The organism is Actinoplanes sp. NPDC023936 (genome assembly GCF_040639325.1).
Lineage (GTDB): Bacteria > Actinomycetota > Actinomycetes > Mycobacteriales > Micromonosporaceae > Actinoplanes.
Map to the genome: position 1 here is coordinate 1 of NZ_JBEZZR010000018.1, position 57,671 is coordinate 57,671.

The 57,671-nt window shown below is 72.8% G+C and carries 44 protein-coding genes and 1 pseudogene (1 of these 45 running past the window's edge); 24 read left to right on the forward strand and 21 right to left on the reverse strand.

Annotated features, from left to right (window positions below; genetic code table 11):
- Positions 1–516: 516 nt before the first annotated feature.
- Genes AB0F72_RS22920 through AB0F72_RS22935 form a run of 4 tightly spaced genes read right to left on the reverse strand, consistent with a single transcriptional unit; the run spans position 517 to position 5,994 of the window.
- Positions 517–1,494: a hypothetical protein gene (locus AB0F72_RS22920; RefSeq protein WP_360434851.1), complete on the reverse strand. Its 978-nt coding sequence runs from the start codon at positions 1,492–1,494 to the stop codon at positions 517–519.
- A complete protein-coding gene (locus tag AB0F72_RS22925; RefSeq protein ID WP_360435093.1) occupies positions 1,481–4,018 on the reverse strand; it encodes an FtsK/SpoIIIE domain-containing protein in 2,538 nt (845 codons plus the stop codon). The genes AB0F72_RS22920 and AB0F72_RS22925 overlap by 14 nt, the downstream gene beginning before the upstream one ends.
- Before the next feature lie 57 nt (positions 4,019–4,075).
- A complete protein-coding gene (locus AB0F72_RS22930) occupies positions 4,076–5,377 on the reverse strand; it encodes a hypothetical protein (protein WP_360434854.1) in 1,302 nt (433 codons plus the stop codon).
- Positions 5,378–5,385: 8 nt separating this feature from the next.
- Entirely contained in the window at positions 5,386–5,994 is a 609-nt protein-coding gene (locus tag AB0F72_RS22935) for a DUF4126 domain-containing protein (RefSeq protein ID WP_360434856.1), read from the reverse strand.
- A gap of 54 nt (positions 5,995–6,048) precedes the next feature.
- On the opposite strand from AB0F72_RS22935, the gene nucS reads away from it, so the two are divergent.
- On the forward strand, positions 6,049–6,708 hold the full coding sequence (gene nucS, locus AB0F72_RS22940) for an endonuclease NucS (protein WP_360434858.1): 660 nt from the start codon (positions 6,049–6,051) through the stop codon (positions 6,706–6,708).
- Between the two features lie 118 nt (positions 6,709–6,826).
- On the opposite strand, the gene AB0F72_RS22945 is transcribed toward nucS, so the two are convergent.
- From AB0F72_RS22945 to AB0F72_RS22955, 3 genes are read right to left on the reverse strand one after another with little or no spacing between them, the layout of a single operon-like run.
- A complete protein-coding gene (locus AB0F72_RS22945) occupies positions 6,827–8,302 on the reverse strand; it encodes a DUF6297 family protein (protein WP_360434860.1) in 1,476 nt (491 codons plus the stop codon).
- Positions 8,299–8,928, reverse strand: a complete 630-nt coding sequence (locus AB0F72_RS22950; RefSeq protein ID WP_360434862.1) for an ATP-binding cassette domain-containing protein — start codon at positions 8,926–8,928, stop codon at positions 8,299–8,301. Before AB0F72_RS22950 ends, AB0F72_RS22945 begins: the two co-directional genes overlap by 4 nt.
- Positions 8,929–8,949: 21 nt before the next feature.
- Positions 8,950–10,443: an aldehyde dehydrogenase family protein gene (locus tag AB0F72_RS22955; protein WP_360434864.1), complete on the reverse strand. Its 1,494-nt coding sequence runs from the start codon at positions 10,441–10,443 to the stop codon at positions 8,950–8,952.
- 53 nt (positions 10,444–10,496) lie between these two features.
- On the opposite strand from AB0F72_RS22955, the gene AB0F72_RS22960 reads away from it, so the two are divergent.
- Both AB0F72_RS22960 and AB0F72_RS22965 read left to right on the forward strand, forming a co-directional pair.
- A complete protein-coding gene (locus AB0F72_RS22960; protein ID WP_360434866.1) occupies positions 10,497–10,829 on the forward strand; it encodes a hypothetical protein in 333 nt (110 codons plus the stop codon).
- A gap of 15 nt (positions 10,830–10,844) precedes the next feature.
- Positions 10,845–11,627: an alpha/beta hydrolase gene (locus AB0F72_RS22965; RefSeq protein WP_360434868.1), complete on the forward strand. Its 783-nt coding sequence runs from the start codon at positions 10,845–10,847 to the stop codon at positions 11,625–11,627.
- On the opposite strand, the gene AB0F72_RS22970 is transcribed toward AB0F72_RS22965, so the two are convergent.
- The 4 genes from AB0F72_RS22970 to mce all read right to left on the reverse strand — a co-directional run bounded on the left by AB0F72_RS22970 (position 11,624) and on the right by mce (position 16,733).
- Positions 11,624–12,772 carry an AI-2E family transporter gene (locus tag AB0F72_RS22970; RefSeq protein WP_360434870.1) on the reverse strand — a complete coding sequence of 383 codons (1,149 nt, stop codon included), beginning with the start codon at positions 12,770–12,772 and terminating at the stop codon, positions 11,624–11,626. The two genes, AB0F72_RS22965 and AB0F72_RS22970, sit on opposite strands and share 4 nt — an antisense overlap.
- A gap of 137 nt (positions 12,773–12,909) precedes the next feature.
- Positions 12,910–14,337: a Laminin subunit beta-1 gene (locus tag AB0F72_RS22975; protein ID WP_360435095.1), complete on the reverse strand. Its 1,428-nt coding sequence runs from the start codon at positions 14,335–14,337 to the stop codon at positions 12,910–12,912.
- A 254-nt stretch (positions 14,338–14,591) separates the two neighbouring features.
- Entirely contained in the window at positions 14,592–15,986 is a 1,395-nt protein-coding gene (locus tag AB0F72_RS22980) for a cell division protein DivIVA (protein WP_360434872.1), read from the reverse strand.
- A 279-nt stretch (positions 15,987–16,265) separates the two neighbouring features.
- Positions 16,266–16,733, reverse strand: a complete 468-nt coding sequence (gene mce / locus AB0F72_RS22985; RefSeq protein WP_360434874.1) for a methylmalonyl-CoA epimerase — start codon at positions 16,731–16,733, stop codon at positions 16,266–16,268.
- A gap of 83 nt (positions 16,734–16,816) precedes the next feature.
- Between mce and AB0F72_RS22990 the strand changes: the two genes are divergently transcribed.
- Together AB0F72_RS22990 and meaB are read left to right on the forward strand one after the other, a co-directional pair.
- Complete coding sequence (locus tag AB0F72_RS22990) at positions 16,817–18,028, forward strand: acetyl-CoA C-acetyltransferase (RefSeq protein WP_360434876.1); 1,212 nt, start codon at positions 16,817–16,819, stop codon at positions 18,026–18,028.
- Positions 18,025–18,981, forward strand: coding sequence for a methylmalonyl Co-A mutase-associated GTPase MeaB (gene meaB / locus AB0F72_RS22995; protein ID WP_360434878.1), 957 nt, complete (start codon positions 18,025–18,027; stop codon positions 18,979–18,981). The genes AB0F72_RS22990 and meaB overlap by 4 nt, the downstream gene beginning before the upstream one ends.
- A 94-nt stretch (positions 18,982–19,075) precedes the next feature.
- Here meaB and AB0F72_RS23000 read toward each other — a convergent pair whose 3' ends face one another.
- Positions 19,076–19,660 carry a PadR family transcriptional regulator gene (locus AB0F72_RS23000; RefSeq protein WP_360434880.1) on the reverse strand — a complete coding sequence of 195 codons (585 nt, stop codon included), beginning with the start codon at positions 19,658–19,660 and terminating at the stop codon, positions 19,076–19,078.
- Between the two features lie 53 nt (positions 19,661–19,713).
- Here AB0F72_RS23000 and AB0F72_RS23005 point away from each other — a divergent pair, with 53 nt between their 5' ends.
- From AB0F72_RS23005 to AB0F72_RS23020, 4 genes and pseudogenes are all read left to right on the forward strand, one after another.
- Positions 19,714–20,955, forward strand: a complete 1,242-nt coding sequence (locus AB0F72_RS23005) for an NAD(P)/FAD-dependent oxidoreductase (RefSeq protein WP_360434882.1) — start codon at positions 19,714–19,716, stop codon at positions 20,953–20,955.
- Positions 20,956–21,138: 183 nt separating this feature from the next.
- Positions 21,139–22,812: a methylmalonyl-CoA mutase family protein gene (locus AB0F72_RS23010; RefSeq protein ID WP_360434884.1), complete on the forward strand. Its 1,674-nt coding sequence runs from the start codon at positions 21,139–21,141 to the stop codon at positions 22,810–22,812.
- A 75-nt stretch (positions 22,813–22,887) separates the two neighbouring features.
- Positions 22,888–23,862, forward strand: a complete 975-nt coding sequence (locus AB0F72_RS23015; protein ID WP_360434886.1) for a tetratricopeptide repeat protein — start codon at positions 22,888–22,890, stop codon at positions 23,860–23,862.
- 37 nt (positions 23,863–23,899) lie between these two features.
- Positions 23,900–25,069, forward strand: a pseudogene (locus tag AB0F72_RS23020) (arginase family protein); the annotation flags it as partial.
- Between the two features lie 481 nt (positions 25,070–25,550).
- Here the strand turns inward: AB0F72_RS23020 and AB0F72_RS23025 are convergent.
- Complete coding sequence (locus AB0F72_RS23025; RefSeq protein WP_360434888.1) at positions 25,551–27,455, reverse strand: penicillin-binding transpeptidase domain-containing protein; 1,905 nt, start codon at positions 27,453–27,455, stop codon at positions 25,551–25,553.
- A 235-nt stretch (positions 27,456–27,690) separates the two neighbouring features.
- Between AB0F72_RS23025 and AB0F72_RS23030 the strand changes: the two genes are divergently transcribed.
- Together AB0F72_RS23030 and AB0F72_RS23035 are read left to right on the forward strand one after the other, a co-directional pair.
- Complete coding sequence (locus AB0F72_RS23030) at positions 27,691–32,640, forward strand: NAD-glutamate dehydrogenase (protein ID WP_360434890.1); 4,950 nt, start codon at positions 27,691–27,693, stop codon at positions 32,638–32,640.
- A 441-nt stretch (positions 32,641–33,081) separates the two neighbouring features.
- On the forward strand, positions 33,082–34,041 hold the full coding sequence (locus AB0F72_RS23035; protein WP_360434892.1) for a type IV toxin-antitoxin system AbiEi family antitoxin domain-containing protein: 960 nt from the start codon (positions 33,082–33,084) through the stop codon (positions 34,039–34,041).
- Positions 34,042–34,794: 753 nt separating this feature from the next.
- On the opposite strand, the gene AB0F72_RS23040 is transcribed toward AB0F72_RS23035, so the two are convergent.
- Entirely contained in the window at positions 34,795–36,246 is a 1,452-nt protein-coding gene (locus tag AB0F72_RS23040; protein WP_360434894.1) for a glycoside hydrolase family 3 N-terminal domain-containing protein, read from the reverse strand.
- 173 nt (positions 36,247–36,419) lie between these two features.
- Here AB0F72_RS23040 and AB0F72_RS23045 point away from each other — a divergent pair, with 173 nt between their 5' ends.
- The 3 genes from AB0F72_RS23045 to AB0F72_RS23055 all read left to right on the forward strand — a co-directional run bounded on the left by AB0F72_RS23045 (position 36,420) and on the right by AB0F72_RS23055 (position 39,469).
- Positions 36,420–37,595, forward strand: coding sequence for an ROK family transcriptional regulator (locus AB0F72_RS23045; RefSeq protein ID WP_360434896.1), 1,176 nt, complete (start codon positions 36,420–36,422; stop codon positions 37,593–37,595).
- Between the two features lie 133 nt (positions 37,596–37,728).
- The gene (locus AB0F72_RS23050) at positions 37,729–38,544 is read left to right on the forward strand and encodes an ABC transporter ATP-binding protein (protein WP_360434898.1); all 816 of its coding nucleotides are present in this window, start codon (positions 37,729–37,731) and stop codon (positions 38,542–38,544) included.
- On the forward strand, positions 38,516–39,469 hold the full coding sequence (locus AB0F72_RS23055) for a ribokinase (protein ID WP_360434900.1): 954 nt from the start codon (positions 38,516–38,518) through the stop codon (positions 39,467–39,469). Before AB0F72_RS23050 ends, AB0F72_RS23055 begins: the two co-directional genes overlap by 29 nt.
- Positions 39,470–39,474: 5 nt before the next feature.
- Here the strand turns inward: AB0F72_RS23055 and AB0F72_RS23060 are convergent, their stop codons facing one another.
- The 4 genes from AB0F72_RS23060 to AB0F72_RS23075 are packed head-to-tail and all read right to left on the reverse strand — an operon-like array spanning position 39,475 to position 41,840.
- Positions 39,475–40,002, reverse strand: coding sequence for a PAS domain-containing protein (locus AB0F72_RS23060; protein WP_360434902.1), 528 nt, complete (start codon positions 40,000–40,002; stop codon positions 39,475–39,477).
- A gap of 52 nt (positions 40,003–40,054) precedes the next feature.
- Positions 40,055–40,972: a methyl-accepting chemotaxis protein gene (locus AB0F72_RS23065; RefSeq protein ID WP_360434904.1), complete on the reverse strand. Its 918-nt coding sequence runs from the start codon at positions 40,970–40,972 to the stop codon at positions 40,055–40,057.
- Positions 40,973–41,028: 56 nt separating this feature from the next.
- The gene (locus AB0F72_RS23070; RefSeq protein ID WP_360434906.1) at positions 41,029–41,382 is read right to left on the reverse strand and encodes a hypothetical protein; all 354 of its coding nucleotides are present in this window, start codon (positions 41,380–41,382) and stop codon (positions 41,029–41,031) included.
- Positions 41,379–41,840: a DUF6232 family protein gene (locus AB0F72_RS23075; protein WP_360434908.1), complete on the reverse strand. Its 462-nt coding sequence runs from the start codon at positions 41,838–41,840 to the stop codon at positions 41,379–41,381. Before AB0F72_RS23075 ends, AB0F72_RS23070 begins: the two co-directional genes overlap by 4 nt.
- Positions 41,841–41,921: 81 nt before the next feature.
- On the opposite strand from AB0F72_RS23075, the gene AB0F72_RS23080 reads away from it, so the two are divergent.
- From AB0F72_RS23080 to AB0F72_RS23090, 3 genes are read left to right on the forward strand one after another with little or no spacing between them, the layout of a single operon-like run.
- Complete coding sequence (locus AB0F72_RS23080) at positions 41,922–42,695, forward strand: enoyl-CoA hydratase-related protein (protein ID WP_360434910.1); 774 nt, start codon at positions 41,922–41,924, stop codon at positions 42,693–42,695.
- A gap of 42 nt (positions 42,696–42,737) precedes the next feature.
- Positions 42,738–45,032, forward strand: coding sequence for an Hsp70 family protein (locus AB0F72_RS23085; RefSeq protein ID WP_360434912.1), 2,295 nt, complete (start codon positions 42,738–42,740; stop codon positions 45,030–45,032).
- A 59-nt stretch (positions 45,033–45,091) separates the two neighbouring features.
- Positions 45,092–46,714 carry an acetolactate synthase gene (locus AB0F72_RS23090; protein WP_360434914.1) on the forward strand — a complete coding sequence of 541 codons (1,623 nt, stop codon included), beginning with the start codon at positions 45,092–45,094 and terminating at the stop codon, positions 46,712–46,714.
- Here AB0F72_RS23090 and AB0F72_RS23095 read toward each other — a convergent pair whose 3' ends face one another.
- From AB0F72_RS23095 to AB0F72_RS23105, 3 genes are read right to left on the reverse strand one after another with little or no spacing between them, the layout of a single operon-like run.
- Positions 46,715–47,098, reverse strand: a complete 384-nt coding sequence (locus AB0F72_RS23095) for a PLD nuclease N-terminal domain-containing protein (protein ID WP_360434915.1) — start codon at positions 47,096–47,098, stop codon at positions 46,715–46,717. It abuts the gene before it with no gap.
- Positions 47,099–47,136: 38 nt separating this feature from the next.
- Positions 47,137–47,436 (reverse strand): DUF202 domain-containing protein, encoded by a 300-nt coding sequence (locus AB0F72_RS23100; RefSeq protein ID WP_360434917.1) that lies wholly within the window; start codon positions 47,434–47,436, stop codon positions 47,137–47,139.
- Positions 47,437–47,440: 4 nt separating this feature from the next.
- A complete protein-coding gene (locus AB0F72_RS23105; RefSeq protein WP_360434919.1) occupies positions 47,441–47,824 on the reverse strand; it encodes a DUF202 domain-containing protein in 384 nt (127 codons plus the stop codon).
- Between the two features lie 407 nt (positions 47,825–48,231).
- Between AB0F72_RS23105 and AB0F72_RS23110 the strand changes: the two genes are divergently transcribed.
- From AB0F72_RS23110 to AB0F72_RS23140, 7 genes are all read left to right on the forward strand, one after another.
- The gene (locus AB0F72_RS23110; RefSeq protein WP_360434921.1) at positions 48,232–49,008 is read left to right on the forward strand and encodes an electron transfer flavoprotein subunit beta/FixA family protein; all 777 of its coding nucleotides are present in this window, start codon (positions 48,232–48,234) and stop codon (positions 49,006–49,008) included.
- 12 nt (positions 49,009–49,020) lie between these two features.
- Positions 49,021–49,953: an electron transfer flavoprotein subunit alpha/FixB family protein gene (locus AB0F72_RS23115; protein ID WP_360434923.1), complete on the forward strand. Its 933-nt coding sequence runs from the start codon at positions 49,021–49,023 to the stop codon at positions 49,951–49,953.
- A gap of 601 nt (positions 49,954–50,554) precedes the next feature.
- Positions 50,555–51,730 carry a cysteine desulfurase family protein gene (locus tag AB0F72_RS23120; RefSeq protein WP_360434925.1) on the forward strand — a complete coding sequence of 392 codons (1,176 nt, stop codon included), beginning with the start codon at positions 50,555–50,557 and terminating at the stop codon, positions 51,728–51,730.
- A gap of 9 nt (positions 51,731–51,739) precedes the next feature.
- On the forward strand, positions 51,740–52,831 hold the full coding sequence (gene mnmA, locus AB0F72_RS23125; protein ID WP_360434927.1) for a tRNA 2-thiouridine(34) synthase MnmA: 1,092 nt from the start codon (positions 51,740–51,742) through the stop codon (positions 52,829–52,831).
- On the forward strand, positions 52,824–53,813 hold the full coding sequence (locus AB0F72_RS23130; RefSeq protein WP_360434929.1) for a methionine synthase: 990 nt from the start codon (positions 52,824–52,826) through the stop codon (positions 53,811–53,813). Before mnmA ends, AB0F72_RS23130 begins: the two co-directional genes overlap by 8 nt.
- Positions 53,814–53,876: 63 nt before the next feature.
- Positions 53,877–56,111 carry an NAD-dependent DNA ligase LigA gene (gene ligA / locus AB0F72_RS23135; RefSeq protein WP_360434931.1) on the forward strand — a complete coding sequence of 745 codons (2,235 nt, stop codon included), beginning with the start codon at positions 53,877–53,879 and terminating at the stop codon, positions 56,109–56,111.
- Between the two features lie 350 nt (positions 56,112–56,461).
- On the forward strand, positions 56,462–57,671 hold the 5' portion of the coding sequence (locus AB0F72_RS23140) for a bifunctional diguanylate cyclase/phosphodiesterase (RefSeq protein WP_360434933.1). 1,049 nt of this gene lie beyond the right edge of the window; the window shows 1,210 of its 2,259 coding nt (coding positions 1–1,210); its start codon is at positions 56,462–56,464; the stop codon falls past the right edge of the window.

The following is a 57,671-nucleotide window of genomic DNA, read 5'->3' on the forward strand; positions in this document are numbered from 1 at the left end:
TGACCACCCGCACCGACCTCGCAGCACACGCAAGCAACGCCGGAATCAACCCCACCAGCTTGATCAAAGCAGCGAGTTATTAATCGACGGGTCCTTATCGGGCGTGAATACCGCTCTGGGCTACGGCTGGGTGTCGCGAGCCGTAGCTGGGGCAGGCTACCGAGGCGTTTTACCTGCGTGAGCTACGGCTCGGAGGCGCGGGCCGTAGCTGGGGCAGGCTACCGAGGCGTTTTACCTGCGTGGGCTACGGCTCGGAGGCGCGGGCCGTAGCTGGCGCTGGTGTGGGGCCGTATTTGCCTGCGTGGGCTACGGCCGGGTGCCGCGAGCCGTTGCTGGGGCAGGTTATCGGGCCCGCTGCGTTACCGGTCTGGGCTACGGCTCGGCGACCTCGGCGACCTCGGCGACCTCGGCGACCTCGGCGACCTCGGCGACCTCGGCGACCTCGGCGACCTCGGCGACCTCGGCGGCTACGGCTCGGCGACTACGGCTCGGCGGCCTCGGCGAGCGCGTGACCGCTCAGCGCTGGCCCGCGAACGCCAGTGACAACGCTGTTGCCGCTGCCATCCCGCCGAGCAGTGTCAGGCCGATTCCGCCGATGTCGAGGCGGGCGTGCAACCTGCGGTGTGCCAGCCAGGCGGCCACCGGTACCCCGGTCGACGGCGCCACCAGGAATCCGAGCCACCCCACTCCGCGGATCACCACGCCGGCGAACACATCCGTACCCCCGAAGGTCACCAAGCCGACGGCGACCAGGCCCGCAAGCGTCGCGCAGAGCGCGCCCACCAGCGGCAGCAGCGGGAACACCCACCGGGTCAGCCCGGGCCGCGCCGGCCGGGCGGTCACATCGATCCGCTCGGCGGCCCGCGACAGCAGCGCGCGCGGCGACTGCCGCCCCGGCACGAGAGCGCCCGCACCGAGGCCGCCAACGCCGATGTCACCCGCGCCGATGCCAGCCGCGCCGAAGCCGGCCGCGCCGATGCCACCGGCGCCGAAGCCGGCCGCGCCCATCCCAGCCGAGTCGATGCCGTTCGAGCCACCCGCGCCAACGCTGGCCCCGCCACCCGCGCCAGCCCCGTCGCCAGCCCCGCCGCCCGGGCCGGCGCTGCCCGGGGCGGCCCCGCCGGGCCCGCTGATGCCGGTCGCCTCCGGCCGGCGTTGCAACGCCACCCGGGGCATCGCCTCGATCGGGGCCGGCTCCGGCACCTCGCCGAGCGCGCGCACCCGCATCCCGCGGGCCCGGCGCAGCTGGTCCCAGAGCCGGGCCGCCTCCCGGTCCACGTCGAGCACCTGGGCGGCGGCCGCCCCGGCCCAGCGGTCGGCGGTGAGCGCGTCGTGTTCGGCGCGGGCCAGCTCGCCGGCCGCCCGTGACGCGTGGTCCTGGTATGCCTGTTCGGCGTTGTCCAGCTCGCTGTCGCGGCGGCGGGACACCTCGGAGAGGGCGCTCACCATCAGCTGGTAGTCGCGGCCCAGGGGCTGCCGGTCACGTGTGGTCACTGTTCACCTCGTACGGGATGATCACTTCGGGTGTGCGGTGTACCGAACGGTCGAAGAAGAGCGCCCGCCGGTTGCGCGGGTACCAGACCGGGCCGCCGGGCTGCGGGTACAGCGGGGCCAGGTCGGCGCCGGGCACATCGAGCGCCACCCAGGCGCCGATCGCCTCGAATCCGGCGCCGAGCCCGCCCAGGTCGTCGCGGAGCCGGGGTACGGTCCGCCACCACCCGAGCACGTGGGTGCGCCGCTCCGGGCCGGTGTCGAGCAGCGCGCGCAGCGACTCCCGGTGTGCGGGCCCGGCCGCGTCGAGCGCGTACCCGAGGACGTAGTGCGGCACGTCGGTGACGGGCAGGTCGAACGTGACGTCCGCGGAGTCGTACCAGTCGGCGGCGGGCAGTTCGGCGACCAGCCTGGCCGCGGCGCGTTCCGCCTCCGCGGCCAGGCAGATCACGCTGAAGTGCGCGGGACCCTGCGCGGCCAGCGAGAGCGCGGCCGCGGCGAGCACGTCGCCGGCCTCGTCGGTACGGGCGCCGAGCACCGCCAGGTTGCGCCCCGGCATCCGCCCGAGCCGCAGCCGGGCCGGTTGCGCCGCCACGTCGATCCGCTCGCCCAGCACCGCGCCCGGTGACGATCCGACCGGGTCGCCGGCGCCCGGCAGCCGCCCGGCCGGCCGGTACGCGGCGGGCAGGCGCGGCACCGCGTTGCCGTCGAAGAGCCGCGGCTCCTCGCAGCCGACCGGCCGGGAGCGCCAGAGCCGGCGTTGCAGGGTGCGCCAGACGGTGCGGTCACCGGCGTCCGGGAGCCGGACGATCCGGTTCGCGCCGGGCGCTCCGGACTCGGTGTTCACCACGGCGTGGTAGCGCGGGATCACCGCGGGCGCCAGGTTGTCGTCGGTCAGCACCCGGCGGGCCTTGGGCAGCGCGATCCGCAGCGGCACGTGGCCGGCCAGCGTCTGCACCCCGATCGTGTCCGGCGAGGCGAGGATCAGGTGCACGCCCTGCGGGCCGCCCCGCCGGGCCAGGTCGGCGAGCAGGCCGGTGGCCTCCTCGGCGACAGCGTCGCGCCCGGTGGTCAGCGTCTGGAACTCGTCGATGACGGCCACGATGCGGGGCCAGTGCCCGTCCGGGGCGGCGGCCCGCAGCCCGGCGAGCGAGCCGGCGCCGTGCAGCGAGCGGGCGCGCACCTCCTCGGCGAGGTGCCGCAGCATCGCGAGGCCGAACTCCCGGTCCGCGTTGACGTTGACCCCGGCGAGGCGTACCTGGGGGAGCCAGCTGGGGTCGCGCGAGCCCGGCGCGTACCGGGCGAAGGACACCCCCTCGGAGAAGCCGAGCAGGTAGAGGGCGAGTTCCTCGGGGCCGTACCGGGTGGCGAGCGAGCCGAGCCAGACGTGGATCAGGTTGGTCTTGCCGGAGCCGGCCGGCCCGCCGATGAGCACGTGCGGGTACGCGTCGCCGAGCGGGACCTCGACCATCGTCCCGTCGGTGCAGTCGCCGATCGGCGCGGCCAGGCCGTGCGCGGCGGACGCGGCCCAGAACTTGGGCGGCTCCAGGTCGCTGAGCCGGGCCGGGGCCGGTCCGGCGTGCAGCCGGTCGGCGGCCGCCTTGCAGAACGCGGTGACCCGGTCGGCGGGCGGCGGCGGGTCCAGCGTGATCGCGAGCGGGCCCAGCGAGTCGCAGAACGCGGTCTGCTCGTGCACCACGACCCGTTCCACGCTGCCGATGTCCTCGACGTCGAGGCCGCGCACGATCAGGTGAACCCCGCTGGCCACCCCGGTACGCACCACCCGGTCGAGCTGAGCCCGCTGGACGGCTGTCATCTCGGCCGCGGTGGCCCGATCGGCGAGCAGCACCACGAGCCGCCACGGCTCGGTCCGCGGCCCGGGCATCCCGTTGATCCGGCAGATGTGCTCGACCAGCTCGTCCAGAAGGGACCCGAACGCGCCGGGTCCGACGAGCGCGGGCCCGAGCGGCGCGAACGGGGCGAGGGTCCCGCCGAGTTGCTCCGGGTCGTAGACGGTGAGCTGCACGTCCCCGGGCCGGGTGCTGCCGAGCGCGCGCAGCAACAATCCGGTGATCATCTGATCGAGGGCCGGCGCCGGGCCGCTCAGGTGCAGATGCGCGGCGCCGAGCAGTGGCACCAGCGCGGGCAGGGCGGCCGTCTCCTCGAACGCGATAGTGCCGATCCGCAGCAGGCCGGGGCGGTCGCCCGGTTCCGGCTCGCTCGGCGCCCACACCCGCCACGGCGCCCCGGCCGCGCCGGTGGCGCTGACCGTGGCGAGTCCGCGCAGGTGCCCGGCGAGCCGGACGGCCTCGCTGCGGTACCGCCGCTGAATGTCGTCTCGGGCGGCCTCCCGGGCCGCGGCCAGCTGAGTCAGGCAGGTCGCGTACGCCTCGCGCACCATCCGTTTCCGCTGCTGGGCCTCGCCCCGTGCGGATTCGGCGGCGGCCAGCACCGCCCGTGCGGTGCCCCGAGCCTCGGCGAGTTCCTGCCGGACAGCGGCGACCAACGCGTTGCGGTGACTACCCACGCGCACCCCCGGAGTCCATGTTGGGGGAGTTTAGCCACATCTGCCCAATTAGGGCATTTAGCCGTTGCGTGTCGCCGTGAGGCTCTGTTCCTCCCACAGCCGGCCGGCCACGATCATGGCGGCTTCCTGCTGCCACTGGCGGGTCACGTCCCGGGGCACGTACCTGCGGAACCAGTCCACCGCGAGCCGTGCCTCGCGGCTCATGCCGTCGGCGCGCGGCCGCCGCGCATACGGGTTGAGGCCGAGCACGCAACAGAACTGCAGCACGTTGTAGTACCGCCACTCGTCCGTGGTCCCGAACGGACCCGGCGGGCGCAGCGCCGACACCGACTCCCGCAGCACCGCGCGCAGCTCACGGGCCCGCGCCCGGGGCTGGTCCTCCCGGCCGGCCAGCCGCCGTTCCACCGCCGGCAGATCCGTGAGCGGGCTGCGGGTCAGCCGGTCCAGATCGCCGAAATCGGACAGCGCCCGCCGGGTCAGCCGCAGGAACTCCGGTTCGCTGATGCCGTCCAGCCGGCGGCGCTCGCGGCGCCGCAGCAGCGCGTCCGCGTTGAGGAACAGCGCGGCCCGGTCCGTCCGCAACGGACCCTCGTCGGCCAGCGCGACCCGATCCAGCAGACGCCGCACCCGGCTGCCCAGCCCGGCGCCGGCGGCCACCACCGCCAGGATCAGGAACTGGAGGACCGCCACCACGTCGTCGCCGTCCGTCAGCATCATCGTGACCGCCGCCGGGACGCCGGCCAGCACGGTCACCGCGATCGCCCCGGTCAGCGACCGCCGCAGGTCCGGCCGCAGCCGCTCACCGGTCTCCACCGCGTGCGCCACCGCGATCAGATAGCCGGCCGCCAGCAGATCCACGCCGAGCGCCGCGAGCGCCGGGATCTCGGTGCCCGGCGCCGGCACCAGCAGCAGGGCCAGGGCGGCCGCGTAGAGCACCGCCAGCATCGTCATCGCGGCCGGCAGACGCGGCGGGAACACCTGCGCGCGCAGCCGCCACAGCAGCGACAGCGCGCCGGCCAGCGGGGTCAGCGCGACCAGCCGACCGGCCGGCGGCAGCGCGACCACCATCACCAGGAACAGCACCCCGAGCACCAGCGCGCCCCGGTCGATCGACCGCCGTTCCCGTGGCGTCAGCGGCAGCAGCGCCACCACCGCGCCCGCCCAGCCCAGCGCCGGCAGGCAGAGCCAGATCTGGGCGGCCGCGCCGCCGGGTGCGAGCGTCCAGATCACCAGCCCGATGGCGTACGCCCCGAGCGCCGCCGCCGCCCACCGCAGAACCGTCCGTCGTGGATCACGCCCGACCAGATAGCAGGCCAGCCACGCGGTGAGGGCGAAGACGGGAACGGCGAGAGCGGGCACCCGAAGAGTCAACCAAAGAGTTGCCGGGTCTCGACAGCCGCCTTTTTCTGCCGGCGTTTCCGGAACACCCAGAACGTGGCCCAGATCAGCACGCCCAGCCCGATCAGCACCAGGACCGGCAGCACGATCGCCACGATCGACATCACCACGCTGCTGATGTCCTCCGCGGTGCTCGCCACCGGCGCGCCGACCCCGGCCGTCGTCGCGTTCACCACCGGGCGGCTCGCGGCCTTCACCCCGTGCACAGCGAGCGCGATCACCGCACCCGCCACGATCGGCACCCATTGATGCGAGCTGAAGAACGAGCCCGGGTCGGTGACGGTGACCGTCTCGGCCGTCGAGCCCGCGCCGAACGCCAGGCCGCCGGCGGTCGGGCGGACGAACGTCTGCACCGCGTCGTTCAGGTGGTCGACGACCGGCACCTTGTCGGCCACCACCTCGATCGCCAGCAGGATCGCGAGAATCGTCAGGGTCCAGCCGTTCGCCAGCCAGGCCCAGCCGGACGGCAGGTCGATCGCGCCGGTGAAGCGGGCCAGCAGACCCATCGTCAGCAGAGGTATGTACGCATTCAGGCCGGCGGATGCCGCGAGGCCTGTGCCGGTCAACACTTCGAACACGCTCTCAGCATGGCACCGGCACGCACGCCGCGCAGGGTCGGATAGTGTCGTCCGGTGCGCTTGGTCATCGCGAAATGCTCAGTGGACTACGTCGGACGGCTGTCCGCCCACCTCCCGCCCGCCGTGCGGCTCCTGATGGTGAAAGCCGACGGGTCGGTGTCGATCCACGCCGACGACCGGGCCTACAAGCCGCTGAACTGGATGAGCCCGCCCTGCAAGCTGCAGGAGGCCCCCGGTGTGTGGAAAGTGGTGAACAAGGCCGGCGAGGAGCTCCGGATCACCCTCGAGGAGATCTTCCAGGACTACTCGTACGATCTGGGCGTCGACCCGGGCCTGGTCAAGGACGGGGTGGAGGCGCACCTGCAGGAGCTGCTGGCGGCGCACCCGGAGACGTTCGGCGAGGGCTGGACGCTCGTCCGCCGCGAGTTCATGACCGCGATCGGGCCGGTCGACCTCCTCTGTAAGGACGCGGACGGCGGCTCGGTTGCCGTCGAGGTGAAACGCCGCGGCGAGATCGACGGGGTCGAGCAGCTGACGCGGTACCTCGAACTGATGAACCGGGACCCGCTGCTGGCGCCGGTGAAGGGCGTGTTCGCGGCCCAGGAGATCAAGCCGCAGGCGCGGGTGCTCGCCACCGACCGGGGGATCCGGTGCGTGGTCGTGGACTACGGCAAGCTCCGCGGCATGGACCGCGACGAGCTGACCCTCTTCTAGCGCCCGAGCGTGTGGATTTCGGGCGCGATCCGCGCCTCAACTCCACACACGGGTTTGGTCCGTTGGGGCGTGTCGAGTGGGGGTGCGCTCCGCGCCTGAAATCCACACGCCGCGTGTGTCAGCGGGCCGTCAGCTCGGTGCGGTCCTCGGCCGTGGTGACGTTCAGGTAGGCGCGGGCGCCGAGCAGCGAGATCCCGGCCTGCAGGAGCACCGACGACCACGGCAGCGGATCGTTGCCGGCCAGGGCCAGCACGGCCGGCAGGCCCAGGATCAGCAGGTCCGGGCCGGCGACCGAGTTGACCAGCGGACCGGTGGAGACCGTGCCCATCGGGGTGTCCAGCGCCAGCAGGTCGTTGCGGACGAAACCGACCCGGGCGTGCCGGACCGCCGCCGCCGCGCCGGCCGGCGCCAGGGCGAGGCCGAGCGTCCACCACGGGCCGTCGGGGAGGTTCCCGGTCAGCTGGAGCAGCGCCAGCGCCAGCGTCCCCCAGATGCCGGCCAGCGCCAGCGGCACCCAGAAGCGCTGGTGGATGACTTGCCGCGAGGTCAGGCCGAGCAGCCGGGCGAGCACCGGGTTGCCGGCGTCGGTGCGGATCGTGGCGGTCGAGGTCTGTGCGGCCACCATCATGCCGGCCAGCAGGACGATCGCCAGCAGCCAGTGCGGCGCCGAGGTCAGCAGCAGGGGCAGCGTGGTGGCGCCGAGCAGCCAGAGCAGCCGGGGGCGCCGCCGCCCGGCCAGCAGCAGGTCCTGCCCGGTCAGCACCGGGAGCCGGGCCGGCGGGCGGGTGGAGCGCAGGCGGCGGTTCGCCCAGTACCGCCGTTCGAGCATGTCGGTGACCCAGGACGGTTCCATGCCGAACGCCGCGTCGAAGAGGGTGCCGGCGGTCTTCGCGGACTCCAGGATGCGGTCGTTGCGGGTGCGGGCCAGACCCCGTACCAGAAGGGTGAAGCCGGCCACGACGACGGCCGTGAGCGCACCCGTGAGCGCAACCAGCGACGCGGCTGCGGGCGGGCCACCCAGCGCGGGTGGCGTCCATCCGGCCGCCTCGGCGACGAGCTCGGCCAGGCCGATGGCGAGCGCCAGCGAGGCGAGGTGGTCGAACGCGGCGGAGCTCGCGGCGAGCAGGAAGATCAGCAGGCCGAGGACCGCGCCGGCGGCGACGAGCAGGGTGGGCAGCGCGTCGCGGGAACCGGCGTGCCCGAGCACGGCGAACGCTGCCGCGGCGCCGGTCAGCGCCGCGCCGGCCGCGCCGAGGCGCACCGAGGGCAGCAGCAGGCGGCGGCGGCTCACCGGGGCGGTGAGCAGGAAGTACGCGGCCGGGCGGCTCAGCGTGATCGGGCCGAGGCGGCGCAGCGCGAGGTAGAGCAGGGCGGCGCAGATCACCGACACCGAGAGCGCGGCGACACCGGAGAGCGACGGGGCGGCCGGCCAGAAGATCGCGGTGAGCTGGACCTTGAACACGGCCGCGCCGATCGCCACGCAGAGCACCGCGATGTAGACGTTGCTCAGCGTGGCGCCGCGCTCCCGGTGGGACGCCTGGGTGCTGCGGATCCAGCGCCGGAGCGGGCGTAACGCGACGGCGGAGCCGGTCACAGGGCGTCCATCGTGGTCACCGTGGCGCCGGACGCGGCCGCGAACGCGTCGTCGTGGCTCGCCATCAGCAGCGAGCCGCCGGTCGTCAGGTACTCGGCGAGCATCGCGGCGACGGCGGCCTTGCCGTCCGGGTCGAGGCGCTGCTCCGGCTCGTCCAGGATCAGCAGGGAACTGGGCCGGATCAGGGCCAGGATCAGCGTGAGCCGCTGTTTCTGGCCGGACGAGAGCGACGGCGGGATGGCGTCGGCGTGCCCGGCCAGGCCGAACCGCTCGAAGGCCTCGTCGAGCCCGGCGCCGGCCGGATCCTGGCCGTGCGCGCGGCAGATCAGCTCGGCGTGCTCGCGGGCGGTGAGGCCGGGGTACCAGGTGGGCGGTTCTACGGTGGTGACCACGGCACGCCAGAACTCCGGGGTGTCGCCGGGCTCGGCGCCGAAGACCCGGATCTCACCGGCGTCCGGCTGCTGCAGACTGCTCACGCAGCGCAGCAGCGTGGACTTGCCGATGCCGTTCTCCCCGGTCACGCAGATCCCGGCGCCGGCCGGCAGAACCAGGCCGACGTCGACCAGGACCGGCGTGGAGCCGTAGCTGACGTGCAGACCGCTGACCTCGACCGCCGGATGATCCACCCGACCAGACTAGGACAGGCCCTAAGGCTTGCGGCCGTAGAGGAGCCGCAGGGCCTTGACGATCTGCCCGACCTGGGCCGGGGTGCGCTCGAAGGTCATCGCCGGGAGCAGGGACTTGGCCCGCCGTACGGTGATCGCCTTGGCCCGGGCGAACTCGCGCAGCCCGTCCTCGCCGTGGATCCGGCCGAACCCGGACTCGCCGACGCCGCCGAACGGCAGGTTGCCCATGCCGACGAAGGTGAGCGTCCCGTTCACCGCGACCATGCCGGAGCGCAGCCGCCGGGCGATCCGGATGGCGTTCTTCTTGCCGAAGACGGCGCCGCCCAGCCCGTACGCGGTGTCGTTGGCCTTCTCCACCGCCTCGTCCGCGTCGCGCACCTTGGTGATCGTCAGGGTCGGCCCGAACGTCTCCTCCCGGATCTCCGACGAGGTCTCCGGGACGTCGACCAGGACCGTCGGGGAGACGTAGGGCGCCTGGACGGCCGACGCGCCACCGAGCACCGCCCGGCCGCCCTTCGCGAGGGCGTCCTCGATGTGGTCGCGGATGATGTCGACCTGCTTCGGCATGGTGATCGGCCCGATCTCCGTGCCGGTGCGCAGCTTGCCGGCCTTCTCCACCACCGCGTCCACGAACCTGTCGTAGACCGGGGCGACCGCGTACACCCGCTCGATGCCGATGCAGGTCTGCCCGGCGTTCGTCATGGCGCCCCAGACGGCGGCCTCGGCGGCGGCGGTCACGTCCGCGTCGGCGTCCACGATCAGCGCGTCCTTGCCACCCGCCTCGATCACCACCGGTACCAGGTTCTCGGCGCAGGCCGCCATCACCTTCTTGCCGGTGGCGGTGGAGCCGGTGAACGCGACCTTGCCGACGCCGGAGCGGCAGAGCGCGCCGCCGACGTCGCCCAGCCCGTGCACGGCCTGCAGCACCGGGTGCTCGGGGACGATCTCGGCGAACGTGTCGGCCAGCCACTGGCCGACGATCGGCGTGTACTCGCTCGGCTTGAGGACGACGGTGTTGCCGGCCGCCAGCGCGCCGCTGATCGGGCCGACCGGCGTCACGACCGGGTAGTTCCACGGGCCGATCACGCCGACCACGCCGAACGGCTGGTACTCCAGGTGGCCGGCGTGCTCGGCGAGCAGCAGCCGGGTGCGCACCCGGCGGGGGCCGAGCACCCGTTTCGCGTTGCGGGCGGCCCAGTCCAGGTGCTCGACGGCGGCGGTGACCTCGATGATCCCGTCGGTGATCGGCTTGCCGGCTTCCCGGTGCGCCAGCTCGGCGAGCTCCTCGATCCGCTCGACGAGCAGCGTGCGCCAGCGCAGCAGCCGCACCTTGCGCCCCTCGAAGCCGAGGCCCTGCCACCAGACGGCGGCCGCTCTGGCGCGTTCGACGGCGGCCACGACGGCCTTCTCGTCGGAGATCGGTACGCGACCGGCTTCCTCGCCGGTGGCCGGGTTGGTGGAGATGAGCCAGCCGTCCTCGATCACGGGCAGGCCGGGAACGTGAGTCGCCGTCATGTCCGGAGTCTAGGGTGATTGTTACTGAACAGTCACTACGTACTCTTGGAGTTGTGAGCCCCCGCCGCAATCGCCCTCTCAAGAAGAAGCACTATGCCGAGGAGCCGGGTCCGGATCGTCCCGGTATCACCGAGCAGCGCGTCCAGCAGTACCAGGACGGCGAGTGGATGGTGCGCAACATCTTCGGGCAGGCGGCGGTCAAGATCTATCGGTGCCCGGGCTGCCTGGGGGACATCCGTCCCGGCGTCGCGCACATCGTGGCGTGGCCGGCCGGCGGTTACGGCGACGAGTCCGACCGGCGGCACTGGCACACCGGCTGCTGGCGGGCGCGGGACCGGCGCGGCCCGGGGGTGGAGCGGTCACGCAACGCCCCCCGTTACGGATGAAGGATCATCGAGGGCATGAGCAACCAGATCCGGGCCAACTCGATCCTCCCCGCCCACCGCGAGGAGATCGAGCTGCACACCGCGGACGGCGTCACCCTCGTCGGTGAGCTGGCCCGCCCGCTCGACCGCGAGCCGGTGGCCACCCTCGTCTGCCTGCACCCGCTGCCCACCCACGGCGGGATGATGGACAGCCACATCTATCGCAAGGCGGCGTGGCGGCTCCCGGCCCTGGCCGGGATCGCGGTCCTGCGTTTCAACACCCGAGGAACTTCTTCGGTACGGGGTACGAGTGGCGGCTCCTTCAGCAACGCCGTGGACGAGAAGTTCGACGTGGCCGCCGCGATCGAGTACGCGGAGTTCGCCGACCTCCCCGGCATCTGGCTGATCGGCTGGTCGTTCGGCACCGACCTGACCCTGATGTACGGCCTGGACCCGGCGGTGACCGGCGCGATCCTGCTCTCCCCGCCGCTGCGCTTCTCCCAGCCCGAGCACCTGCGGGCCTGGGCCGACGCCGGCAAGCCGCTCACCGCGATCATCCCGGAGTTCGACGACTACCTGCGCCCGGCCGAGGCGAAGGAACGGTTCGCCGCGATCCCGCAGTGCGAGGTGCTGCCGGTCGAGGGCGGCAAGCACCTCTGGGTCGGTGACGCCGAGACGATCCTCGACGAGATCGTCCGCCGGGTCGCGCCGGAGGTGCCCACCCCGCTGCCGGCGACGTGGGACGGGCCGATGGAGACGGGCGACATGAACGCGTACGCGGACCGGACCACGGCGGCGTTCAAACCGCTGGACGGCTAACGCTCGTCCAGGCTGGGGACCAGCACCTCCCGCATGATCAGCTGGATGGCGGCCACCATCGGGATCGCGACCAGGGCGCCGATCACGCCGAACAGCCCGACCCCGACCAGGGCCGCCACCAGCGCCGCCACGTCGCTCACCTTGACCGAGCGGCGCATCACGTTCGGGTAGATCAGGTAGTTCTCGACCTGCTGGTAGACGATGAAGAACACGATGCAGACGACGCCGTCGGTGATCGAGGACGCCAGCCCGACCAGGCTGACCACCACGGCGCCGAGCGTCGCGCCGATCTGCGGGATCAGGTCACAGACCGCGACCACCACGGCCAGGGCGAACGGGTACGCCAATCCCAGCGCCAGGGCCAGCGCGAACGTGCTCACCCCGGCCAGGATGGCGATCGCCAGGGCACCCACCATGTACGCGCCGACCTTGGTGAGGATCTCGTCGGTGAGCAGCCGCACCCGCTCGCGCCGCGACGCCGGGACGATCGAGTAACCGGTCTCCTTGATCCGCTCGAACGCGGCCATGAAGTAGATCGTCAGCACCAGCACGGTCAGGATGTTGAAGACCGTGCCGAACAGCAGCCGGGCGCCGCCGACCACACCGCCGACCGCGTTGCCGACGGTGCCCGCGTTGATCGCGCTCTGCACCTTGGTGACGACGTCGTAGCGCTGGATCAGCTCGTTGACGGTCTCGCTGCGCCGGAAGCTCTCGATCGTCTCGGGCGCGTTGTTGATCAGTTCGGTGGTCTGCGTGACGAGCGGCGGTATCAGCGCGATGATGCCGCCGACCAGCAGGCCGACGACGGCCAGGGAGACGATCGTGACGGCCACGCCACGGCGCACGCCCCAGCGGCGCAGCCGTTCCACGGCCGGATTGAGGCCGATCGCCAGGAACAGCGCGATGAAGATCAGGACCAGGATCGAGGCGGCGTTGCGGACGCCGAGGAAGAGCGCGTACGCCAGGATGGCGCCGAGTCCGAAGAGGAATCCGAAGAGGAACGGGCTGCGCCGGTTGAGCGGCCGCCCTGGCTCACCGAAGCGGCCGTCGTCGTCGCTGCCGGAACCGGCCGCCGGATCAGGGGGAACGGGCTCGTCGGCGGGCTTCGGAGCGGGTTTCTCGGCAGGCGTCTCGGACGACACCACCGGACGCTATCGCCGACACGCCGCCTCCGCTACCCGGGCGGAGACGGCGTGTCGATGATCGCTTTCCGGTGTTGCCCGGCGTCGGCCGGAGCCGGCTTTCCCGGTCGCCCGGCGTCGGCCGGAGCCCGCTTTCCCGGTTACTCGGCGTCGGCCGGAACCCGGCTCGCCTGCGGGACCGTCACCTTCGCCGAGGCGGTGACCTTGGCCGGCGCAGCGGCGGTGGCCGGCACCGGCTGGGTGGCCTGCGCCGCGGGTTTCTCCGCGGCCGGTTTCTCCGCGGCGGGCTCGTCCTCGGCGTACCCGTCCTGGGGCTCGGGCGAGGCGGCCGCCGCCATCACCGCTGCGGCAGCGAGCTCGGCCACCCGCTTCGCCTCGCGCTGCACCTGCCGGCGCACCTCGGCGGCGTGCCGCTCGGCGGCCTCGCCGGCCCGCTCGGCCTCGGTCACCCGCTTGAGCTCGGCCTCCAGCTTCTGCTGGGTCTCGGAGAGACGCTGCTGGACGCGCTCGCACTCGGTCTCCGACTCAGCCGCCTGCTGCTCCGCAGCGACCCGGCGAGCCTCCGCCTCGGCGATCTTCGCCTGCGCGGCCTCCAGATCACGGCCGGCCTGGGCGATCTTGTCCTGCTGAGCGGCGATCTCCTTGCGTACGGCGGTCGCCTGCTCGTCGGAGCGCCGGAGCACCTCTTCGGCGTACTTGTCGGCCTCGCTGCGCAGGTCGGCGCACTGCTTCTCGACGCCGGACCGCATCTGGCCCAGCTCCTCGAGCACCGAGTGCCGGCGCAGGGCCAGCTCCTGGTCCACGGCGGCCTTCAGGTCGGCGGCCTCCCGCTCGGCGGCGGCCCGCTTCGCGGTGATCTCCTGCTGCGCCTTCTCGCGCAGCGCCTTGAGCTCCTGCTCCGCCTGGACCCGGGTGGACTGCACGTAACCGTCCACTTCGGCCTTGGTGCGCTGCGCCTCCTGCACCGCCTTGTCGGTGAGGTGCTGCGCCTCGTTGCGCGCCCGGTTCAGCGTCGCCTCGGCCTCGCTGCGCATCTGCTCGGCGTTCTGCCGGGTCGCGGCCAGGGCCTTCTCGGTGGCGGCGCGCTTGGCGGCGTCGGCCTTCTCCTCCTCGGCCCGGCGCGCGGCCAGGGCGATCTCGAAGTCCCGGATGCCGTCGTGCGCGTGCGCCTCGGCCTCGGCCCGGATCCGCTCGGCCTCGGCGAGCCGGCTCGCGATGTCGTCGGTCGCCGATGCCTTGATCGCCTCGGCCTGCTCCTCGGCCAGCGCGAGGATCTGCTCGACACGGGGGCCGAGGTGCCGGAACGAGACCTGGCCGACCGCGCCGGACTGCCGCCGGACCTGGGTCATCTCCTGCTGCAGCCGCTCGATCTGCGCGCTCATCGCCTGGATCTGCGAATACGCCTGCTCGCGCTCGGCGGCCAGCGCGGCGATCTCGTTCTCCGCCCGCGCCACGTATCGCTCGACCTGTTTCTTCTCGTAGCCCCGGAGGGCGGTCTCGAAGCTCGGCTCGGTGGCCGAGTCCCCGCTGAGACCGAAGATTTCACCGCCGTGCGACATGCTGTCCATCCTCACATACGCATCGTCCCGAGGCGTGTGCATACACACCGGGCTGGCAGGGACTATGCGGCTAGTTGCGATTGTGCGGGCATTTGCGATTTGTCTGACCCGGGCTTGCCACGACCCAAGGCTACGCGGCGAAAACGAGCGAGGCCGCACCGGAGAAACTCCGATACGGCCTCAATTACGCCACGACCGTCCGGCGAATTCACCGTCGCGTACTCACGGCGGCTCCGCAACCCGAGGGCGACGCGTCGAATATCTCAGGAGTTGGTCTGAGCCGTCACCGGTTCGTCACCGGCCTCGGCCTGGTCATCCGCCTCAGCGACCGGCTCACCGGACTGCTGAGCGGGCGACTGGGTGGCCGGCTGGGCGGGCTGCTCGGGGGCACGCTGCGCCGGGGCCTCGGCCGGCTTGGCGGCCGTCTCGGCGGGCTTGGGCGCGGCCGCCTCGGCCACCGCCTTGACCGCCGCGGCGCCGCCGACGCCCGGCACCAGACCGGACAGGCCGGAGAGCATCTGCCCCAGCTGGTTGGTGACCGCGTCCTTCTGCCGGGTGAGGTCCTCGACCTCGCGGCGGGCGGCCTGGGTGGTCAGCTCGGCCTCGGTGCGGGCCTCGCTGAGCAGACGGTGGGACTCGGTGCGCGCCTCGGTGACGGTCTTCTCCGCGAGCGCGCGGGCTTTCTCGACGGCCTCGGCGGCGCTGCGCTCGGACTCGATCCGGCGGCTCTCGGCCCGCTGCTCGATCTCCTTGGCGCGGTCCTCGGCGGCGCGGGCCCGCTCCTCGGCCTCGGCCACCATCTTCTGGGTGGCGGCGATCTGCGCGGCGTGCCGCTCGGACTCCTCGCGCTCGGCCTTCTCCCGCCGCTCGGCGATCTCCAGGGCCAGCGCCTGCAGGTCCTTGTCACGCTTGTCACGTGCGTCGGTGAGCAGCTTGGTGGCCTCGGCGCGCTTCTCCTCGGCCTCGCGGGCGGCCTTGGCCCGGGCCTGGGTGATCTCCCGCTCGGCGGTGGCCCGCATCGAGGCGACCTCACGCTCCACGGTCGACTTCAGCTCGGCGACCTCGTGCGCGGTGACCGTGCGCAGCTGCTTGGTCTCGCGGTCCGCGTCGGAGCGCAGCGTGTCGGCCTCGCGGCGGGCCTGCACCCGGTTCTCGGCGGCCTCGCGCTCGGCGTGGGTCCGCAGCTGACCGGCCTCCCGCTCGGCGGTGGCCTTCATCGCGGCGGCCTCGGCCCGCGCCTTGTCGGTGATCTCCCGCGCTTCGAGGCGAGCCGCGGAGAGGATGCCCTCCGACTCCCGTTTCGCCTCGTTGCGGTGGTCGTTCGCCTGCTCCTCGGCGAGACGCAGGATCTGCTCCACCCGGGTGCCCAGCCCGGAGAGCGTCGGCCGGTTGTTCTCCTCCAACAGCTTGTTGGAGTCCGCGAGTTTCTGCTCCAGCGCGTTGAGCCGCTGCTCGGCCTGGCGCAGACGACGCTGGGCGTCGTTCATCCGCTGCTCGGCCTCACCGCGAGCCTGCTCGGACTGATTCAGCGCGGCGAGCAGCCGGCCGATGTGTCCGTCGACCTGGTGACGGTCGTAACCCCGCAGAACCACGGTGAAGTCGTGCTGCGAGTTAGCGGTCTCGAAGAAGGCCAGGTTCTGATCCTGCTGCTGGGGCATTGCGCCATCCTGGCGAGAAGGGGACGGACATGCAAGAGCGGACGGGCATCCGAACCGCATCGTAGATCAGCTTTGACCAGGACCGTAGCCGGGTACCGGGCCGAACGGATGCGATGCTCGACTCACCGGTCAATTCGCTGTCCTCCCGCTGTCACCTGCCCAGTCGGGGCTCTCCGTGACCGCGGTCGGTCCGGGTGTGTCGTCGGAGCTGCTCAATGCTCTCGATCCTGCCAGGCCGGTCGGGATGAGTCAGGTCAAATCACCCGACCGGCGTACCCGTCAGGCCGGCTCCACCAGCTCCACCAGGACACCACCGGCGTCCTTGGGGTGCACGAAGTTGATCCGCGATCCGCCGGTGCCCCGGCGTGGCGTCTCATACAGAAGGCGCAGCCCGCGAGCCCGCAGCTTTGCCGCGGCCACCTCGACGTCGGCCACCGTGTAGGCCAGTTGCTGCAGGCCGGGGCCGCTGCGGTCGAGGAACTTGGCGATCGCCGAGTCCGGGCGCAACGGCGCGAGGAGCTGGATCCGCGGCCCGCTGTCGTCGCCGACCGCGAGCATCGCCTCCCGTACGCCTTGCTCCTCGTTCGTCTCTTGATGCACGCACCGCAAACCCAGGTTCTCCGCGTAGAACCGGATCGCCGCGTCCAGGTCGGCGACCGCTATCCCGACGTGGTCGATGCGCAGCAGTTCGACGTCCGAGAATGTGAGATTCTCGGGGGCACTGTTACTCGATGAGACGTCCGTCATCCGGTTAGTCTCGGGCCTGACCCATCGTTAAGGCCAGACGGGTGTCTCCTCAGCACTCGGTCGACGCAGATCGGATCGTGACCGTGACCAGCTCCGTCATCGTCAGTGGCGCCCGGACCCCGATGGGGCGCCTGCTCGGCAACCTCAAGCATCTGACCGCCACCGCCCTCGGCGGTCACGCGATCGCCGCCGCCCTCGAGCGCGCCGGCGTCCGCCCCGACCAGGTGCAATACGTGATCATGGGCCAGGTGCTGCAGGCCGGCTGCGGCCAGATTCCGGCCCGGCAGGCCGCCGTCGCGGCCGGCATCCCGATGACCACCCCGGCCGTCACCGTCAACAAGGTGTGCCTCTCCGGGCTGGACGCGATCGCCCTGGCCGACCAGCTGATCCGGGCCGGCGAGTTCGACATCGTGGTGGCCGGCGGCATGGAGTCGATGACCAACGCCCCGCACCTGCTCACCGACTCCCGCCAGGGCAAGAAGTTCGGTGACGTGACAGCCCGCGACCACATGGCCTTCGACGGCCTCACCGACCCGTGGGCCGGCATCTCGATGGGCGAGGCCACCGAGACCAGCGGCACCGGGCTGGGGATCACCCGCGCCGAGCAGGACGCGTTCGCCGCGCTCAGCCACCAGCGTGCCGCCGCCGCCCAGCGCGAGGGCAGGTTCGCCGAGGAGATCGCCGCGGTCCCGGCCGGCGGCCGGGGCGCCACCGGCCCGGTCGACACCGACGAGGGCGTGCGCCCGGACACCACCGCCGAGTCGCTCGCCAAGCTGCGTCCCGCCTTCACCGCGGACGGCACGATCACCGCGGCCTCCGCCTCGCCGATCTCCGACGGCGCCGCCGCGGTGGTCGTGATGAGCAAGGCCAAGGCCGAGGAGCTCGGGCTCACCTGGCTCGCCGAGATCGTCGCGCACGGCAACGTCGCCGGCCCGGACAGCTCGCTGCAGTCCCAGCCGGCCAACGCCATCCGGCACGCCCTGGACAAGGCCCGCCTCTCGGTGGACGATCTGGATCTGATCGAGATCAATGAGGCGTTCGCCCAGGTGGTCATCCAGTCGGCGCGCGAGCTCAAGGTGAGTGAGGAGATCGTCAACGTGAACGGCGGCGCGATCGCCCTGGGCCACCCGATCGGCATGTCCGGCGCCCGGCTCGCCCTCACCCTGGCCCTGGAGCTGCAGCGGCGCGGCGGTGGCCTCGGCGCGGCCGGCCTCTGCGGCGGCGGCGGCCAGGGCGACGCGCTGATCCTCAAGGTGCCGGCCGGCGCGCCGGTGACCGAGGCCCCGGCCGCGTGAGAAGGTCCCGCGACGTCCCCTCTCTCGTCGCCGCGGCGAGAGAGGGCGATCCGCGGTCCGTCGCCCGCCTGATCAGCCTCGTCGAGAACGGCGATCCGGCGCTGCCCGAGGTGGCCGCCGCGATGGCGCCGTACGCCGGCCGCGCCCAGGTCGTCGGCCTGACCGGCGCGCCCGGCGTCGGCAAGTCCACCACCACGAACGAGCTGGTCCGGGCGCTGCGCGCGACAGGCGCCCGGGTCGGCGTGCTCGCCGTCGACCCGTCCAGCCCGTTCACCGGCGGCGCGATCCTCGGCGACCGGATCCGGATGCAGGACCACAGCGCCGACCGGGGCGTCTACATCCGATCCATGTCCAGCCGCGGCCAGCTGGGCGGCCTCTCGGCCGCGACACCCCAGGCGGTACGCGTCCTGGAGGGCGCCGGCTGCGACGTGATCCTGGTCGAGACGGTCGGTGTCGGCCAGGCCGAGGTGGAGATCGCCTCGCTCGCCGACACCACCCTGGTGCTGCTCGCGCCGGGCATGGGCGACGCGATCCAGGCGGTCAAGGCCGGCGTCCTGGAGATCGCCGACGTCTTCGTGATCAACAAGGCGGACCGTCCCGGCGCGGACATCACCTACCGCGACATCCAGGGGATGCTGGCCCTCGGCGAGCGCGGTCCGGGGGAGTGGCGGCCGCAGGTCACCCGCGCGGTGGCGGTCAAGGGCGAGGGCCTGGACGACGTGGTTGCCGCGATCGCCAAGCACCGCGACTGGCTGGAGAGCAGCGGCAACCTGCGGACCCGCCGCGAGCGCCGCGCCGCGGCCGAGGTGTCGGCGCTGGCGCTGGGCGCCTTGCGGGCCCGGATGGGCGACCCGTCCCAGGGCACCACGCTGAACGAGCTGGCCGCGAAGGTGGCCGCCGGCGACCTCGACCCCTACGCGGCAGCCGACGAACTGCTCGCCGGCCTCACCTGACGCCCGCTCCGCCGCGCCGCCCTCTCGCGATCTTGGCGAGTTGTTGGCCCGCGTGGCAGCCGCGATTCGCCTGGATCGGGGTGGGCAGCGGCGGCTAGCCGCTGAAACGCCGCAGCGTCTCCTCGATCAGCGCGCGGTCCCAGGTGAGCCGCCCCGACTCCAGATCCGCCGTCAGGGCGCGGAGCCAGGCGATCTCGGCGCGGAGCAGGACGACGCGGTACTCGTCCTCGACCAGGAAGATCCTCGGCAACCCGGGTGGCGCCTGCGCCTCGATGCCGGCGGCCCGGTCCGCCAGCGTGGTCAGCCGGCGGCTCAGCAGCTCGGCGGCCTCGGCCGGGCTGAGCATCGGCAGGAACGCGAGCGCCACCGGGAACTCCGGGAACTCGCGGGCCGGTTCGGGCAGCGTCTCCAGCACCCACTGCCGCAGGGTGGCCGTGCCCTCCTCGGTCACCTCGTAGACCGTGCGCTCCGGCCGTCCCGCCTCCCGGCTGGTGCCGCCGGGGCGAACCATGCCGTCCCGGACCAGGCGGTCGAGCGCCTGGTAGACGCTGTTGCGCTGGGCGACGTTGACCAGCTGGTCCTGCCCGCGCTCCTTGATCATCTGCTGCATCCGGTACGGGTGCATCGGCGCCTCCACCAGCAGCGCCAGCAGGACCATCGCGAGGGGGGACCGCTTCATGGCGCACAGAATAGGCCTTGACGATTCTTAGTCATGGCATCAATAGTCATAACATGACTAATAAGCCGAGAGCCCTGATCGCCGGCGGGGGCATCGCCGGAGCCGTCGCCGCCATCGCGCTGCATCGAGCCGGATGGGAGCCGCGCGTCTTCGAGGCCCGCGAGCGCGGCGCCGACGAGCGCGGCGCCTTCCTGACCGTGGCCGTCAACGGCGTGGCAGCCCTGCGTGACCTCGGCCTCGACCCCGAGCGGGCGCTGGCGGCCGGCTTCCCCACGCCGACCCTCGCGATGCGCAACAGCCGGGGCCGGCAGCTCGCGGTCCTGCCGCTCGGCGGTCCGGCCGCGGACGGTTCCACGACCACGACCATCCGGCGTGCCGACCTCTACGCGGCGCTGCGGTCCGCGGTGACCGAGCGCGGCATCCCGATCGAGCACGGCCGCCGGGCGGCCGGCTTCACCGAGCACCCGGACGGGGTCACCGCGTCGCCGGGGCTGCCCGGCGCGGCCCGGCGGTCCGGCGGGGTGAGCGTGACGTTCGAGGACGGCGGCGCGGCGGAGGGCGAGCTGCTGGTCGGCGCGGACGGTATCCGGTCCCGCATCCGCGCGGTGCTGAACCCGGGCGCCGCCGAGCCGGCCTACCTCGGGCTGCTCAACGCCGGCGGATTCACCGGCCGCCCGGTCGACGCCGGCGCCCCGGGCCTGGTGCAGATGGCCTTCGGCCGCCGAGCCTTCTTCGGCTGGGTGGCCGAGCCGGCCCCGCAGAGCCGCGTCTGGTGGTTCGCCAATCCGCCGCGCCGGGCACCGGTCCGGCCCGGCGAGTTCACCCCGGAGACCTGGAAGCACTACCTGATCGACCTCTTCGCCGGCGACGACCTGCCGGCCGCCGAGATCATCCGGGCCAGCGACGAGGTGCTCGGCCCGTGGAACACCGAGGACCTGCGCCGGGTGCCGGTGTGGCGCTCGCGGCGGACCGTGCTGATCGGCGACGCGGCCCACGCCGTCGCGCCCTCGTCCGGCCAGGGCGCGTCGATGGCGATCGAGGACGCGGTCACCCTGGGCCGGTGCCTGGAGGCGATCGGCGATCCGGCCGTCGCGCTGGAGCGCTACGAGCGGCTGCGCCGGGCCCGGGTGCGGAGAGTCGTCGCGCACGGCCGCCGCAACGGCAGCGGCAAGACGGCCGGCCCGATCGGCGCGGCCCTCCGCGACGCGATGTTCCCGCTGGTGGCGCGGATGCTGACCAGAAAGGGCGACCCGCAGGCGTGGATCTTCGAGCACCGGGTCCCGGAGCTCGTCTGAGGGGGCCCCGGCAGCGTGGCGGACGCCACCGGGGCGATGGGGGAATCCGCTGACCACTCTCGCGATCGGACGGCCGGCCGGGCAAGAAGCGACAACAGGCAAAGCCGGAGGAACCGCTCATGGTGGTCATCGCAACCGGGTCATAGCCTTAATGAACGTTCAGTCCTGCTCTAGGATGTCGGGATGAACGCTGCCGAGATCGCCGCCGGCCGGGAGCGCTGGCAACGACGCTTCGACGCGGCCCGCAAGCGGGACGCCGACTTCACCACGCTCTCCGGTTCGACGCTCGATCCGGTCTACGGCCCGCCCGGCGGCGCCGACTACCCGGGCTTCGACCGCATCGGGTGGCCGGGCGAATTCCCGTACACCCGGGGTCTCTATCCCACCGGTTACCGCGGCAGGACCTGGACCATCCGGCAGTTCGCGGGGTTCGGCAACGCCCGGCAGACCAACGAGCGCTACAAGATGATCCTCGCGGCCGGTGGCGGCGGGCTGAGCGTCGCGTTCGACATGCCCACGCTGATGGGCCGCGACTCGGACGAGCCGCAGTCGCTCGGCGAGGTGGGTCACTGCGGCGTCGCGATCGACTCGGCCGCCGACATGGACGTGCTCTTCGACGGCATCCCCCTGCAGGACGTCACCACCAGCATGACCATCTCCGGTCCGGCGGTGCCGGTCTTCTGCATGTACCTGGTGGCCGCCGAGCGGCAGGGCGCCGATCTCAGCAAGCTCGACGGCACGCTGCAGACCGACATCTTCAAGGAGTACATCGCGCAGAAGGAGTGGCTCTTCGAACCCGAGCCGCACCTGCGCCTGATCGGCGACCTGATGGAGTACTGCGCGGCCGAGATCCCGAAATACAAGCCGCTGAGCGTCTCCGGCTACCACATCCGGGAGGCCGGGGCGACCGCCGCGCAGGAACTCGCCTACACCCTCGCCGACGGCTTCGGCTACGTCGAGCTCGGCCTGTCCCGCGGTCTCGACGTCAACCGGTTCGCGCCCGGCCTGAGCTTCTTCTTCGACGCGCACGTCGACTTCTTCGAGGAGATCGCGAAATTCCGGGCGGCCCGCCGGATCTGGGCCCGGCACCTGCGCGACGACTACGGCGCGACCAGCGAGAAAGCGCTGTGGCTGAAGTTCCACACGCAGACCGCGGGTGTCTCGCTGACCGCGCAGCAGCCGGTCAACAACGTGGTGCGGACCGCTGTCGAGGCCCTCGCGGCGGTCCTCGGCGGGACCAACTCGCTGCACACCAACGCGCTCGACGAGACCCTCGCGCTGCCCACCGACGAGTCCGCCGAGATCGCCCTGCGCACGCAGCAGGTGCTGATGGAGGAGACGGGTGTGGTCAATGTGGCCGACCCGCTCGGCGGCTCGTGGTACGTCGAGGCGCTCACCGACCGGATCGAGGCCGAGGCCGAGGAGATCTTCGCCCGGATCCGTGAGCTCGGCCACGACGGCAGCGTCACCCAGGGCATCCTGCGCGGCATCGAGGACGGCTGGTTCACCGCGAACATCGCCGAGGCCGCGTTCGTCTACCAGCAGGCGCTGGAGAAGGGCGACAAGAAGGTGGTCGGCGTCAACGCGCACACCACCACCGTCGCCAAGGACCTGGAGATCCTGCGCGTCTCCCACGAGGTCGAGGTGGTGCAGCGGCGCGAGCTGGGCGCTCGCAAGATCAATCGCGATGGGGTACGGGTCAAGGCGGCTCTCGAGAGACTGGTGGCGACGGCCCGCACCGGCGAGAACATGATCCCCGCGATGCTCGACGCCGCCCGCGCCGAGGCGACGCTGGGCGAGATCTGCGGCGTCCTGAAGGACGAGTGGGGGATCTACCGCGAGCCGGCCCGGTTCTAGAAGCGCTGTGACGTCCGATATCGGCGGCCTGGTGGCGGCGCGAACAGGCGTGACTGCGTGCGAGACTAAATAACCATGAGCGACCCACGGACCACTCCGTCGATCTTCACCCGCGGCGCGGTCGATCTCAGCGCGCTGCGCCCCTCGGCGCCGGCCAAATCGGCCACGCCCGGCACCCCGGCGCCCGGCACCCCGGCGCCCAGCACCCCGGCAGCCGGCACACCCGCGCCCTCCGCCGCCACGCCGCCGGCCGGCGTCCCCGGTGCGGTGCCCGGAGTCGCGCCGGAGACCATCATCGAGGTCAACGAGGCCAACTTCCAGTCCGTCCTGGAGCGGTCCCTGACCACGCCGATCCTGCTGGACTTCTGGGCCGACTGGTGCGAGCCGTGCAAGCAGCTCTCGCCGGTGCTGGAGAGGCTGGCCGGGGAGTACGCCGGCTCCTGGCTCCTCGGCAAGGTCGATGTGGACGCCAACCCGCGACTCGCTCAGGTCTTCCGGGTGCAGGGCATCCCGATGGTGACCGCGGTGATCGGCGGCCAGCCGGTGGAGGGCTTCACCGGGGTGCTCCCCGAGTCCCAGATCCGGCAGTACATCGACGCCGTCCTCAAGGCGGCCGGCGTGAGCGTCGCCGCGCCCGAGGACCCGCGGCTCGACGCGGCCGACGACGCCCTGATGACCGGCGACCTGGACGCGGCCGAGGCGGCGTACCGCAAGATCTTGGCGGAGTCGCCGGCCGACGCGGCGGCCGAGTCCGGACTGGCCCAGGTCGAGCTCTACCGCCGGATCAGCGGCGCTGACCCGGCCGCCGTGCTCGCCAAGGCCGAGGCGAACCCGGACGACGTCGAGTCCCAGCGTCTGGCCGCGGACATCGAGGTGCTCAGCGGGCAGGCCGCCGACGCGTACGCGCGGCTGGTCCGCCTGGTGCGGCGCACCGGCGGCGAGGAGCGCGAAGCCGTGCGCAAGCACCTGCTGTCGCTGTTCAGCGTGGCCGGTCCGGACGATCCCGCGGTGGCCGGCGCCCGCCGGGCCCTCGCCAGCGCGCTCTTCTAGGACAGCGCTTTCCATCACTGAGGAAGAGGGGGGCGTCGTGCGCCGCATCGCCGTTCTGGACGCGCCGTCCAATCTCGGCCTGCGCCCGCCGACCGCGACGTCGGTGCCGGGCTGCGCCAAGGCGCCCGGCGCCCTCCGCGACCACGGACTGCTGAGCAAGCTCGGCGCGCGGGACGCCGGTTGCCTCACCCCGCCGCGGTACGACCCGGGCGACTGGCGTCCCGGTGACGGCGTCGCCCACGCCGCGGAGATCGCCGCCTACTCGCGGGCGCTGGCCGACCGGATCGGCGCGATCATCGACGGCGGCGAGTTCCCGGTGGTCCTCGGCGGGGACTGCTCCATCCTGATCGGATCCGGCGTGGCCATGCACCGTCTCGGCGAGGCGGTCGGCGGCCGGATCGGCCTGGTCTTCGTGGACGGGCACTCCGACTTCCGGCACCCGGGCAACGCGTCCTACGTGGGCGCCGCCGCCGGTGAGGACCTGGCCCTGGTGACCGGTCGTGGTCAGGCCGACCTGGCCGCGATCGAGCGCCGCCGGCCGTACTTCCGCGACGTCGACGTGGTGGTCCTCGGCATCCGCGCCCAGGACGAGTACCGGCTGGACCTGCAGGCCGCCGGCATCGTGACCCGGCCGGTGCCGGCCCTGCGCGCCGAGGGGGCGGCCCGCAGCGCCCAGTGGGCCCGTGACCAGCTGGTCGACTGCGCGGGGTACTGGGTGCACATCGACGTCGACGTCCTGGACCCGGCGGTGATGCCGGCCGTGGACGCGCCGGACCCGGGTGGCATCGCCTTCCCCGAGCTGGAGCTGCTGCTGGCCGGCCTGGTCGAGTCGCCGCACTGCCTCGGCGTGGAGATCACCGTCTTCGATCCGGACTACGACCCCGACGGCGGCTACGCCGCGGAGATCGTCTCGGCGGTGACGGCGGGGCTCGCGCCGGTGAAGACCACGGCGCCCCGGCCGGACCTGGTGGCGGCCCGCCGTGACCTGGCCGCCTCGCCGGTTTCCCCGCTGCTGGACGGAGTGGACGACGCGGCGGCGCAGGACCCGGTGGTGGTGTCGGCGGCCGGGCTGGACCCGGACCCGATCCCCGCCCCGCCGGACAGCCCCGAGCCGGTCGCCGAGCCGAGTCCCGAGCCGATCGCCGAGCCGGATCCCGAGCTGGTCGCCGAGCCGGCCACCGCGCCGAATCCCGAGCTGATCGCCGAGCCGGATCCCGAGCTCCACGCGGACGCGGACGAGGAGGAGGACGCGGCGCCGGAGGACGTGCCCGAGCCCGAGCCGGTGGCCGATTCCGATCAGCTGGTGGATCAGCACGAGGACGAGGACGCGACCGAGGCCGGGGCGGAACCGGAGGAGCAGCCGCCGTCCCCCGCCCCGCGGCCCCGGGACGAGCTCTCCGAGGCCGCCGGGAACGAGCATCCGGTGGCCGCCGCCGAGCCCGGGCATCCCGACGTGCGCCTGCTGACCCGGCCGCTCGGTTCGGCGCCGCTGCTCGACTCGGAGCCGCTTCCCGCGACCCGTCCCGGCATGCTGCGCCCGCGTCCCCCGCTGGACCCGCCGGGCATCGGCGTCCTCCGGCCCGGGTTCGGTGGCCGGGGCGTGCCGGGGCCGGATTTCCCGGGCGGCGGAGCGGCCTGAGACGGCCGGTGCGCTGTCGCACCGGCCGCCCGGTGGCGCGGATCGGGTCTTACTTGTTCAACTCGGTCAGGAAGCGCTTGACGATCGGCACGGCCGCCTCCGAGCCGGCGCCGCCCTTCTGCACCATCACCGCGAACGCCACGTCGTCCTGGTAGCCCACGAACCACGAGTGGGTGTCCTCGGACCCGTTCTGGAACTCCGCGGTGCCGGTCTTGCCGTGCACCGGCTTGCCGGGGACGCTCTTCAACGCCGTACCCGTGCCGCTGGTGACCACCTCGCGCATCATCTCGTGCAGCGCGCCCACCGCCTCGGGGTCGAGCGGCGGCCCGGCCTCGCCGGGCTTCGCGGGCGCCGGGTCGAGCACCAGCTTCGGCGGCTGGAACCGTCCTTTCGCGACGGCCGCGGTGGCGACCGCCATGGCGACCGGGCTGACCACGGTGCTGCCCTGGCCGAAGATCGCGGCGGCCAGCTCGGTCGCCGTGCCGCCGTCGGAGACCTGCCCGGTGTACGCCTCGATGCCCAGGTCCCAGGTGCCCCCGAGACCGAGCGCGGTGGCCGCCTCCTGCAGCCCGGCCGAGGTGAGTTTCGGCGCGAGGCCGGCGAACGCGGTGTTGCAGGACTTCGCGAAGTCGACGTGGAACGGCACCTTGCCGAGCGCCTCGTCGTGCGAGTTCTTGAACTCCCGCCCGTCCACGGTGAGCGTCTTCGGGCAGTCGACGACGGTGTCGGCGGTGACCACGTCGCGGGCCAGCACCCCGTACCCGGAAATCATCTTGAATGTCGAACCGGGCGGGACCTGGCCGGTCAGCGCGGTGTTCACGCCGCCCGCGTCGGGGCCGTTCGCGACAGCGAGCACGGCCCCGTCGCTGACCCGGATCGCCACCATGGAGCTGGGCTGCTTCTCGCCGGCCAGGGCCTTGTCGGCGGCGTTCTGGGTGGCGGTGTCGATGGTGATCTTCACGGGTTTGCCGTCGACCGGCTCGGACTGGAAGATCGGGTCGTCCTCGACGGCGCCGTCGGCCGCCTCGCGGGAGATCACCACGGAGAGGCCGGCGGTGCCGCGCAGCGTGTCGTCGTACTTCTGCTGCAGGCCGCCGTGCCCGGCCTGGTCGCCGACCTTGAGGACGTCCGGGCGGGCGTCGATGTCGTCCTTGGTGGCCGGGTCGACGGTGCCGAGCAGGGCGCGGGCGAAGGCGCGGGTCGGCGCGAGCTGCCGGGTCTCCTCGCGGAAGACGGTGCCGGGCAGTGGCCGTACCTGATTGCGGATCTTGTTGTAGTCGGCCCTGCGCAGCGTGACCAGGTCGATGAAGGCGCCCGGATCGGCGGCGTCGACCCGGCCCTTCAGCGTGTCCATGTCCACGTCCACGGCGACCTTCTTGAACGCTGCGGCGAGGCCGTTCTTCAGCTTCGTGAAGTCGGTGATCTTCTCGGGGCTGACCCCGATCACCACCACTTTCTGCGGTCCGACGAGCGGCTTCCCGTCCGCGTCCTGGAGGGTGGCGCGGTCCGAGGCGACCCGGCGCAGCCGCAGCTTGTCACCGGTGGAGAGGTCCGGCTGGACCACCGCCGGCTCCCAGATGACGGCCCAGTCGTCGCGGCCGGCCTTGGTGGCGCGGACCGTGCTCTGGTACGTCCAGTCGACGCCGCCGGGCAGCGTCCACTTCACGGTGATCGGGGTGCTGGCGTCGTCCCCGGTGGTGGTGGTCTTGCCGGCCGCGACGGCGAGCGGCTGCCCGGTGAGGTCCCCGTAGAGCTCGCGGATGCCGGTCAGCACTTCCGGCGCGGCGATCCCGCTGCCGCTCGCGGTGACGAATCCCACGTCGTTCAGGTTGCCGCTCTGCCAGCCGGCGACGAACGCCGAGACGGCGTCCTCGGGCGGGTCGGCGGAGCACCCGGCCAATCCGCCCGCGGTGAGTACGAGCAGCGCGGCGAGCCCGGCGGTGGTGCGGCGCATGACGATCCTTTCCCTGGGTGGCTGGTCCCTGGAGTGACTGATCGAATCCCTGGGTAGCTGATCGAACCGTAGTAGGCCAACGCCCGTCATGGTGTTCCGCAGTAGGTGATACGGCGCAAAAGCGCACATCACTCGCTGGCACACCCGGGGTGTGAGAGGTGCCGGGCCGGTCGTTCTAGGCTGTGCTCGACACGTTCGAACCCACAGTGCCGTGGGTGAGGGGAGCGCCGGAGCCATGGCTGTCGCCGACGAGGCAGCGACCGATTCTGATCAGACTGTGCCCGATCCTTCGGTGCCACAGCCCGGACTCGCCCTCACCGGGCGATTGGGGGCGTCCACCGACTCAGGAGAGCTGGACGAGCCACTGCCGAACGCCGAGAGGCTCGTCGCGCAGGCGGTGCAGCAGGCGGGCGAGGACACCACCACCGCATCACTCGTTGACCGTTTCTGGCGGTTCGCACCCGATGAGGAGCTGGTCGGCTACACGCCGGACGAGATGTACGCGGCCGCGGTCGAGCACCGTGAGCTGGCTCGCAACCGGCTGCCCGGCGAGGTGAAGCTGTCCGTCACCGAGCCCAGCGGCTCGCAGGGCCACACCGTCGTGCGGATCGTGACCGACGACATGCCGTTCCTGGTCGACTCCGTGATGGCCCTGCTCACCGCGCACAACCTGCAGGTCCACCTGCTCGTGCACCCGCTGATCGTGGTGCGCCGCGAGCCGCTCGGCGCGCTCGCGCAGGTGGAGCCCGAGGTCGAGCCGGACGACGCGATCGACGGCGACCTGGTGGAGAGCTGGATCCGGATCGAGATCGACCCGATCCGCCGCGCGGAGGCCCGCGAGCAGCTGACCAACGAGGTGCGCCGGGTGCTCACCGACGTCCGGGACGCGGTCGAGGACTGGCCGAGGATGCGGCAGCGCGCCCTGGCGATCTCCGCGGAGCTGGCCGCCGCCGCCGAGTCCGGGACCATGCCGCCGGTGCCGGACAAGGACGTCACGGACACGATCGAGCTGCTCGAGTGGCTCGCGCACGACCACTTCACGTTCCTCGGCTACCGCGAGTACCACCTGGACGACGGGGTCCTCAGCGCGGTTCCGGGCACCGGTCTCGGCATCATGCGCGGCGCCAGCAAGCCGCGCCCGCTCGCCACGATGGCGCCCGAGGCGTACCAGCGGGTCCTGGAGAAACGGCTCCTGGTGATCACCAAGGCCAACTCGCGGGCGACGGTGCACCGGTCGGCGTACCTCGACTACATCGGCGTGAAGGTCTTCGACTCCGCCGGCACCGTGGTCGGCGAGCGGCGCTTCCTCGGGCTCTTCTCCTCCTCGGCGTACCGGACCAGCGTGCGCCAGCTGCCGGTGGTCAAGCGCAAGGTGATGGAGGTGCTGGAGCGCTCCGGCCTGTCCCCGCGCGGGCACTCCGGCAAGGACCTGCTCCAGATCCTGGAGACCTACCCCCGCGACGAGCTCTTCCAGATCAAGACCGATGACCTGTACGAGGCGGTGATCGGCGTCCTGCGGATGGCCGGCCGCCGGCAGTTGCGCCTCTTCCTGCGGCGCGACGGGTACGGGCGGTTCATCTCGTGCCTGATCTACCTGCCCCGGGACCGGTTCACCACCGGCAACCGGCTGCGCATGCAGGAGATCCTGCTCCGCGAGCTGAACGGCGTCGGCGTCGACTACACCACCCGGGTCACCGAGCGGATGCTGGCGCGGGTGCACTTCATCGTGCGGACCGACCCGGGGGACCCGCCCGGCCACGTCGACCCGAACGAGCTGGCCGAGCTGCTCGCCGACGCCACCCGGATGTGGGACGACGACTTCTCCCTGGTCCTCGAGCGCAAACTCGGCGACGAGCAGGCCAAGACGCTGTTCAACAGGTACTCGTCGGCCTTTCCGGAGAGCTACAAGAACGGGCACACCCCGTACGAGGGCATCCAGGATCTGGCCAAGCTGGAGCTGCTCGAGGAGCCGGGACAGCTCGCCATGCACCTGTTCCGGCGCCGCCGGCTCGGCGCGGACGGCGTCCCCGAGCCGGACGAGCGGGACGTGCGGTTCAAGGTCTACCGGTACGGCGAGCCGATGATGCTCTCCACGGTCCTCCCGGTGCTGCACTCGCTCGGCGTCCGGGTCACCGACGAGCGGCCGTACGAGATCCGCCGCGACGACGGCGTGATCTACCTGTACGACTTCGGTCTGCTCCCGCCGGCCGGTCACCGCGAGCTGGCCGAGGTCCGCCCGCAGGTGGAGAACGCGTTCGCGGCGGCCTGGCGGGGCGAGGCCGAGGTGGACGGGTTCAACGAGCTGGTGCTGCGGGCCGGGCTCACCTGGCGTCAGGTGGTGGTGCTCCGCGCGTACGCCAAATATCTGCGCCAGACCGGGACCGTCTTCTCCCAGCGGTACGTGGAGTCGACCTTCACCGCCTACCCGGAGATCGCCGGGCTGCTGGTGCGGCTCTTCGAGACCCGTTTCTCGCCGTCGCTCGAGGTCGGCGAGGCGGAACGGGCCCGCCGCGCCACCGGGCTGCGGGACCGGATCACCGCGCTGCTCGACCAGGTGGAGAGCCTGGACCAGGACCGGATCCTGCGCTCCTACCTGACGCTGATCGAGGCCACCCTGCGGACCAGCTTCTTCCAGCGCGGCACCGAGGGCCAGCCCAAGCCGTACGTGGCGTTCAAGCTGGACCCGCAGGCCATCCCGGACCTGCCGCAGCCCCGCCCGAAGTACGAGATCTTCGTCTACTCGCCGCGGTTCGAGGGCGTGCACCTGCGGTTCGGCGCGGTGGCCCGGGGCGGCCTGCGCTGGTCGGACCGGCGCGAGGACTTCCGTACCGAGGTCCTGGGCCTGGTCAAGGCGCAGATGGTGAAGAACGCGGTGATCGTCCCGGTGGGCGCGAAGGGCGGCTTCGTCCTGAAGCAGAAGCCGGGCGACCGGGACGAGGCGGTGGAGTGCTACAAGGGCTTCATCACCGCGCTGCTGGACGTCACCGACAACATCCTCAGCGGCAAGATCATCCCGCCGCGGGACGTGGTGCGGCACGACGGCGACGACCCGTACCTGGTGGTGGCCGCGGACAAGGGCACCGCCACGTTCAGCGACATCGCCAACGAGATCTCGGTGAGCAAGGACTTCTGGCTCGGTGACGCGTTCGCCAGCGGCGGCTCGGCCGGGTACGACCACAAGAAGATGGGCATCACCGCGCGCGGCGCCTGGGAGTCGGTCAAGAAGCACTTCCGGGACCTGGGGATCGACACCCAGAGCCAGGACTTCACCGTGGTCGGTGTCGGCGACATGTCCGGCGACGTCTTCGGCAACGGGATGCTGCTCTCCGAGCACATCAAGCTGGTGGCGGCCTTCGACCACCGCCACATCTTCCTGGACCCCGACCCCGACCCCGCGATCTCGTACGCGGAACGGCGCCGCCTGTTCGACCTGCCGCGCTCGTCGTGGGCGGACTACGACCGTGAGCTGATCAGCTCCGGCGGCGGCGTCTACCCGCGCAGCGCCAAGTCGATCCCGGTGAGCCCGCAGGTCCGGGCCGTCCTCGGGCTCGAGCTCGGGCACGGCGAGGCCACCTCGGTCAGCCCGGCCGAGCTGATGCGGGCGATCCTGACCGCGCCGGTCGACCTGTACTTCAACGGCGGCATCGGCACGTACGTGAAAGCGGCCTCCGAGTCGCACGCGGACGTCGGCGACAAGGGCAACGACGCGATCCGGATCAACGGCGCCGACCTGCGGGTCAAGGTGGTCGGCGAGGGCGGCAACCTCGGTCTCACCCAGCGCGGGCGGATCGAGTTCGCCCGCTCCGGCGGCCGGGTGTTCACCGACTTCATCGACAACTCGGCCGGGGTGGACTGCTCCGACCACGAGGTCAACATCAAGATCCTGCTCGGCGGCGCGGTGACCGACGGCGAGATGACCCTGCCGGAACGCGACGAGCTGCTCGCCGCGATGACCGACGAGGTCGGCGCGCTGGTGCTGCGCGACAACTACGAGCAGGCGATGGCGCTCGGCAACGCGCGGGCGCAGGCGCACTCGCTGCTCCCGGTGCACCGGCGGATGCTGAAGTCGCTGGAGGAGCGGGGCGCGCTGAACCGCGAGCTCGAGGCCCTGCCGTCGGACAAGGAGCTCGCCGCCCGGTACGAGGCGGGCGAAGGCCTGTCCGCGCCGGAGTTCGCCGTGCTCCTGGCGTACGTCAAGATCAGTCTGGAGCGCGAGGTCCTCGCCGACGAGCTCGTCGACGAGGGCTGGACCGCCGACGTCCTGACCCGGTACTTCCCCACCCCGTTGCGCGATCGGTTCGCCGGCCGGATGGCCGGTCACCGCCTGCGCCGGGAGATCATCTCCACGTCGCTGGTGAACGAGGTGGTCAACCGGGGCGGCACCTCCTTCGTCTACCGGGCGATGGAGGAGAGCGGCGCGTCGGCGGCCGACGTGATCCGGGCGTACATCGTGGTCCGCGACGTCTACGGCCTCAAGGAGATCTGGCAGGCCGCCGAAGGCCTGGACAACCAGGTGCCGACCGGGGCGCAGACCGCGGTGCTGCTGGAGACCCGGCGGCTGCTCGACCGGGCGGTCCGCTGGCTGGTCAGCACCCGGCGCTCGCCGATCGACGTGGCCGGCGAGATCGCCAAGCTGCGGCCCGGTGTCGCCGAGCTGCTGCCCCGCCTGCCCCAGGTCATCGTCGGCGCCGAGCGGCGCAACCTGGAGCAGCGGACCGCCGCGCTGACCGGCAAGGACGTCCCGGACGCGCTCGCCGAGGCGGTGAGCCGGGTGTTCTACGGCTTCGGCCTGCTGGACATCCTGGAGACGGCGGCGTCCGTCGGCCGGGACCCGCACGAGGTGGCGTCGGTGTACTTCGTGCTCTCCGAGCGGTTCGGGGTCGACACGCTGCTGTCGCACATCTCCCGGCTGCCGCGCAACGACAGGTGGCAGACGCTGGCGCGGATGGCCCTGCGGTACGACCTGTACGCCGCGCTGGCCGCGTTGACGGCGGAGGTCCTGCAGTCGACGCCGTCGGAGGCGGCCCCGGAGGACCGGGTGTCGGAGTGGGAGCAGGTGAACGCGGCGTCGATCGCCCGGGCGTCGAACGCGATGGGGAACGTGGACGACTCGCCGGCTGATCTGGCGGCGTTGTCCGTGCTGCTGCGCCAGATCCGGACGCTGGTCAAGACCTCGGCGGCCTGAGGGGTTCGCGGGAAGGCGGCCGTCCGGTGTCGGAACCGGGCGGCCGCGCTGGGTTTCGCCTCCCGGGGAGACCGGTGGGCTGCCGAGCCCGGCTTCGCGGAATCCCGTGGACGCCATAGGCACCGCCGTTTACCGCGTACCCGATGGCGCTCCAAGATCTCCTCGCGGCTCCTGCGGGTGCGGCTCCCTGCGGGTGCGGCTCCCCGCGGGCGCGGCTCCCGCGGTCGGCGGGCGGGGGTCGGGTTCTGGATCTTGGAGCATTCGCGCAATGCGGAAACCCGCGGACCTCATAGCGTCCGCCGAACTCCGCAAACCGCCGCGCTGCAGGGCGACCCCCGACGCCCCTACCACCCGCAGGACTCCGAGAACCCGTTGTCCACATCCCCGCTTCGTCCACAGCCCCACCGGCGGCCACCCACACCCCGGGCAATCCTGGCCCGCATGACGCGACACATCGACGAGATCAGCCGGCACCAGCGCGGCGTCCTGACCCGCGCCCAGGCTCTCCGCAGCGGCATGAGCCCGGACCGCCTCCGGAACCTGCACACCTCCGGCCGCTGGCAACGGCTTCACCGGGGCGTCTACGCCACCTTCAGTGGCGAGGTGCCCCGCCCGGCACTGCGCTGGGCAGCGGTCCTCGCCGCCGGCCGGGGCGCCATGCTCTCCCACCGGTCGGCCGCCGAGGAGGCCGGGCTGGCCGACGAGGGGCACGGCCCGATCCACATCCTCATCCCGGACGACCGGCGCGTCCGCCCGTCCACCGGCCTGGTGGTGCACCGAGCCAAGGGTTCCGCGACGCGCCGCCATCCGGTCCGGTTGCCGCCGCAGACCCGGGTGGAGGACACGGTGCTCGACCTGGCGTCGGCGGCGCGCTCGGAGGAGGAGGCGATGGCGTGGATAGCCGCGGCCTGCGGTCGCCGTCTCACCACGCCGGCCCGGATCGCCCGGGCTCTGGCGGATCGTCCCCGCCTGCTGCGGCGGCGCGGTCTGGCCGTGCTGCTCGGTGAGGCGGGCACCGGCGTCGGGTCGGTGCTGGAGTGGCGTTACCTGCGGGACGTGGAGCGGGCCCACGCCCTGCCGCCCGGCGCCCGCCAGCAGCGGCGGTCACGTCCCGGCGGAAGCTGGTACGACGACGTCCACTACCTCGAACACGGCGTCCGGGTCGAGCTCGACGGGCTGGCAGCGCACCCGCCCGAGGGCCGCCTGCGCGACTTCCGCAGGGACAACGCGGCGGTGCGATCCGGTGAGTGCGTGCTGCGCTACGGCTCACTCGACGTCGGTGAGGACCCGTGCGGGGTGGCCGCTCAGGTCGCCGGGGTGCTGCGGAGCCGCGGCTGGCGCGGTTCGCCCCAGCAGTGCGGCGCGGGGTGCAGGCTGAACCCTCATCAGGCCGCGGCGTAGCGCCGCCGACAGGGCGCGCGTTCACCGGCGGCAGCGTGCTTTCACCGGCGGCAGTGCGCGTTCACCGACGGCAGCGCGCGTTCACCGGCAGCGGTGCGCGTTCGTCGGCGGCAAGGTGGTGAGCCGGGCGCGGCGACCGCTCCCGAAGTCGACCCGTGCCCGGCTCACCGTCTGCGTCGCGGCTCGTGCTGGTCCCGAGCCGAAGTCCGCGACGTCCCCAGACCCACCTGTGAACATGACGCTACGTGATTGCTACAGCGCACCGAAACCACCCAACGCCGAGTTTGTCCGTTCGGTTAGCCCGATTTGAGCAGAAGGCCGAGAGGAGCAGTGACGGCATGTAATCAAAACCAAGGAGGGGTACGAGCCGACCCGCTGAACAACCGCACCTCATCCCGTCCCCGAGAGTCCGCGCGACCACCTGCCACGCAAGGCCGTAGCGCGGCCGCCGGGACACGTCAGTGGTCAGGGTCGTCAGCGCGCCCGAAGGTGCCGTCAGCCACCCAGGCGCTTGAGTGATCCGAGCGCGTGAGCCGTCAAAAGCGTGCGGGCTGCCCGAGCCCGTGAGCCGTCCGAGCGGGTGTGGGTCGTCCGAGCAGGCGGGTCGTTCAAGCGGGCGGGTCGTTCAAGAGGGCGGGTCGTCCGAGCGTGCGCCGTCCGAGTGTGCGGGCCGCCCGCGCATGTGAGCCGGCAGCCCGTGTCAGCCCCGCCGTGTGTGTCAGCCGCGCCAGGTGTGTCAGCCGGCCGTTTGTGTCAGCCGGCCAGGTGCAGGGCCTCCGCCGCCGCCCGGCCGTTCGCCAGGCTCGCGCCGTGGGTCACCACGAAGGCAGCCACCCCGGCCGGCCGCCAGCTCGACGGCCAGCCCATCTCGACGACGCTGACCGGCCGGGCTACGGCCAGCTTCTCCACGAGCTCGCGGGCCGCCGCGGAGCTGTGCAGCCGCCGGCCGACCACGACCACGGGCCGGTCCCCGGCGAGCGCCGCGACCTCGTCGGCGGTCGTCGACGCCGCGACGAGGTCGACCTGTTCGATGCCGTTCAGGTGAGGGCGCAGGCCCCACGGCACGCGCCCCTCGGCGATCGAGGAGCCGGACACCAGCCGCACAACGAGGGGGGAGGGGAGGGGGGAGGGGGCCCCCTCCACGCGTACCGCCGATCGGGCCGCCGCGACGCCCAGCTCGCGGTCCGGCTCCGCCGCCGGGCGCGGTGCCGCCGCCCAGGCGGCCAGTGCCGCGGTACGCGCCGCGGCACCCTCCAGCCGGGACTGCGCGAGCCGCCCGTCCCCGACCGCCGCGGCGATCTCGTCGGCGACCGCGTCGACCAGCTCCCGGTTCACCGAGGCGCCGATGCAGAGCAGATCCGCCCCGGCGGCGAGGGCGGCGACGGCGGCGAGCGGGATGCTTCCGGCCGCTCCGGCGGCGCCGCGCATCTCCAGGGCGTCGGTGACGATCGTGCCGCGGAAGCCGAGCTCGTCACGGAGCAGCCCGGTCAGCGCGGCCCGGCTGAACGTCGCGGGCAGGTCGCCGGTGAGCGCGGGCACCCGGATGTGGGCGCTCATCACGGCCTGCGCGCCGGCGGCCACAGCGGCCGCGAACGGTGGCAGGTCGCGCCGGCGCAGCACGTCCAGCGGCACGTCGACGGTCGGCAGCTCGAGGTGGGAGTCGCTGACCGTGGCGCCGTGGCCGGGGAAGTGTTTGGCGCAGGCCGCGACGCCTGTCGATTCGAGCCCGATGACGGCCGCGGCGGCGTGCCGGGCGACCAGGTCGGGGTCGGCGCCGAAGGACCGGGTTCCGATGATCGGGTTCTCGTCGGCGGTGTTGACGTCGACGGTGGGCGCGAGGTCGAGGTTCACTCCGGCGGCGGCCAGGTCGCCGCCGATGGCGGCGTAGACCCGGCGGGTGAGGTCCGGGTCGTCCACCGCGCCGAGGGCGGCGTTTCCGGGGTACGGGCTACCCGTGCGATGTCCCAGCCGGGTGACGTCGCCGCCCTCTTCGTCGATGGCCACGAGCACGTCGGGCCGGGCCGACCGCAGCGTCCCGGTCAGCGCCGCGAGCTGAGCGATGTCGGCCACGTTCGTCGCGAACAGGGTGTGCCCGGCCAACCCGTCGGCGACCAGTTCGAGCGCCCAGTCCGGCGCGGTGGCGCCGGGGAAGGCGGCGAGCAGGGTACGCAGGGCGAGCCGGCGAAGGCCCGGATCGTGAGACATGTTGTCCTTCCGGTGGCGCGAGGTGGTCCGGGATGCCCGCGACCTGCCATGATCGCTCGGGGTCGATGAGCCACCCTCCGGTCAGGCAACGTCGCCTACCGTTACGCTGCGGCTGCGCGTCGAGCGTCGACACTGTAACAGGAAAGAACCTTTAGTAATTAGGGGACAACGCTATGGTCACCCGTCTCCCGGGCACGCCCCGGCTGCTGCGCGCCCTCAACGACCGTGCGGCGCTGGACCTGCTGCTCACCCGCGGGCCGCTGACGCGGGCACAGCTCGGTGAGATGACCGGCCTGAGCAAGGTCACCGCCTCCCAGCTCGTCGAGCGTCTCGAGGAACGCGGCCTGGTCCGCCGGATCGGCGAGCAGGCCGGTGGCCGTGGTCCGAACGCGCAGCTCTACGCGGTCACCCCGGGCAGCGCGTACGTGATCGGCGTGGATGTCGGCCCGGACTGCGTGGTCGCCGCCTGCGCGGACATCACCGGCACCATCATCAGCCGGGTCGAGCAGAGCACCAAGGACACCGACGACCCGGTCGGCGTGGTGCACAACGCGGTGGTCCAGGCCGCCGGCGAGGCCGGCACCGACATGTCGTCGGTACGCCGTGTCGTGCTCGGCACCCCCGGCCTGGTCGACCCCGAGTCCGGCGAGATCTCCTTCGCCCACGACCTGCCCCGCTGGCACCGGGGCCTGCTGGCCGAGCTGCGCCGGGACCTGAGCACCCCGGTCTTCTTCGGCAACGACGTGAACCTCGCCGCGGTCGCCGAGTCCGGCACCGGCGCGGCCACCGGGGTCAGCGACTTCGCGCTGATCTGGATCGGCCGGGGCGTCGGCCTCGCCACGGTGATCGCGGGCCGCCTGCACCAGGGCGCCACCGGCGCGGCCGGTGAGATCGGCTACCTGCCGGTGGCGGGCGCCGAGGTGCCGCACAACGCGTCCCGCCGTGGAGTGAAAGGCGCGTTCCAGGCGCTGGCCGGCGCCGACGCGGTCAAGGCGATCGGCAAGCAGTTCGGGTTCCGCGGCGCCGAGGCGGCCGACGTGGTCCGGGCCGCCGTCGCGGCCGGTCCGGCCGGTGAGCCGGTGCTGGACGAACTGGCCCGGCGGCTGGCCCTCGGCGTCGCGGCGACCTGCGTGGTGCTCGACCCGCCGCTGGTGGTGCTGGCCGGCGAGGTCGGCCGGGCCGGTGACACCGCGCTGGCCGAGCGCGTGGAGCGGGAGGTCGCCGCGATCACGCTGGTCTCGCCGAAGGTCGTGGTGACCGGCGTGGCGTCCGAGCCGGTGCTGCACGGCGCCCTGCGGATGGCGCTGAACGCGGTCCGCGACGAGGTGTTCGGTTCGACGACGGACTAGGAGACGACGGACTGTTGAGACGACGGACTGTTGAGACGACGGACTAGGGGACGACGGACTGGGACTGGTCCAAAAACGCGGCCCCGGCGCGGCCGTGGAGTTTCCGGCTCTGCCCACGTGGTTGGATGGACGCGTGCTGGAGGCTGCCGTATCCATTCCGCCCGACGAGGACACCGTCATCGCCTTCGACCGCGTCAGCGTGGTCCGCGCGGGTAACTTCCTGATCCGTGACCTGTCCTGGCAGGTCGAGCTCGACGAGCGCTGGGTGGTGCTGGGGCCGAACGGCGCCGGCAAGACCACCCTGCTGAACCTCGCGTCCGCCCGGATGCACCCGACCAGCGGCCAGGCCTACGTGCTGGCCGAGAAGCTGGGCCGCACCGACGTGAACGAACTGCGCACCCGGGTGGGCATCACCACCGGCCGGTTCGCCGACCAGGTGCCACCGGGCGAGAAGGTGCTGGACGTGGTGCTGACCGCCGCCTGGTCGGTGGTCGGCCGCTGGCGGGAGAAGTACGACCCGCTGGACGAGGCCCGCGCCCGTGAGCTGCTCGAACAGCTCGGCATGACGGCGTTCGCGGACCGCGAGTTCGGGACCCTCTCCGAGGGCGAGCGCAAGCGCACCCAGATCGCCCGCGCGCTGATGACCGACCCCGAGCTGATGCTGCTGGACGAGCCGACCGCCGGCCTCGACCTGGGCGGCCGGGAGAACCTGATCGGCCACCTGAGCGAGCTGGCCCTGGACCCGGACGCCCCGGCCATGGTGCTCGTCACGCACCACGTCGAGGAGATCCCGCCGGGCTTCACCCACGCCCTGCTGCTGCGGGAGGGCGTCGCCGTCGCGGCCGGCGTGCTCGGCGAGGTGATGACCGCCGAGAACCTGACCAAGACGTTCGGGCTGCCGCTGGTGGTGGACCGGTTCGGTGACCGTTACACGGCACGGGCCGCCTGAGGTGTCCGGTTCGGGGAGCGCGCCGAAGGTCGTCGTCGCCGGCAGCGCCAACATGGACCTGGTCGGGCTCGCGCCGGCGTTGCCCCGGCCGGGTGAAACCGTGCTCGGTGACGATTTCGTGATGGCGCCCGGCGGCAAGGGCTCGAACCAGGCCATCGCGGCCGCGCGGGCCGGCGGCGCGACCACGTTCCTCGGCGCGATCGGCTCGGACGCGTTCGGGGTCACCCTGGGCGCGCGGCTGGCCGCCGCGGGCGTCGACACCAGCCGGGTACGCACCAGCTACGGCGCCTCGGGCGTCGCGGTGATCATGGTGGACCGGGCCGGCGAGAACTCGATCCTGGTCAGCCCGGGAGCGAACCGGACGTTCGCCGGCCTCACCGCCGACGAGCAGTCGGTGATCGCCGGAGCCGACGTGCTGCTCTGCCAGCAGGAGATTCCGATGGAGACGGTGCACGCCGCGCTCCGGGCCGGCCGGGCCGGCGGCACCCGCACCATCCTCAACGCCGCACCGGCCCGGGACCTGCCGCCCGGCCTGCTCGACGAGGTCGACCTGCTGGTGGTCAACGAGATCGAGGCACGGGCCATCACCGGCGCGCAGGCTGATGAGGCGGCCGGCATGGCCGCGCTGCTGGCCCTGGTGCCGCGGGTGGTGCTGACGCTCAGTGGCTCGGGCGCCCGGTTCGCCGATCGCGACGGCCGGGACGTGCACGTGCCGGCCTTCGCGGTGGAGGTCGCCGACACCACTGCCGCCGGCGACGCGTTCACCGGCGCCCTCGCGGTGGCCTGGGGCGAGGGCCGCGACCTGGTGGACGCGGTCCGCTGGGCCAACGCGGCCGGCGCGGCCTGCGTCCAGCGGGTGGGCGCCAGCACCGCGCTCCCGGAACGCGCCGAGATCGATCAGCTGTACGCGAGCGCGCCGGGCTGAGGCCGTCAGGCCAGATCCCAGACCAGCTCGTCGTAGGTGCGGCCGCGCTCGGCGAGGATCCGGGTCAGGGCCTGCTCACCGGCCGCCACGGCGTCCGGGGTGCGGTCGTGCCGGCGCTCGGCCGCCCGCAGCACGCCGTAGAGCTCCTCGGCCGCGCTGATCGCCGTCCGGGACGGCACCCGCCGGTTGGAGTGGTAGCCGATCACCCGTCCGGCACTGTCGTAGGACGGGGTGACGTGCGCGAAGACCCAGTAGTGCGCGCCGTCGGCGGCGAGGTTCACCACGTACGCGAAGATCTCTTTTTCGGCCTTGAGGGTGTCCCAGAGCAGCTTGAACACGGCGCGCGGCATGTCCGGGTGACGGATCACGCTGTGCGGCTGCCCGACCGCCTCCTCCTCGGTGAGGGCGGATATCCGCAGGAAGACGTCGTTCGCGTACGTGATGACGCCGCGCGGATCGGTCTTCGTGACGATCAGCTCGCCCTCGCTGAACGTCCGTTCCGTCCCGCTCGGCCGGACCAGGGTCGGTTTCATGGTGACTCCGATGGTCCCCGGCCGGCGGGGTCCGCGCGCGGGATTCGCCGATTCACGCCTCGCGGATCATCGTGACGAACCGCGACACCTCGCCCTGCAGCACCTCGGCGAGCTGGGACAACCCGCCGGACGCCACGTCCTCTCCGCCGTCCACGGCCCGCGCGATCCCGTCGACCAGGCCGCTCATCTCGCGGATCCGCGCGGTGACCGCCTCCAGGACGGCGATCGCGTCGGCCGCCGCGTGCTGGACCGTGGTGACCTGCCGCATGATCTCCTCGCTGGACGAGCTGGTCTCGTTCGCGAGCGTCTTCACCTCGTTGGCGACCACGCCGAAGCCGAGCCCGGCGGTCCCGGCGCGGGCCGCCTCGATGGTGGCGTTGAGCGCCAGCAGCCGGGTCTGCGCCGACACCTTGTTGATCAGGTCGACGGCGTGCCGGATCTCGTCCGAGGAGCTGCGCAGCGAGGAGACCGTGCCCAGGCCCCGCTCGGCGTCGGTGACCGCCTCCCGGGCGAAGGAGGCCAGCCCGTTCGCCGAGGCGCCCATCTCGGTGGCGGCCGTGGCGACCTGCTCGGAGACGGTGAGCACCGCCGACTCCAGCTGGTCGGCGAGGCGCAGCCGGTCCTGCGCGGCGTTCGCGAACTCGGCGGCGGTCCGGCTCATCACCTGGTTGGAGTGGGTGATCTGCTGGGCGGCCGCCCGGTACACCCCGGTCAGGCCCTGATCGAGGAAGCGCCGGTAGAACCGTCCCTCGGCGGCCGCGGCCGAGGCCGCGCCCGCCTCCCGGACGAACGCGTCGATCTGGTCCAGCAGGCCGTTCACCGCCGTGCGCAGGCCGGCCGCCTCGGGTGCGGCGCCGAGCGGCGGCACCCGTGCCTCCATGTCCCCGCCGCGTGCGCGGCTGCAGACGTCGGTGACCACGCGAACGGCGTCGTCCAGGGATGCGATGGGAATACCGGCGTTCTTGCTCATGGTCCCTTCATCGTCCCCAAGTCGGACGACACGGATCACGATTTCCGCCGAAGCGGTCAGCGGGACACTCGCCAGGCCCACGCGATCAGGGGCGCCTGGAGCGGCAGCCGGCCGTAGGCGATCGCCCGCCGGGCCGGCGAGGCGTGCCGCCAGTCGGCGGCCATCTTGACGTTGGCGGGGAAGACGGCCGCGAAGAGCGCGGCGGCGGCGAGGCCGCCGGCCCGCCGGGTGCGGGGATGCGCGACGGCGGCGGCCACTGCCAGCTCGGCCACCCCGCTGAGGTACGTCCACGTGCGCGGCGATCCGGGCAGCGAACGCGGGATGATCCGGTCGTAGGGCTTCGGGACGGCGAGGTGCAGCACACCCGTCGTGGCGAGCAGGGCGGCCAGGCCCGCGGCGTCCCGCCTCACCGGCGCACGGCCGGTTCGAGAGCCCGCTGGAGAGCCCGGTAGACGCGGCCGAAACGCTGGGCGTTGTCGGTGCGCAGCAGCAGCACGTCGCCGCCCGGCACCCGGCCCCAGATCTCCAGGCTCCGGCTGCCCCGGTCGTAGGATCTGTCGACCCGCTCCAGCAGCAGGTCGGCGACGGGGACCACGGCGAGGCCGACCAGGATGCCACCGACCAGGAGGGCGAGCGTGGTGGCGAACGTGGCCTCGATGACCAGCGCCACGCCGATGGCGAGCAGACCGGCCACGAGCGGCAGCAGGATGGTGAGCCCGAGCGCGCCGCGCCAGGCGATGACACCCCAGTCCCGGGCGCCTCGCGTGTACCACACCCGGACCAGCTCGGGCAGCCGGAAGTCCTGGTTGTTCATGTGGACGCCGGACGATGTGATCAGCACTTCCGGGTCCCGGTAGTACGTCGTCATTTCCCCTCCCCAGAGGAGCCCAATGTAGCCCGTACCCGGCATAGGCTGTCGGCCAAACGGCCCAGCGGCGAGGAGGCACGGGTGGGCGAGTTCGTACGGCTCGAGGTGTCCGGCGGCATCGGCACGATCCGGCTCGACCGGCCACCGATGAACGCGGTGAACGTGCGGGTCCAGGAGGAGCTGCGGGACGCCGCGCAGGCCGCGTCCACCGACGACGAGATCCGCGCGGTGATCGTCTTCGGCGGCGAGAAGGTCTTCGCCGCCGGTGCCGACATCACCGAGTTCACCACCGCGACCTATTCCCGGATGGTGACCCGGGCCGGCGCGCTGACCAGCGCGATCGACACCGTCGCCCGGATCCCGAAACCGGTCGTCGCCGCGATCACCGGGTACGCGCTCGGCGGCGGCTGTGAGCTGGCTCTCGCCTGCGACTGGCGGGTGGTCGCGGACGACGCCAAGCTGGGCCAGCCGGAGGTCAAGCTCGGGCTCATCCCGGGGGCCGGCGGCACCCAGCGGCTGGCCCGGCTGATCGGCCCGGCCAAGGCCAAGGACCTGATCTTCTCCGGCCGGATGGTGGACGCCGAGGAGTCGCTGCGGATCGGTCTCGCCGACCGGGTCGTGCCGGCCGCGGACGTGTACGCGACGGCGCTCGACCTCGTCCGCCCGTTCGTCACCGGTCCCGCACTGGCGCTGCGCGCCGCGAAACAGGCCATCGACTCAGGACTGGACGGCGACCTCAATTCCGGCCTCGCGCTGGAGTCACACCTGTTCACCGGGCTGTTCGCCACCGACGACCGGGTGGAGGGGACCACCGCTTTCGTCGAGAAGCGGCGGCCGAAGTTCACCGGCAGGTAGTGGAGGGACCGATACGGGTCCGTCATTGCCTAGACTGCGGTCATGTCCATCGACCAGGGTGGTCCGAAGCGGTACGCCCTCGGCATCGACTTCGGCACCTCGAACACCGTCGCCGTGGCGCGATGGCCGGACGGCCGCGCCCGGCCGATCCTGGTCGACGGTTCCCCGCTGCTGCCGTCGGCCGTCTACGCCGACGCCGCGGGCAACCTGCTCGTCGGCCGGGACGCGGTGCACAGCGCCCGGCTCGATCCGGCGCGGTTCGAGCCGAACCCGAAACGCCGGGTCGACGACGGCCTGGTGCTGCTCGGCGAGCGTGAGTTCGAGACCGTCGAGCTGATCGCGGCGGTGCTGGCCCGGGTCGTCGAGGAGTGGCACCGGGCGGTCGGGCCGTACCGGCCGGAGACCACGCTGACCTGCCCGGCCAGCTGGGGGTCGGCGCGCCGGACCCTGCTCGCCGAGGCGGCCGCGCGCGCCGGGCTGGAGAGCGTCCGCCTGGTCGCCGAGCCGGTCGCGGCGGCGACGTACTTCGCCGAGGTGCTCGGGCGGGACGTGCCGATCGGCTCGGTCGTGGTGGTGCACGACTTCGGGGCCGGCACGTTCGACGCGAGCGTGGTGGCCCGTACCTCGTCGGGGTTCGAGGTCCTGGCCGTGGACGGCCGGGACGACCTCGGCGGCCTGGACGTGGATGCCGCGATCGTGGAGCACCTGCGCACCGACGGCTGGCAGCGGCTGATGGAACCGGCGACGGTCGAGGAGCGGCGGGCCCGGCGGCAGCTCTGGGACGACGTGCGGATCGCCAAGGAGCGGCTCTCCCGGGCGCAGGCCGCCGACTTCGTGGTGCCGCTGCTGGACACCGAGGCGCACCTCACCCGTGAGGAGCTGGAGACGGTGGCCCGGCCGGTGCTGGACCAGACCGTGGAGATCACCAAGAACCTGCTGCGCTGGGCCGATCTGCCGGACGGCCGCCTGGCCGGGGTCTTCCTGGTCGGCGGGGCGAGCCGGATCCCGCTGGTCGCCACGCTGCTGCACCGTGAGCTGGGCGACCCGCCGGTGGTGATCGAGCAGCCGGAGCTGGTGGTGGCCGAGGGCAGCATCCTGGCCGGCGCGGCGCTGCTGGCCAGCGAGCCGGCCGCGCCCGGGCCCACCGAGGAGCTGCGGCTGCCGTCGAAATACCTCCCGACCGGGAAATACCTGCCGACCGGGAAGCTCGACACCGAGGCGGAGGGCGCGACGGTCGTGGCCGGCCGGCCGCCGGCCGCCGCGTCCGGCACGCGGCTGACCGCGGTGGCCGGTCCGACCCAGGAACGGCCCGCGGTGACCACGCCGGTCGCCGCGCAGCCGTCCGCCGAGCTGGCCGCCGAGGCCGACGCGGCGACCGTGCTCGCCGGCCGTCCCGACGCGGCCACTGCTCCGACCGGCCGTCCGGACGCCGCCACCGTTCTGAGCGGCCGGCCGGAGACTCCGGCGGCCGGCCCGGACGCCGAGAACCCGGTCGGCGACGCGGCGGGCGACGGGCCGACCGCGCTCCGGACGTCCGGGCCGCTCCCGGTTCCGGGGCCGCTCGCGACGGAACGTCTCGGTGAGACGCCCCCCGCCGCCGAGCAGCCGGTGGAGGGCCGGAACGAGGCCGCGCCGCTGCCGAAGCGCACGCCGCAGCCGCTGGATGGCCGGGACGAGGCCGCGCCGCTGCCGAAGCGCACGCCGCAGCCGGTGGACGCGGCCGCCGAGCCCGCGCCCGAGCCGCAGCGCTTCGAACCCGACCACGCGGATCTGCCGCCGCATCTGCGGCCCCCGGTGGACCCGTGGCCGCACGCCGACCCGTCGACCTGGCGTCCCGACCCGGACGCCACGGCCGCCACTCCGCCCCCGCGTAACGACGGGTGGCCGTCACCCGTACCCCCGAGGCAAGCCGGACCGGCGCCGCGCGCGACGCGGCAGGCGCCGCCGGTGGTGGCACACGCCCGGCCGGTCTCTCCGCTGGGTGCGCCGGCGCGCCCGGTCTCGTCGGTGATGGGGTCGGCGCGCCCGGCTCCGTCGGCGCGGGCGGTCGCGGCTGCCCCGCGGGCGCCGCAGCGACCGCAGCCGCCCGGTCCCGACCCGCAGCCCGAGCTGCGGAAACGTCCGGGCACGCCGCAGCCGCAGCGGAAACCGAAGCGGAAGCCGAAGCGGCGCGGGCGGATGCTGCGCACGGTCCAGATCCTGATCAGCCTGCTGGCGATGGTGGTGGTGCCGCTCGTCGCGCTGGTGCTGGCGTACGGGTACGCGAACGGCAAGCCGCTGCCACAGGACGCGGTGAACGTCTTCGAGGACATCGCGAGGCTTGTCGGCTTGATCTGACCTGCCGGCGAGAGCTGATCGACCCGCCGGGCCGACCGGCGTGACGGACGGGAGCGGGCATGGGCGAGACGATCGAGGGGCACGGCGGCGAGCTGGCGCTGGCGGCGCTGCGGGCCCACGGGATCACCGAGATGTTCACGCTCTCCGGTGGGCACGTCTTCCCGCTCTACGCGGCCGCGCACGACGCCGGTTTCCCGGTCTACGACGTGCGCCACGAGCAGTCCGCGGTCTTCGCGGCCGAGGCGGTGGCGAAACTGCGGCGGCGGCCCGGGCTCGCCGTGCTCACCGCCGGTCCCGGTGTGACGAACGGCATCTCCGCGCTGACCAGCGCGCACTTCAACGGCTCACCGGTGCTGGTGCTCGGCGGGCGTGCGCCGGCCTTCCGCTGGGGCGCCGGCAGCCTCCAGGAGCTCGATCACGTCCCGCTGGTCGCGCCGGTCACCCGGTACGCCGCGACGGTCCCGGCCACCGCGTCGATCCCCGGCGAGATCGCCGCCGCGCTGACCGCCGCGCTCACCCCGCACCGCGGGCCGGTCTTCCTCGACCTCCCGCTCGACGTGATCTTCTCAACAGCGGCGGCGACCCGGCCGGGCGAGCTCGCGATCGCTATCGCGGAGGCCGACCCGGACGACGTGGCCCGCGCCGCCGAGCTGCTCGCCACCGCGCGGCGGCCGGTGATCGTGGCCGGCTCGGACGTCTGGAGCCTGGACGCGGTCGACGACCTGCGGCACGCCGCCGAGGAGCTGCACGTTCCGGTCTTCGCCAACGGGATGGGGCGGGGCGCCCTGCCGCCCGGGCATCCGCTGGCGTTCGCCCGGGCGCGCCGGACGGCCCTGGCCGGGGCCGACGTGGTCGCGGTGATCGGCACGCCGCTCGACTTCCGGCTCGGTTTCGGCGAGTTCGGCGAGGCGCGGGTGGTGCACATCGTGGCCGCGCCCGCCCAGCGGGCCACGCATCTGACGCCTGCCGTCTCGCCCGCCGGCGATCTGCGCCGGACCCTGACCGCGCTCGCCGGCTGGACCGGGAACCGATCCGATCACCGGGAGTGGGTGGCCGGTCTGCGGGCGGCCGAGGACGCCGGGAAGGCCCGGGACGCCGCGGAGATGGCCGCCGAGACCGACCCGATCCGGCCGGCCCGCGTCTACGGCGAGCTGCGCCGGATCCTCGCGCCGGACGCGGTGACGATCGGCGACGGCGGGGACTTCGTCTCGTACGCCGGCCGTTACCTGGAGCCGGCCCGTCCCGGCACCTGGCTGGACCCCGGCCCGTACGGGTGTCTCGGCACCGGGCTCGGCTACGCGATGGGCGCCCGGGTCACCTACCCGGACCGGCAGATCTGCGTGCTGATGGGCGACGGGGCGGCCGGTTTCTCGCTGATGGACGCCGAGTCGCTGGTCCGGCAGGGGCTGCCCGTGGTGATCGTGGTCGGCAACAACGGCATCTGGGGCCTGGAGAAGCACCCGATGCGCGCGATGTACGGATACGACGTGGCCGCCGACCTGACGCCGGGGCTGCGGTACGACGACGTGGTGCGTGCGCTCGGCGGCGCGGGCGAGACGGTGGAGAAGGCCGGTGAGATCGGGCCGGCACTGCGGCGGGCGTTCGAGTCGGGAGTCCCGTACCTGGTGAATGTCCTGACCGATCCGGCCGACGCCTACCCCCGGAGCTCGAACCTCGCCTAGCTAGGGCTTCTTTTCGTCTTTTTGTTCACCATCCGGCTGTTCCTCATCCTGGTTCGCCCCGTCCTGGTGCTCCCCGGCCTGGCTCAGCTCACGTTCCCAATGGGCGAGCATCTCCCGCTCCCGGCGGGACTGCTCGACATTCATCGAGCGCAGGAACTCCGGGTCGTCGTCCGGCGAGGACGGGCGAGCCGGCGCCCGGCGGGCGCCGCCCGGGCGGCCCCAGGCGAAATAGGCGACCGGACCGGCGATCGGGACGAAAAGGATCACCAGGATCCACACCGCGCGCGGCAGGTGGCGGACGCGCTCCGCCGAGAGACCGCTGATCAGCGCGAGTATCAGCAGGACGAGCGCCGCCGCGGCCAAGAGGATGAACAACCGGACCATGCCGCAATGATGCCCCGCCGGAGCCGGGACGGCGACGATCAGAGCATGACAACCCAACCGGCGAGGACCGCCAGGGCCACGGTGATCAGCGCGTAGGCCCGGATCGAACGGGGAACAGCGGCCGGGACGGGGTCGCGCAGACCCGGCGCGCGGTGCAGGGCGATCCCGGCCAGGGCCGCCCAGCAGATCATCGTGCCGGCCGCGGCCAGCCACTCCGGCGGGCCGGCGCCGGGGGTGAAGGCGGGCCGGACGGAGAGCAGCGCCACCGCGGCGGCGGAGAGGCCGGTGCGGCGCCAGGCCAGCCGGGTGCGTTCGGGTGCTGCTCCGGGGTCGGGCACGGGGTCAGAAGATCTGGACCAGGACGGCGACGATCAGGGCGATCGCGCCGACGGCCACCACCAGCGCGAGCACCGCGGGGAAGCGGGACCGGGGGAGGTCCACGCCGAGCCGCATGGCCCGTTCGGTCCGCGCCCAGTGGTCCACGGCGCGCAGCGCGACCAGGCCGCCGAGGAGCAGCAACAGGACGGAGATGATCTCGCGGAGGTGCTCGATCGGGAGCGGCGGCAGGAACTGGGCGCACGCCAGGCCGCCCGCGATCAGCGCGAGGCCGGTGCGGATCCAGGCGAGAAACGTACGTTCGTTGGCGAGCGAGAACCGGTAATCCGGGGTGGTGCCCACTTTCGACGATTTTTCCGGGTCGAACCAGAGCGTCAGGTCACCGAGCACGACGCCGATTATTGACCCGCCGGGTCGAGAAGCGGGTGCCACAGGGTGCGGACTTCGTCACTGACGCAGGACTCCCGGAGGCGGCCGCAGAGGCACCACGGAGAGTCAGGTCCGGTGAGCCCGTGGGACTGAGGCTCCGTTACGTTGCCGGGTGAGAGATTATGGGGCGTGGGCGGGCTGGTGTCGTCCACGAGTGAGACGTTTCGGCCGGACATGTCGTGACACCTCCTCTGTGCTCACTGTAGCGATCGTGATCGCCCCGTGGGTGAGGTGTGTCACTCTGGGTGGCCGGCAACAGGGAAGCTACTGGCGGGTAACCTTGCCGACATGTCCGCCGCGAGATGCGAGATGCCGGCGGGCGGGCGACCGCAACGGTGCGTTCAATACAGGAGGGTCGTAGGAGCGCGATGAATATCGTCGTACTGGTCAAGCAGGTACCCGACTCCGGTGCCGAGCGCACCCTGAGCGCCGACTTCTCGGTGGACCGGGCGTCCTCGAGCAACGTCATCAACGAGATGGACGAATACGCCATCGAGGAAGCGCTGAAGATCAAGGAAGCGCACGGCGGTGAGGTGACCGTGCTGACGGTCGGCCCGGCCGGCGCTACCGAGTCGATCCGCAAGGCGCTCTCGATGGGCCCCGACAAGGCCGTTCACGTGCAGGACGATGCCCTGCACGGCTCCTGCGCGGTCGCCACCTCCAAGGTTCTCGCCGCCGCTCTGGGCACGCTGAACGCCGATCTGATCCTCTGCGGCGCGGAGTCCACCGACGGCCGTGTCCAGGTCGTGCCGCACATGCTGGCCGAGCGTCTCGGCGTGGCCGCGCTGACCGGCGCCCGCAAGCTGACCGTGGACGGCTCGCAGCTGACCGTGGAGCGGCAGACCGACGAGGGCTACGAGGTCGTCACGGCCGCCACCCCGGCGATCGTGAGTGTCTGGGACACCATCAACGAGCCTCGGTACCCGTCCTTCAAGGGCATCATGGCCGCGAAGAAGAAGCCGGTGCAGAGCCTGACCCTGGCCGATCTGGGCGTGGCGGCCGACGAGGTCGGCTTCGCCGGCGCGACCAGCCAGGTGCTGGAGTTCTCGAAGCGTCCGGCGCGGTCCGGCGGCACCAAGGTCATCGACGAGGGTGACGGCGGCGCGCAGCTCGTCGCGTTCCTCGCCACCGAGAAGTTCGTCTGAGAGGGGTTCGCCGTGGCTGAAGTACTGGTAGTCGTCGAGGCCGGCGTCAAGAAGGTCACCCTCGAGATGCTGACCATCGCCCGCGGGCTGGGTTCGGTCTCCGCGGTGGTGTTCGGTGACGTCGACACGAGCAAGCTGGCCGAGTTCGGCGCCGAGAAGGTCTACGTGGCGTCCGGTGCGGACGTCGAGGGTTACCTGGTCGCGCCGAAGGCCGCCGTGGTGGCCGAGCTGGTCGCCCGGGTGCAGCCGGCGGCTGTGCTGCTGGGTTCCACTCAGGAGGGCAAGGAGATCGCCGGTCGCCTGGCGGTCAAGCTGGACAACGGCCTGCTGACCGACGCGGTCGCGGTCGAGGCCGACGGCACCGCCACTCAGGTGGTCTTCGCCGGCTCCACGATCGTCAAGTCCAAGGTCACCAAGGGCCTGCCGATCGTCACGATCCGCCCGAACTCGGTCACCCCGGAGCCGGCCGCGGCGACGCCGGTGGTCGAGCAGCTGACCGTCGCGGTGTCCGACAAGGACAAGCTGACCAAGGTCGTCGAGCGGGTCGTCGAGCAGAAGGGCTCGCGTCCCGAGCTCACCGAGGCCGGCATCGTGGTCTCCGGTGGCCGCGGCGTCGGCAACGCCGACAACTTCGCGCTGGTCGAGGAGCTCGCCGACCTGCTCGGTGGCGCGGTCGGCGCGTCCCGGGCGGCGGTCGACTCGGGTTACTACCCGCACCAGTTCCAGGTCGGGCAGACCGGCAAGACCGTGTCGCCGCAGCTCTACGTGGCGCTGGGCATCTCCGGTGCGATCCAGCACCGGGCCGGCATGCAGACCTCGAAGACCATCGTCGCGGTGAACAAGGACGCCGAGGCGCCGATCTTCGAGCTGGCCGACTTCGGTGTCGTGGGGGACCTGTTCAAGGTCGTCCCGCAGGCCGCCGACGAGGTCCGCAAGCGCAAGTGAGCTGAGTGCTCCCTGACGGCCCGGCGGTTCGCTGCCGGGCCGTTTCACGTCCAACCCCTCATTGGGTACGCCCACCGCGCCCGCCCACCCCCACCGTGTCGACTTCAGGTGCGGAGCGCGCCTCAATTTCACACGCAGTGGTGGCCGCCCCGAGCGTGTTGAGTTCGGGTGCGGAGCGGGCCTCAATTTCACACGCAGTGGTGGCTACCCCCGAGCGTGTTGAGTTCGGGTGCGGGGCGCGCCTCAATTTCACACGCAGTGGTGGCTACCCCCGAGCGTGTTGAGTTCGGGTGCGGGGCGCGCCTCAATTTCACACGCAGTGGTGGCTACCCCCTAGCGTGTTGAGTTCGGGTGCGGGGCGCGCCTCAACTTCACACGCGGGACTTGGGGTTGGGCGGGACCACGCACGCAGGTCGCGCGGTGCGGGGAGCGTTCTGGACGCGCCAGCGGCCAGCGAGTCGCGCCGGGCCCTCGGCGGGAGCGACGGTCTGTACCCCGCACCCCGCTGCGACATGAATTTGATCCTGGTGCCTTTGATCTTGGTCTCGGGGCGCAGGACGGCCGGGGGGATTCGCCTGAGTACGGCCTAAGCTTGGGCGTGATGGCCTACCTGGATCACGCGGCGACCACGCCGATGCTTCCCGCCGCGCTCGACGCTTACGTCGCCGCGGCGCGGGAGGTCGGCAATCCGTCGTCCCTGCATGCCGCCGGTCGCGGCGCCCGGCGCCTGGTCGAGGAGTCGCGCGAGCGGATCGCCGCGGTGCTCGGCGCCCGCCCCTCCGAAGTGATCTTCACGGGCGGCGGGACCGAGAGCGACAACCTGGCGGTCAAAGGAATCTTCTGGTCACGGCGTGCGGCCGACCCGTTGCGCGACCTCGTGGTCGTCTCGTCGGTCGAGCATCACGCCGTGCTGGACGCGGCCGACTGGCTGGGCGCGCAGGAGGGCGCCCAGGTGGTGACGCTGCCGGTGGACGGTGACGGGCGCGTGCTGCCCGCGGCAGTGGCCGAGCTGATCGCCGAGGCCGGCGAGCGGATCGCGGTGATCAGCGTGCAGTGGGCGAACAACGAGGTCGGCACGATTCAGCCGATCGCCGAGCTGGCCGGTCTCGCGACCGCCGCCGGCATCCCGTTCCACACCGACGCGGTGCAGGCGGCCGGCCAGATCCCGGTCGACTTCGCGGCGAGCGGCGCGGCCGCGCTCACGCTCACCGGGCACAAGCTGGGTGGCCCGGTCGGGGTGGGCGCGCTGCTGCTGGGCCGGGACGTGGCGGTCACGCCGCTGCTGCACGGTGGCGGGCAGGAGCGCGACGTGCGCTCCGGGACGCTGGACACCGCCGGGGTGGTGGCGTTCGCCACGGCGGTCGAGGCCGCGGTCAAGACCCGTGACGAGTACGCGCAGCGCGTCGCCGCTCTCCGCGACGACCTGGTGGCCCGGGTGCGAGCGCTGATCCCCGATGTGATCTTCAACGGCGCGGCCGGGGAGCGTCTCCCCGGCAACGCGCACTTCTCCTTCCCCGGTTGCGAGGGCGACGCGCTGCTGCTGCTCCTGGACGCGCAGGGTGTCTACTGCTCGACCGGCTCGGCCTGCTCGGCCGGGGTGGCCCAGCCGAGCCACGTGCTGCTCGCGATGGGCGCCGACGACGCGCGGGCCCGCTCCTCGCTGCGGTTCACGCTCGGCCACGACAGCACCCCCGAGGACGTCGAGGCGCTGCTGGCCGCGCTGCCCGGCGCCGTGGAGCGGGCCCGCCGGGCCGGAGCGTGGAAGACACCCAGATAGGCTGGGGTCATGCGAGTTCTTGCGGCCATGTCGGGCGGTGTCGATTCCGCGGTCGCGGCCGCGCGTGCCAAGGACGCCGGTCACGACGTCACCGGTGTCCACCTGGCGCTGGCGCGTAATCCACAGACCTTCCGGACCGGGGCGCGCGGCTGCTGCACCCTGGAGGACTCCCGGGACGCGCGCCGCGCCGCCGATGTGATCGGCATCCCGTTCTACGTCTGGGACATGGCGGAGGAGTTCCACGACAGCGTCGTCGACGACTTCGTCAGTGAGTACGCGGCGGGCCGCACGCCGAACCCGTGCCTGCGCTGCAACGAGAAGATCAAGTTCGCGGCGGTGCTGGACCGGGCGGTGGCGCTCGGCTTCGACGCGGTCGTCACCGGCCACCACGCCCGGCTGGGCGTCGACGGGCTGCTGCGCCGCAGCGTCGACCTGGCGAAAGACCAGTCCTACGTGCTGGCCGTGCTGACCCGGTCGCAGCTCGATCGGGCGATCTTCCCGCTGGGGGATTCGACCAAGGAGCGGGTCCGGGCCGAGGCGGCGGAGCGCGGGCTGGCCGTGGCGGACAAGCCCGACTCGCACGACATCTGCTTCATCTCCGACGGTGACACCCGCGGGTTCCTGGAGAGCCGGCTCGGCAGCGCGCCGGGTGACATCGTGGACGGGCGGACCGGGGCGAAACTGGGCACGCACAACGGGGCCTACGGCTTCACGATCGGTCAGCGTAAGGGCCTTGACCTGCGTGTCCCGGCCGCTGACGGGCGCCCGCGCTACGTGCTCTCGATCACGCCGGTGTCCAACACGGTGACGGTCGGGCCGCGCGAGGACCTCGAGGTCGACGTGGTCGAGGCGACCCGCCCGATCTGGCACGAGCCGTCGACGGAGGTGCCGGACTGCCAGGTGCAGCTGCGCGCCCACGGCGAGGTGGTGGACGCCGACGTCGCCGTGACCGGTGACGGGCTGACCGCCCGCCTCCGCACGCCCGCCCGTGGTGTCGCCGCCGGTCAGGCCATCGTGGCGTACCGGCCGGACCCGGACGGCGACATCGTGCTCGGCTCGGCGACGATCACCGCGGGAAGCCGGGCCGCCGCGCATGCCTGACTTCCCCTGGCCGGCCGGCGCGGCCACCGGCGTCGGCTCCCTGCCGGGCACCGACATCGACGAGGCGCAGCGGATCGTCTTCGGTGAGCTGCCCCTGCTGCCGCATCTCGCCGAGCTGCCGGGCCGTGGCCCGGGTGCCGACATGATCGGCCGGGGCGCCGGGTTCCTGGTCGAGATGCCGGTGCAGCTCTACGCCGGTCAGTGGCAGATCGCCGCGCGGCCCGGCAAGGACCTGCGCCGGACCGCGGACCTGCTGGAACGCGATCTGGACCAGCTCACCGAGCAGGGCGACGGGTTCACCGGCACACTGAAGATCCAGGCGACCGGGCCGTGGACCCTGGCCGCCAACCTGGACCTGCCGATCGGCGGCCGCCTGCTGCGCGACCCGGGCGCGGTCCGGGACCTGACCGACTCCCTCGCCGAGGGCCTCCGGCGGCACGTCGGCGACGTGCGCAAACGCGTTCCGGGCGCGACGGTGCTGCTGCAGCTCGACGAGCCGTCGCTGCCCGCCGTGCTGGCCGGACACGTGCCGACCGAGAGCGGCCTCTCCGCCTATCGCGAGGTGGACGGCCCGGACGCCGCCACCCGGCTGCGTGTCATCGCGGAGTCGGTAGGCGCTCCCGTCGTGCTGCACTGTTGCGCTCCGGACGTGCCGATGCAGGTCGTGCGGGATGCCGGTCTTGCTGCCGTCTCGCTGGATCTGTCGCTGGTCGAGGACCTCGACCCGCTCGGTGAGGCGATCGAGGCCGGGCTGGGCGTCTTCGCCGGCGCCGTGCCGCCGACCGGGACGTCCCGGCCGGACGCGAAGCTGATCGCCGAGCGGGTGAGCACGCTCTGGCGGCGGCTGGGCTTCCCGGCGGCGCGCCTGCCCCAGCAGGTGGTGATCACGCCGGCCTGCGGCCTGGCGGGAGCCTCGCCGGGGTACGCACGAGCGGCCCTCACCGCGATCGCCGAAGCGGGCCGCCGGATCTCCGAGGTGTGACAGCGGGATTTGTCAGTGGGTGGGGCTACGGTGCTCGTAGATACCACTGACTAGGGGGTTGCGTTGATCGAGGATCCGACACCACAGGCGAGCGCCCGGCACGCCGAGCTGGCCGACGAGATCCGCGGTCATCAGTACCGCTACTACGTGCTCGACGCGCCGACGATCCCGGACGCCGACTTCGACGTTCTGCTGCGCGAGCTGGAGGCGCTGGAGACCGAGTTCCCGGCGCTGCGCACGCCCGACTCGCCCACGCAGAACGTGGGCGGCACGTTCTCCACGCAGTTCACGCCGGTGCAGCATGCCGAGCGGATGATGTCGCTCGACAACGTGTTCAACTTCGACGAGCTGACCGCGTGGTCCGAGCGGACCGTGCGGGACGCGGGCGGCCCGGTCGGCTTCCTCTGCGAGCTCAAGGTCGACGGTCTCGCGATCAACCTTACCTATGAGAAAGGCCGCCTGGTCCGTGGCGCGACCCGCGGTGACGGGCGCACCGGCGAGGATGTGACACCCAACGTGCGGACCATCCGGGAGATCCCGGAGCGGCTGGCCGGCGACGACGTGCCCGACCTGATCGAGGTGCGCGGCGAGATCTACTTCCCGGGCGAGGCCTTCGCCGATCTGAACGCGACGCTCGTCGAGCAGGGCAAGGCGCCGTTCGCCAACCCGCGCAACGCGGCGGCCGGGAGCCTGCGGCAGAAAGACCCGCGGGTCACCGCCTCCCGCGGCCTGCGGATGGTGGTGCACGGCATCGGCGCGCGGGAGGGCTTCCACCCGGCGTCCCAGGCGCACGCCTACGAGGCGTTGCGGGCCTGGGGGCTGCCCACCAGTACGCGGTGGAGACTCGTCGACGACATGGCTGGTGTCCGCGAGTTCATCGACTACTACGGCAAGCACCGCCACGACGTGGAGCACGAGATCGACGGCGTGGTGGTCAAGGTCGACGACGTGGCGATCCAGGGCCGGCTCGGGTCGACCAGCCGGGCGCCCCGGTGGGCGATCGCGTTCAAGTACCCGCCGGAGGAGGTCACCACCAAGCTGCTCGACATCGCGGTGAACGTGGGGCGCACCGGCCGGGTCACGCCGTTCGCCGTGCTCGAGCCGGTGAAGGTGGCCGGTTCGGTGGTCGCACAGGCCACCCTGCACAACGAGCAGGAGGTGGCCCGCAAGGGCGTGCTGATCGGCGACACCGTGGTGCTGCGCAAGGCCGGCGACGTGATCCCCGAGATCCTCGGCCCGGTGATGGAGCTGCGGCCGGACGACGCGCGCCCGTTCGTCATGCCGTCCGCGTGCCCGGACTGCGGGACCCCGCTCGCCCCGGCCAAAGAGAGCGACATCGACATCCGCTGCCCGAACGCGGAGTTCTGCCCCGGTCAGCGCCGGGAGCGGCTGGGCTATGTGGGCAGCCGGGACGTGCTCGACATCGAGGTGCTCGGCGCGAAAGCCGCGCGGGCGCTGCTCGACTCCGGTGTGCTGCACGACGAGGGCGACCTGTTCGGCCTCACCGAGGAGCACCTGCGCCAGGTCCCGTTCTTCGTGAAACAGAACGGCGAGTTGAGCGCCAACGCCGGCAAGATGCTGCAGAGCCTGGCCGAGGCGAAATCCCGTCCGCTCGCCCGGATCCTGGTGGCCCTCTCGATCCGCCATGTCGGCCCGACGGCGGCCCAGGCGCTGGCGGCCGAGTTCGGCTCGATGGCGGCCCTGGAGGAGCTGCTCGCGAAGACCGCGGCCGAGCCCGAGGTGGTGGCGGCGACGGCCGAGGCGGCGGAGAAAGCAGAGGCCGCCGGGGCGGCCCCTTCCCCGGACGAAGCGGACAGCGCGGGCAGCGCGGCGAGTGCGGGCAGCGCGGAGGAGGCGGCCGAGGCCACGCGCAAGGCCAAGGCGGTCGACCCTCTCGCTGCCGTCGAGGGCGTCGGCCCGATCATCGCGGACAGCCTGCGTGAGTGGTTCACCGTGCCGTGGCACCGGGAGATCGTCGCGAAGTGGCGTGCGGCAGGCGTGAAGATGGCCGACGAGCGGGTCGACTCCGGCCCGCGCCCGCTGGAGGGTGTGACGGTCGTGGTCACCGGCACCCTGGCCGGCTACACCCGCGACCAGGCCGCCGAGGCCGTGACGTCGCGGGGCGGCAAGGTGAGCGGTTCGGTCTCGAAGAAGACCGGCTTCGTGGTGGTCGGTGAGAACCCGGGCAGCAAGCACGACAAGGCGATCGCGCTGAAGGTTCCGGTGCTCGACGAGGCCGGCTTCGCGGTTCTGCTCGCCGACGGCCCGGAGGCGGCCCGGGAGGCGGCCGAGGGCTGACGGGGTCACCCAGGAGGAGGAATTGGGGCCATTGTGGCGTCGTGGAGGCTATGTCGCTTTAGTAACTGATGGGTAGTTTAGCCTAGAAGGCACCATGTGGATCTATGGTGTAGGCGATCGGTGATCAAGGCCGTCATGGAGGTCGCATGGATGCCGCTCGCCTGCACACGGCCGGCTCGTCCGCCGCCGGCGCGGACGTCGCGCACTCGAATGTCCCGCACTCGGACGTCTCGCGCGCAGATGTCCCGCGCGCAGATGTTCCGCGCTCCGATGTTCCGCGCTCGGACGTCGAGCGCTCGGATGGCCCGCCCACGGACGCCATTCGCATGGACACCGCGCGGATTGACACCATGCGCATGGACACCATGCGCATGGAGACCGCGCGCATGGAGACCGCGCGCATGGAGACCGCGCGAATGGACGCCATGCGCCTGGAGACCGCGCGCACGGACGCCCCGCCTCCGGACGTCACGCGGCTCGACATCATGCGGCCGGATCTCGGCCGGCCGGCGGCTTCCCCGGCCGCCGCCGGGGAAGCCGCCAGGGCGGAGACCCGGCACCGGCGCACGATCGTCGTCACGTCGATCGGCGCGATCGCCGGTGGCCTGATCCTCTGGGCTGCCGACCCGGGCGCGTTCGCCGGGCTGCCGGCCGCCTTCTGGGTGATGGCCGTCCTCGCGCTGATCGCGGACGCCCGCCCCTACCTGGTGCCCGGCCGCCGGGCCAGCGCGATCATCCTGCCGTCGATCTGCTTCACGTTCGCGATCCTGCTGGCCTGGGGCGGCCCGCCGGCGCTGGCGGTGCAGCTCGCGGCGGTGACCGTCGCCGGGGTGCGGCTGCGCCATTCGGTCCGCCGTACCGTTCATCTGGCTCTCCAGCACGCGGTCGCGCTCGGCGCGGCCGCCGCGGTCGCCGGTCTCACCGCGCTGCGCATCGGCCCGGCCGAGGTGGGCCTCGTCTCCGGCGGGCCGGGCCTCGCGCCGGACGGCTCGGGGATCGTGGCGGGAACGGCCGGTCCCAGCTGGCGGGACGCCGCTCTCACCTGCGCCGCGGCCGCCGCCTGGATCGCCGCCCGGTACGCGGTGGCCGCCTGCGTGCGCCGCTGGACCGCCGACAGCAAGCCGCGCACGTACCGCCGGCGCGGGCACGCCGACCTGCTGGCCACCGCGGCGCTGCTGCTGCTCGGCCCGATTCTGCTGGTCGCGGCCGTGGTGAGCCCGGCGCTGCTGCCGCTGGCCCTGCTCGCGCTGCACGCCGTGCACCGGATGGTCCGCTGGGCGGGCGAATCCGAGCGGGCCGCCCGCTTCGACGCGCTGACCGGCCTGCCGAACCGCCGGGCGCTGCAGGCCGCGATCGCCGACCGCTGCCCGGATCGCCGGCGTGCGCTGCTGCTGCTCGATCTGGACCAGTTCCGTACCGTCAACGACGCCCTCGGCCACGGCGCCGGCGACCGCTTGCTGGCCCGGGTGGCCGACCGTCTCGCCACCGTGGTCCCCGCCCACGACCTGGTGGTCCGCCTCGGCGGGGACGAGTTCGCGGTGCTCGCGACCCGGGTCGAGG

Excerpts from the sequence above, each read along its gene's own strand:
- AB0F72_RS23030 (WP_360434890.1), top strand. The coding sequence starts at position 27,691 with ATGGCTGTCGCCGACGAGGCAGCGACCGATTCTGATCAGACTGTGCCC.
- AB0F72_RS23005 (WP_360434882.1), top strand. The coding sequence starts at position 19,714 with ATGACTAATAAGCCGAGAGCCCTGATCGCCGGCGGGGGCATCGCCGGA.
- AB0F72_RS23120 (WP_360434925.1), top strand. The coding sequence starts at position 50,555 with ATGGCCTACCTGGATCACGCGGCGACCACGCCGATGCTTCCCGCCGCG.
- AB0F72_RS22975 (WP_360435095.1), bottom strand. The coding sequence starts at position 14,337 with ATGGACAGCATGTCGCACGGCGGTGAAATCTTCGGTCTCAGCGGGGAC.
- mnmA (WP_360434927.1), top strand. The coding sequence starts at position 51,740 with ATGCGAGTTCTTGCGGCCATGTCGGGCGGTGTCGATTCCGCGGTCGCG.
- AB0F72_RS23095 (WP_360434915.1), bottom strand. The coding sequence starts at position 47,098 with ATGGTCCGGTTGTTCATCCTCTTGGCCGCGGCGGCGCTCGTCCTGCTG.
- AB0F72_RS23035 (WP_360434892.1), top strand. The coding sequence starts at position 33,082 with ATGACGCGACACATCGACGAGATCAGCCGGCACCAGCGCGGCGTCCTG.
- AB0F72_RS23075 (WP_360434908.1), bottom strand. The coding sequence starts at position 41,840 with ATGACGACGTACTACCGGGACCCGGAAGTGCTGATCACATCGTCCGGC.
- AB0F72_RS23060 (WP_360434902.1), bottom strand. The coding sequence starts at position 40,002 with ATGAAACCGACCCTGGTCCGGCCGAGCGGGACGGAACGGACGTTCAGC.
- mce (WP_360434874.1), bottom strand. The coding sequence starts at position 16,733 with ATGACGGACGTCTCATCGAGTAACAGTGCCCCCGAGAATCTCACATTC.
- AB0F72_RS22955 (WP_360434864.1), bottom strand. The coding sequence starts at position 10,443 with ATGACGGCGACTCACGTTCCCGGCCTGCCCGTGATCGAGGACGGCTGG.
- AB0F72_RS23040 (WP_360434894.1), bottom strand. The coding sequence starts at position 36,246 with ATGTCTCACGATCCGGGCCTTCGCCGGCTCGCCCTGCGTACCCTGCTC.
- AB0F72_RS22965 (WP_360434868.1), top strand. The coding sequence starts at position 10,845 with ATGAGCAACCAGATCCGGGCCAACTCGATCCTCCCCGCCCACCGCGAG.
- AB0F72_RS23000 (WP_360434880.1), bottom strand. The coding sequence starts at position 19,660 with ATGAAGCGGTCCCCCCTCGCGATGGTCCTGCTGGCGCTGCTGGTGGAG.
- AB0F72_RS22980 (WP_360434872.1), bottom strand. The coding sequence starts at position 15,986 with ATGCCCCAGCAGCAGGATCAGAACCTGGCCTTCTTCGAGACCGCTAAC.
- AB0F72_RS23110 (WP_360434921.1), top strand. The coding sequence starts at position 48,232 with ATGAATATCGTCGTACTGGTCAAGCAGGTACCCGACTCCGGTGCCGAG.
- AB0F72_RS23085 (WP_360434912.1), top strand. The coding sequence starts at position 42,738 with ATGTCCATCGACCAGGGTGGTCCGAAGCGGTACGCCCTCGGCATCGAC.
- AB0F72_RS23015 (WP_360434886.1), top strand. The coding sequence starts at position 22,888 with ATGAGCGACCCACGGACCACTCCGTCGATCTTCACCCGCGGCGCGGTC.
- AB0F72_RS23010 (WP_360434884.1), top strand. The coding sequence starts at position 21,139 with ATGAACGCTGCCGAGATCGCCGCCGGCCGGGAGCGCTGGCAACGACGC.
- AB0F72_RS23065 (WP_360434904.1), bottom strand. The coding sequence starts at position 40,972 with ATGAGCAAGAACGCCGGTATTCCCATCGCATCCCTGGACGACGCCGTT.
- AB0F72_RS23090 (WP_360434914.1), top strand. The coding sequence starts at position 45,092 with ATGGGCGAGACGATCGAGGGGCACGGCGGCGAGCTGGCGCTGGCGGCG.
- AB0F72_RS23025 (WP_360434888.1), bottom strand. The coding sequence starts at position 27,455 with ATGCGCCGCACCACCGCCGGGCTCGCCGCGCTGCTCGTACTCACCGCG.
- AB0F72_RS23130 (WP_360434929.1), top strand. The coding sequence starts at position 52,824 with ATGCCTGACTTCCCCTGGCCGGCCGGCGCGGCCACCGGCGTCGGCTCC.
- AB0F72_RS23045 (WP_360434896.1), top strand. The coding sequence starts at position 36,420 with ATGGTCACCCGTCTCCCGGGCACGCCCCGGCTGCTGCGCGCCCTCAAC.